The sequence below is a fragment of the Streptomyces flavochromogenes genome (assembly GCF_000717595.1).
GTDB lineage: Bacteria > Actinomycetota > Actinomycetes > Streptomycetales > Streptomycetaceae > Streptomyces > Streptomyces flavochromogenes.
In genome coordinates this window covers 111987-168299 of sequence record NZ_JNZO01000027.1, presented here as the reverse complement: position 1 = coordinate 168299, position 56313 = coordinate 111987, and the positions used below count along the sequence as shown (strand labels likewise).

The 56313-nt window shown below is 71.2% G+C and carries 53 protein-coding genes, 1 tRNA gene and 3 pseudogenes (1 of these 57 cut by a window edge); 34 read left to right on the top strand and 23 right to left on the bottom strand.

The genetic code is table 11. The features are described from left to right. Positions 1 to 551 precede the first annotated feature (551 nt). The 4 genes from IF00_RS0130640 to IF00_RS0130625 all read right to left on the bottom strand — a co-directional run bounded on the left by IF00_RS0130640 (position 552) and on the right by IF00_RS0130625 (position 3325). Positions 552 to 863 (bottom strand): SCO5918 family protein, encoded by a 312-nt coding sequence (locus tag IF00_RS0130640; protein ID WP_030323647.1) that lies wholly within the window; start codon positions 861 to 863, stop codon positions 552 to 554. Positions 864 to 913: 50 nt separating this feature from the next. Then, a complete protein-coding gene (locus IF00_RS0130635; protein ID WP_078944903.1) occupies positions 914 to 1318 on the bottom strand; it encodes a CBS domain-containing protein in 405 nt (134 codons plus the stop codon). 46 nt (positions 1319 to 1364) lie between these two features. Continuing rightward, on the bottom strand, positions 1365 to 2873 hold the full coding sequence (locus tag IF00_RS0130630) for a DEAD/DEAH box helicase (protein ID WP_030323643.1): 1509 nt from the start codon (positions 2871 to 2873) through the stop codon (positions 1365 to 1367). A gap of 248 nt (positions 2874 to 3121) precedes the next feature. Then, positions 3122 to 3325, bottom strand: coding sequence for a cold-shock protein (locus IF00_RS0130625; protein WP_030323642.1), 204 nt, complete (start codon positions 3323 to 3325; stop codon positions 3122 to 3124). Positions 3326 to 3972: 647 nt separating this feature from the next. Here IF00_RS0130625 and IF00_RS0130620 point away from each other — a divergent pair. Further along, positions 3973 to 4803, top strand: coding sequence for a cysteine--tRNA ligase (locus tag IF00_RS0130620; RefSeq protein ID WP_030323640.1), 831 nt, complete (start codon positions 3973 to 3975; stop codon positions 4801 to 4803). Positions 4804 to 5288: 485 nt separating this feature from the next. On the opposite strand, the gene IF00_RS0130610 is transcribed toward IF00_RS0130620, so the two are convergent. The 5 genes from IF00_RS0130610 to IF00_RS0130590 all read right to left on the bottom strand — a co-directional run bounded on the left by IF00_RS0130610 (position 5289) and on the right by IF00_RS0130590 (position 9304). Next, a complete protein-coding gene (locus tag IF00_RS0130610; protein ID WP_030323634.1) occupies positions 5289 to 5555 on the bottom strand; it encodes a hypothetical protein in 267 nt (88 codons plus the stop codon). A 105-nt stretch (positions 5556 to 5660) separates the two neighbouring features. Further along, positions 5661 to 5870: a hypothetical protein gene (locus IF00_RS41660; RefSeq protein WP_037639349.1), complete on the bottom strand. Its 210-nt coding sequence runs from the start codon at positions 5868 to 5870 to the stop codon at positions 5661 to 5663. A 4-nt stretch (positions 5871 to 5874) separates the two neighbouring features. After that, complete coding sequence (locus IF00_RS0130600; protein ID WP_030323633.1) at positions 5875 to 6429, bottom strand: DUF5994 family protein; 555 nt, start codon at positions 6427 to 6429, stop codon at positions 5875 to 5877. Between the two features lie 410 nt (positions 6430 to 6839). Then, entirely contained in the window at positions 6840 to 8036 is a 1197-nt protein-coding gene (locus tag IF00_RS0130595; protein WP_030323631.1) for a PP2C family protein-serine/threonine phosphatase, read from the bottom strand. A gap of 257 nt (positions 8037 to 8293) precedes the next feature. Beyond that, entirely contained in the window at positions 8294 to 9304 is a 1011-nt protein-coding gene (locus tag IF00_RS0130590; protein ID WP_030323629.1) for a quinone oxidoreductase family protein, read from the bottom strand. 127 nt (positions 9305 to 9431) lie between these two features. On the opposite strand from IF00_RS0130590, the pseudogene IF00_RS47170 reads away from it, so the two are divergent. The 3 genes and pseudogenes from IF00_RS47170 to IF00_RS48105 all read left to right on the top strand — a co-directional run. Continuing rightward, positions 9432 to 9667, top strand: a pseudogene (locus tag IF00_RS47170) (replication initiation protein); the annotation flags it as partial. After that, a complete protein-coding gene (locus IF00_RS0130580) occupies positions 9660 to 9875 on the top strand; it encodes an excisionase family DNA-binding protein (RefSeq protein WP_030323622.1) in 216 nt (71 codons plus the stop codon). The pseudogene IF00_RS47170 and the gene IF00_RS0130580, both read left to right, overlap by 8 nt. Then, positions 9875 to 10610, top strand: a pseudogene (locus tag IF00_RS48105) (hypothetical protein). The gene IF00_RS0130580 and the pseudogene IF00_RS48105 overlap by 1 nt, the downstream one beginning before the upstream one ends. On the opposite strand, the gene IF00_RS0130570 reads toward IF00_RS48105, so the two are convergent. Next, positions 10599 to 10672, bottom strand: a tRNA-Gly gene (locus IF00_RS0130570). The pseudogene IF00_RS48105 and the gene IF00_RS0130570 overlap by 12 nt on opposite strands. A gap of 402 nt (positions 10673 to 11074) precedes the next feature. Between IF00_RS0130570 and dcd the strand changes: the two genes are divergently transcribed. Continuing rightward, the gene (dcd, locus tag IF00_RS0130565; RefSeq protein ID WP_017240230.1) at positions 11075 to 11650 is read left to right on the top strand and encodes a dCTP deaminase; all 576 of its coding nucleotides are present in this window, start codon (positions 11075 to 11077) and stop codon (positions 11648 to 11650) included. A gap of 13 nt (positions 11651 to 11663) precedes the next feature. Beyond that, complete coding sequence (locus tag IF00_RS0130560; protein ID WP_030323619.1) at positions 11664 to 12161, top strand: phosphoribosyltransferase; 498 nt, start codon at positions 11664 to 11666, stop codon at positions 12159 to 12161. Between the two features lie 72 nt (positions 12162 to 12233). Here the strand turns inward: IF00_RS0130560 and IF00_RS0130555 are convergent, their stop codons facing one another. Beyond that, positions 12234 to 13121, bottom strand: coding sequence for a Yip1 family protein (locus tag IF00_RS0130555; protein WP_030323617.1), 888 nt, complete (start codon positions 13119 to 13121; stop codon positions 12234 to 12236). A 214-nt stretch (positions 13122 to 13335) separates the two neighbouring features. Here IF00_RS0130555 and IF00_RS0130550 point away from each other — a divergent pair, with 214 nt between their 5' ends. Then, positions 13336 to 14055, top strand: coding sequence for a hypothetical protein (locus IF00_RS0130550; protein ID WP_030323615.1), 720 nt, complete (start codon positions 13336 to 13338; stop codon positions 14053 to 14055). A 78-nt stretch (positions 14056 to 14133) separates the two neighbouring features. On the opposite strand, the gene IF00_RS0130545 is transcribed toward IF00_RS0130550, so the two are convergent. Beyond that, complete coding sequence (locus IF00_RS0130545; protein WP_030323614.1) at positions 14134 to 16395, bottom strand: (Fe-S)-binding protein; 2262 nt, start codon at positions 16393 to 16395, stop codon at positions 14134 to 14136. A 107-nt stretch (positions 16396 to 16502) separates the two neighbouring features. Then, on the bottom strand, positions 16503 to 16991 hold the full coding sequence (locus tag IF00_RS0130540) for a sugar transferase (RefSeq protein WP_030323613.1): 489 nt from the start codon (positions 16989 to 16991) through the stop codon (positions 16503 to 16505). Positions 16992 to 17265: 274 nt separating this feature from the next. Between IF00_RS0130540 and dnaK the strand changes: the two genes are divergently transcribed. From dnaK to IF00_RS0130520, 4 genes are read left to right on the top strand one after another with little or no spacing between them, the layout of a single operon-like run. After that, a complete protein-coding gene (gene dnaK, locus IF00_RS0130535) occupies positions 17266 to 19107 on the top strand; it encodes a molecular chaperone DnaK (RefSeq protein ID WP_030323612.1) in 1842 nt (613 codons plus the stop codon). Next, positions 19107 to 19751, top strand: a complete 645-nt coding sequence (gene grpE, locus IF00_RS0130530; protein ID WP_030323611.1) for a nucleotide exchange factor GrpE — start codon at positions 19107 to 19109, stop codon at positions 19749 to 19751. The genes dnaK and grpE overlap by 1 nt, the downstream gene beginning before the upstream one ends. 57 nt (positions 19752 to 19808) lie before the next feature. After that, on the top strand, positions 19809 to 20990 hold the full coding sequence (gene dnaJ, locus IF00_RS0130525) for a molecular chaperone DnaJ (protein ID WP_030323610.1): 1182 nt from the start codon (positions 19809 to 19811) through the stop codon (positions 20988 to 20990). 4 nt (positions 20991 to 20994) lie between these two features. Further along, positions 20995 to 21438 carry a heat shock protein transcriptional repressor HspR gene (locus IF00_RS0130520; protein ID WP_015034631.1) on the top strand — a complete coding sequence of 148 codons (444 nt, stop codon included), beginning with the start codon at positions 20995 to 20997 and terminating at the stop codon, positions 21436 to 21438. Positions 21439 to 21531: 93 nt separating this feature from the next. Here IF00_RS0130520 and IF00_RS0130515 read toward each other — a convergent pair whose 3' ends face one another. Together IF00_RS0130515 and IF00_RS0130510 are read right to left on the bottom strand one after the other, a co-directional pair. Then, on the bottom strand, positions 21532 to 22005 hold the full coding sequence (locus IF00_RS0130515) for a hypothetical protein (RefSeq protein ID WP_030323608.1): 474 nt from the start codon (positions 22003 to 22005) through the stop codon (positions 21532 to 21534). Positions 22006 to 22049: 44 nt separating this feature from the next. Beyond that, the gene (locus IF00_RS0130510; protein ID WP_030323607.1) at positions 22050 to 23054 is read right to left on the bottom strand and encodes a hypothetical protein; all 1005 of its coding nucleotides are present in this window, start codon (positions 23052 to 23054) and stop codon (positions 22050 to 22052) included. Positions 23055 to 23421: 367 nt separating this feature from the next. Between IF00_RS0130510 and IF00_RS0130500 the strand changes: the two genes are divergently transcribed. After that, a complete protein-coding gene (locus IF00_RS0130500; RefSeq protein ID WP_030323603.1) occupies positions 23422 to 23742 on the top strand; it encodes a Rieske (2Fe-2S) protein in 321 nt (106 codons plus the stop codon). Between the two features lie 124 nt (positions 23743 to 23866). Here the strand turns inward: IF00_RS0130500 and IF00_RS0130495 are convergent, their stop codons facing one another. Next, the gene (locus tag IF00_RS0130495; protein WP_030323601.1) at positions 23867 to 24271 is read right to left on the bottom strand and encodes a pyridoxamine 5'-phosphate oxidase family protein; all 405 of its coding nucleotides are present in this window, start codon (positions 24269 to 24271) and stop codon (positions 23867 to 23869) included. Positions 24272 to 24393: 122 nt separating this feature from the next. On the opposite strand from IF00_RS0130495, the gene clpB reads away from it, so the two are divergent. Beyond that, on the top strand, positions 24394 to 26985 hold the full coding sequence (gene clpB / locus IF00_RS0130490) for an ATP-dependent chaperone ClpB (protein WP_030323599.1): 2592 nt from the start codon (positions 24394 to 24396) through the stop codon (positions 26983 to 26985). A gap of 1 nt (position 26986) precedes the next feature. Here clpB and IF00_RS42875 read toward each other — a convergent pair whose 3' ends face one another. Further along, positions 26987 to 27424, bottom strand: a complete 438-nt coding sequence (locus IF00_RS42875; protein ID WP_158710534.1) for a hypothetical protein — start codon at positions 27422 to 27424, stop codon at positions 26987 to 26989. Between the two features lie 122 nt (positions 27425 to 27546). Here IF00_RS42875 and IF00_RS0130480 point away from each other — a divergent pair, with 122 nt between their 5' ends. Beyond that, on the top strand, positions 27547 to 28083 hold the full coding sequence (locus IF00_RS0130480; RefSeq protein WP_030323595.1) for a type III secretion system chaperone family protein: 537 nt from the start codon (positions 27547 to 27549) through the stop codon (positions 28081 to 28083). An 81-nt stretch (positions 28084 to 28164) separates the two neighbouring features. Here the strand turns inward: IF00_RS0130480 and IF00_RS0130475 are convergent, their stop codons facing one another. Beyond that, entirely contained in the window at positions 28165 to 29343 is a 1179-nt protein-coding gene (locus tag IF00_RS0130475; protein WP_030323594.1) for a pyridoxal phosphate-dependent aminotransferase, read from the bottom strand. A gap of 91 nt (positions 29344 to 29434) precedes the next feature. Between IF00_RS0130475 and IF00_RS45230 the strand changes: the two genes are divergently transcribed. The 18 genes and pseudogenes from IF00_RS45230 (at position 29435) to IF00_RS0130385 (ending at position 49201) form a co-directional block, all read left to right on the top strand. Next, the gene (locus tag IF00_RS45230; RefSeq protein WP_030323589.1) at positions 29435 to 29689 is read left to right on the top strand and encodes a hypothetical protein; all 255 of its coding nucleotides are present in this window, start codon (positions 29435 to 29437) and stop codon (positions 29687 to 29689) included. A 293-nt stretch (positions 29690 to 29982) separates the two neighbouring features. Further along, positions 29983 to 30501: a DUF2617 family protein gene (locus IF00_RS0130465; protein ID WP_030323586.1), complete on the top strand. Its 519-nt coding sequence runs from the start codon at positions 29983 to 29985 to the stop codon at positions 30499 to 30501. Positions 30502 to 30576: 75 nt separating this feature from the next. Further along, complete coding sequence (locus IF00_RS0130460) at positions 30577 to 32250, top strand: polyamine aminopropyltransferase (protein ID WP_030323585.1); 1674 nt, start codon at positions 30577 to 30579, stop codon at positions 32248 to 32250. Between the two features lie 62 nt (positions 32251 to 32312). Beyond that, entirely contained in the window at positions 32313 to 33206 is an 894-nt protein-coding gene (locus IF00_RS0130455) for an SRPBCC family protein (protein WP_030323583.1), read from the top strand. 24 nt (positions 33207 to 33230) lie between these two features. Then, positions 33231 to 34016, top strand: coding sequence for an aldose epimerase family protein (locus tag IF00_RS0130450; RefSeq protein WP_030323581.1), 786 nt, complete (start codon positions 33231 to 33233; stop codon positions 34014 to 34016). Between the two features lie 35 nt (positions 34017 to 34051). Then, positions 34052 to 34534 (top strand): annotated as a pseudogene (pyrE, locus tag IF00_RS44135) (orotate phosphoribosyltransferase); the annotation flags it as partial. Between the two features lie 190 nt (positions 34535 to 34724). After that, positions 34725 to 35747 carry a class II fructose-bisphosphate aldolase gene (fbaA, locus tag IF00_RS0130440; RefSeq protein WP_030323577.1) on the top strand — a complete coding sequence of 341 codons (1023 nt, stop codon included), beginning with the start codon at positions 34725 to 34727 and terminating at the stop codon, positions 35745 to 35747. Between the two features lie 86 nt (positions 35748 to 35833). Then, entirely contained in the window at positions 35834 to 37024 is a 1191-nt protein-coding gene (locus IF00_RS0130435; protein ID WP_030323575.1) for a MalY/PatB family protein, read from the top strand. A gap of 165 nt (positions 37025 to 37189) precedes the next feature. Beyond that, positions 37190 to 38644, top strand: coding sequence for an MFS transporter (locus tag IF00_RS0130430; protein WP_030323574.1), 1455 nt, complete (start codon positions 37190 to 37192; stop codon positions 38642 to 38644). Between the two features lie 108 nt (positions 38645 to 38752). Beyond that, positions 38753 to 39166 carry a DUF3151 domain-containing protein gene (locus IF00_RS0130425; RefSeq protein ID WP_030323572.1) on the top strand — a complete coding sequence of 138 codons (414 nt, stop codon included), beginning with the start codon at positions 38753 to 38755 and terminating at the stop codon, positions 39164 to 39166. A 196-nt stretch (positions 39167 to 39362) separates the two neighbouring features. Continuing rightward, on the top strand, positions 39363 to 40301 hold the full coding sequence (locus IF00_RS0130420) for a DUF3152 domain-containing protein (protein ID WP_030323570.1): 939 nt from the start codon (positions 39363 to 39365) through the stop codon (positions 40299 to 40301). Positions 40302 to 40425: 124 nt separating this feature from the next. After that, complete coding sequence (locus IF00_RS0130415; RefSeq protein WP_030323569.1) at positions 40426 to 41283, top strand: tryptophan 2,3-dioxygenase family protein; 858 nt, start codon at positions 40426 to 40428, stop codon at positions 41281 to 41283. Positions 41284 to 41293: 10 nt separating this feature from the next. Then, positions 41294 to 42493 (top strand): kynureninase, encoded by a 1200-nt coding sequence (gene kynU / locus IF00_RS0130410; RefSeq protein WP_030323568.1) that lies wholly within the window; start codon positions 41294 to 41296, stop codon positions 42491 to 42493. Positions 42494 to 42629: 136 nt separating this feature from the next. Continuing rightward, positions 42630 to 43499, top strand: coding sequence for an alpha/beta hydrolase (locus IF00_RS0130405; protein ID WP_030323566.1), 870 nt, complete (start codon positions 42630 to 42632; stop codon positions 43497 to 43499). A gap of 120 nt (positions 43500 to 43619) precedes the next feature. Next, the gene (locus tag IF00_RS0130400; protein ID WP_030323564.1) at positions 43620 to 45836 is read left to right on the top strand and encodes an FG-GAP repeat domain-containing protein; all 2217 of its coding nucleotides are present in this window, start codon (positions 43620 to 43622) and stop codon (positions 45834 to 45836) included. A gap of 154 nt (positions 45837 to 45990) precedes the next feature. Further along, a complete protein-coding gene (locus IF00_RS0130395; RefSeq protein WP_030323562.1) occupies positions 45991 to 47313 on the top strand; it encodes a sensor histidine kinase in 1323 nt (440 codons plus the stop codon). After that, the gene (locus IF00_RS0130390; protein ID WP_030323560.1) at positions 47310 to 47972 is read left to right on the top strand and encodes a response regulator; all 663 of its coding nucleotides are present in this window, start codon (positions 47310 to 47312) and stop codon (positions 47970 to 47972) included. The genes IF00_RS0130395 and IF00_RS0130390 overlap by 4 nt, the downstream gene beginning before the upstream one ends. 32 nt (positions 47973 to 48004) lie before the next feature. Further along, entirely contained in the window at positions 48005 to 49201 is a 1197-nt protein-coding gene (locus tag IF00_RS0130385) for a cytochrome P450 (protein ID WP_030323556.1), read from the top strand. 56 nt (positions 49202 to 49257) lie between these two features. Here the strand turns inward: IF00_RS0130385 and IF00_RS0130380 are convergent, their stop codons facing one another. Both IF00_RS0130380 and IF00_RS0130375 read right to left on the bottom strand, forming a co-directional pair. Next, entirely contained in the window at positions 49258 to 50862 is a 1605-nt protein-coding gene (locus IF00_RS0130380) for an ABC transporter permease (RefSeq protein WP_030323554.1), read from the bottom strand. Continuing rightward, positions 50859 to 51821: an ABC transporter ATP-binding protein gene (locus tag IF00_RS0130375; RefSeq protein WP_030323549.1), complete on the bottom strand. Its 963-nt coding sequence runs from the start codon at positions 51819 to 51821 to the stop codon at positions 50859 to 50861. The genes IF00_RS0130380 and IF00_RS0130375 overlap by 4 nt, the downstream gene beginning before the upstream one ends. Positions 51822 to 51905: 84 nt before the next feature. Between IF00_RS0130375 and IF00_RS0130370 the strand changes: the two genes are divergently transcribed. Next, on the top strand, positions 51906 to 52421 hold the full coding sequence (locus IF00_RS0130370) for a GbsR/MarR family transcriptional regulator (protein WP_030323547.1): 516 nt from the start codon (positions 51906 to 51908) through the stop codon (positions 52419 to 52421). Here the strand turns inward: IF00_RS0130370 and IF00_RS0130365 are convergent. Next, positions 52385 to 53716, bottom strand: coding sequence for a hypothetical protein (locus IF00_RS0130365; RefSeq protein WP_030323545.1), 1332 nt, complete (start codon positions 53714 to 53716; stop codon positions 52385 to 52387). The genes IF00_RS0130370 and IF00_RS0130365 overlap by 37 nt on opposite strands. A gap of 258 nt (positions 53717 to 53974) precedes the next feature. Continuing rightward, complete coding sequence (locus IF00_RS0130360) at positions 53975 to 54772, bottom strand: diacylglycerol kinase family protein (protein WP_030323543.1); 798 nt, start codon at positions 54770 to 54772, stop codon at positions 53975 to 53977. Positions 54773 to 54914: 142 nt separating this feature from the next. On the opposite strand from IF00_RS0130360, the gene IF00_RS0130355 reads away from it, so the two are divergent. Further along, a complete protein-coding gene (locus tag IF00_RS0130355; protein WP_030323541.1) occupies positions 54915 to 56198 on the top strand; it encodes an adenylosuccinate synthase in 1284 nt (427 codons plus the stop codon). Positions 56199 to 56277: 79 nt separating this feature from the next. Here IF00_RS0130355 and IF00_RS0130350 read toward each other — a convergent pair whose 3' ends face one another. Beyond that, positions 56278 to 56313 carry the end of an oxidoreductase gene (locus IF00_RS0130350; protein ID WP_030323540.1) on the bottom strand. It continues 795 nt past the right edge of the window, so 36 of the gene's 831 nt are visible here — the last part of the coding sequence; the start codon falls outside the window, past its right edge; the stop codon is at positions 56278 to 56280.

The following is a 56313-nucleotide window of genomic DNA, read 5'->3' as shown; positions in this document are numbered from 1 at the left end:
CGCCCGGGCGATCCTGATGGCGCGGGTTCCTCCGTTCTTCCTCGGTGATCGACTGCTTACTGCGGGGAACTGCGTACTGCGGTTACTGCGTACTGCACTCACGGGCACCGCACCTGCCATGACCGCGGTCCCGCTCGCGGCGGCGGCCCCTGATCACTGCGGGCCCCCCGGTCCGGCCGCCAGTCCCGTCGCCGTCCTGCGCATGCCCTGGCTTCGAAACTCCGCTGCCGAACCGTCCTGCTCACTGCGACTAGCTGTACTTCCGGCCGGCAGTTCGTCTCTGCCAGGCCCTTTTGTCTCTCTGGGCTACGAGAGAAACCATAACTAGGCCAGTGCTCAATGTCTACTCTGGCCGACATAGATTTTTGTGTGTCGGCTGAGCAGGTAATCCGCCTCGAACGGCGACGTGGAGGGCCGCGGGGCGGCCGCCGTCAGGTTGACCTCCGTCCGGGAAGACTGCCCACAGATACGCGAAAGGGCCCGACCGGCGGGTGCCGGTCGGGCCCTCTTGGCTGTTCGGGTGTCAGCTCACGTTCGCCCGTGGGTCACGGTCAGGCCGCCGTCGGGGTGCCGAGCATCGCGGAGGCGTGCTGGATCGCGTCGGGGGCGCGGGTGGGCGCGGGGTTCCGGGGGAGGTCGCGGCAGGTGAAGCCGAGCTTGGTCATGGCGCGGATGACTTCACCCGCGCTGAAGTCGCGACGGTCCTGGCGGGTGATGACCTGGCCGACCTGCTTGACGGGGTAGGTGCGGCGGCCGATGATCACGGACTCGCCGACGACCTCCTCGGGCTTGACGCCCTTCATGGAGTCCAGGACGCCGCTCTTGGTGAGGTCGAAGGGGAAGCGGGCGATGACACAGCGCACGATGCCTCACAGGGAGAGGAAGGGGAATGGTTCCGCCGTGGTGAGGCGGTTCACGCGAGGACGAGGGCGGCCGCGAGGGCGCCCGGAGTGCCGTCCTGTTCGCCACCGCCGGACGAGGCGACGACCCGGGGACCGCCGGCCCGCCCGATCGTCCGGGCGGTGGCCGAGGTGAGCGGCCCGCCGTCGCCGGAGAGGTCGCGCAGCTGGAGCCGGTCCGTGTAGGCGGGGCTGTCGCGGACGGTGGTGAGCTGGGCCCGGGTGACCAGCCCGGTGCACAGGCCGTCGTTGTCGCAGATGAGCAAGTGCCCGGTGCGGGCTCCGGCCATGAGCGAGAGGGCCACCTCGACGGTCATGTCGTCGCAGACCTGTGGTCCGGCCGTGTCCACGGCGTCGGCCGCCGTCAGGTGCGCGGGGGCGGGGTGCGTCGGGCGGGGCTGCATCTGGACCAGCGTCACAACGTGCCTCCTGCGGAGATGGGTCGGCTTCCGGATCACGTACGGCTCAGGCCGCCACGTCGCCGGCGGAACGCCGTCCGCCGGCGCGCCTCGCGGCCGAGGCGGGCCCGCGCCGACCGCGGGAGGCCGAGCCGCGTTTGCGCTGCTCGGCCGGCGGCGCGGTGATCGTCACGGGGATGCCGGAAGGGGTCCGCGCGCCCGTGATCCGGTGCAGCGCCTCCTCGCCGGAGCGGACCTGGGTGGTCTCGGGCACGATGCCGGCGGCCGCCATGAGGCGAGTCATGTCGCGGCGCTGGTTGGCGGTGACGAGGGTGACGACGCTGCCGGACTCGCCGGCCCGGGCGGTCCGGCCGCCGCGGTGGAGGTAGTCCTTGTGGTCGGTCGGCGGGTCCACGTTGACGACGAGGTCGAGGTTGTCGACGTGGATGCCGCGCGCCGCGACGTTCGTCGCGACCAGGACGGTGACATGCCCGGACTTGAACCGGGCGAGGGTGCGGGTGCGCTGCGGCTGCGACTTCCCGCCGTGCAGGGCGGCGGCCCGGACACCACAGTGGAGGAGGTCCTCGGTGAGGCGGTCCACGGCGTGCTTGGTGTCCAGGAACATGATCACCCGGCCGTCGCGCGCCGCGATCTCGGTCGTCAGCCGCTGCTTGTCAGCGCCGTGCACGTGCAGGACGTGGTGCTCCATCGTGGTGACCGCGCCCTGTGAGGGGTCCACGGAGTGGACGACGGGGTCGGTGAGGTAGCGGCGGACCAGGAGGTCGACGTTGCGGTCCAGGGTCGCGGAGAACAGCATGCGCTGGCCCTCGGGGCGGACCTGGTTGAGGAGCGCGGTGACCTGGGGCATGAAGCCCATGTCGGCCATCTGGTCGGCCTCGTCGAGGACGGTGATCGAGACCTGGTTCAGCCGGCAGTCGCCGCGGTCGATGAGGTCCTTGAGGCGGCCGGGGGTGGCCACGACGACTTCGGCGCCGCTTCGCAGAGCGTTCGCCTGCCGACCGATCGGCATTCCGCCGACGACGGTGGCCAGGCGCAGCTGCACGGCGCGGGCGTAGGGCGTGAGCGCGTCGGTGACCTGCTGGGCGAGTTCCCGGGTGGGGACGAGGATCAGTGCCAGCGGCTGACGGGGCTCGGCGAGCTGTCCTGCGGTGCGGGCCAGCAGGGCCAGGCCGAAGGCGAGGGTCTTGCCGGAGCCGGTCCGGCCGCGGCCCAGGACATCGCGGCCCGCCAGGGAGTTCGGCAGGGTCGCGCCCTGGATGGGGAACGGGACGGACACGCCCTGTGCGGTGAGCGCGGCCAGGAGGCGTCGGTCCAGGGCCAGGTCGGCGAAGGTCTCGACGGCGGGCAGCGCCGGAGTGATCGTCTTCGGCAGGGCGAACTCCCCCTGCACGGCGGCGGGGCGCCTGCCGTATCCGCCCGACCGGCTCGGGCCTCCCGATCGGCTCGCGGTGGACGAACCGGGTCGACCGCGGCCGGCTCCGGCGGAGGGGTCGTACGCGTGGCCGCCGTTGCGGCGGGTGCGGGCGGAACGGCCGTTCGTGCGTGTGGGGTTCATGCAGAACCTTCCTTGATACGGCGCGTATCGAGGAATTCCGGCGGCGGATGAACAGCGTTGGGAATCACAGGCACGGGCCGAATGAGATGCGAAAGCAAGCGGCCCGGCTCAGGACAAGGGAATTGTCGGCGCAGGCGGGCGAAAGAAATGCGAGAGATGCAGGTGCATATGGAAGCCCTGCGAAATGCATGCAGCTGGGGCCCGCACCCCGAGGGATGCGGGCCCCAGCTACGTATTACGCGTCAGCGTCAGGCGGAAACGATGTTCTCGGCCGTGGGGCCCTTCTGGCCCTGCGCGATGTCGAAGGAGACCTTCTGGCCCTCCTGGAGCTCGCGGAAGCCCTGGGCGGCGATGTTCGAGAAGTGGGCGAACACGTCAGGGCCGCCACCGTCCTGCTCGATGAAGCCGAAACCCTTTTCCGCGTTGAACCACTTCACGGTGCCAGTAGCCATGTCATATCTCCTTGGGGCAGTACGACGGAGTCCGTACCGTACGGACTCCGTGTCGCCGCGATGATGCCCTGCCCGGAAAATGACCGGAAATACAAAGCGCTTCCGATGCGGCACGCGGGCCGACGGGAGGCGCCTGAAGTTTTTGGGTACCAAAACTGCAACTGATTCGACAGTAGCACGTCACCGCAGCCCGTGTGCCGTCGAATATTTCCCCCTGTGTGTCGCCGGCAAAAACTCTCTCTGCGGTGACCGTTAAAATCTCAGCTCGCGAACACAGGTATTCATTCCTCCGAATGCGGCGTTCGGGAGGCGGGGCGGTCGACCGGCTGCGGCGTCCGGCCCGGACGAGGGTTCCGTGCGGCGAACTCGTGCCGAGGTCCGTCGGCTCGCCGGGCACGATGCCCGGCCTGCCTCGCCCCGGTCGCCATGGCCGCGGGCGAGCGACAACAGGTCGCCGTCAAGCCCCCCGCTCCCGAAGGCATCTGAGCGGCGACTTGTGGCGAGGGCTCCGGCACGCCCCTGTCGACCGCTGTCGTCCGCCGCTGAGGGCACGAATGGGGCACGTTTCCGCCCGATGGCCTGCCGATGTCCGGCGCCCGGTCAGGTCCTCCCCGGTGCCGGCGGCTTCCATGGCTAGCCTCCGCATCATGCTGCGTATCGTCGACACCCGTACCGGCCACCTCGTGGAGATTCCCTCCGTACGCCGTCATCTGCTGAGCATCTGCGTCCACCTGCCGGCGGACGACGTCGGGTTCGTCCTGGGGGACCTGCGGGCGCTCCTGGTCGGTGACGTACTGGCGCGCACGGCGGAGTTGCACGGCCTGCAGTCCCGTACGTTCCGTACCGTGCCGGACCTGCCGCCCGAGCAGGCCGAGGCGCTTGATCGCGCCCTGTCCGCTCTTGGCGTCCATCCGCCCCACACCGTCGGTGTTCACCATCCGAACGGGACGCTCTGCGCCGCTGCGGACGTTCACGTCCACGCGTGCGGAACCGCGGCACAGGAAGGGGTCGGCGGGGTCCTCGTCGATGTGGGCCAGGTCGGCCCGGCATCCCCGGAGAGCGGCGTCCCGGACCGGGTTCACCTCCTGGCCCCGGGGTTCCTGGACGCCGTCGTCCCCGAGGGGACCGATCCTCTGGCTGTGCGGATGCTGATGCTCGGCCATGCCCACCGCGTGCCGGTCACGGTCACCGGTACCGCGTTCGACGAAGCCCGGCGGACGTTGAGGGACTGGCGGCAGCTGGTAGCCGACTGGGCACAGGAGCCGTCCGGGCCGATCCCCGCCGATGTGCTGCGGCACGCCCATGCGGTGCTCGCCGATGATCTCGGCGTCCCCGCTGTCCTGGACCTGCTGGCCACCGTGGCGACGCGCGGCGACGTACCGGCCGGTGCCAAGTTCGAGACGTTCGCCTTCCTCGACCGCGTCCTCGGGCTGGATCTCGCGCGCGAGGTGGGCCACCAGCACCGGGCAGCGACATGACGTCGCGTGCGCGGGCCTCGTGGCTGCGGTCGTCACAACGGCCCCAGCGCATTCACTCCGCCGAGGCCGCCCTTCCGGATCGTCGCACGTGAGAGTGCTCGATCCACTTCAATCATACGACTACGGGCTGGACAGGCCAGGCCGCGAGGGAGAGCAGGCCCGTGGGCAGTCCGGCTCAGCCGCGTTCTTCCTCCTCGGCCTCCGTACGCCGGATTCCCTGGTGTGTCAGGGAGACCGTCGCGGGGGTGTTGCCCGGTTCCCGGTCGACGACGATCAGGTCCTCGCCGGCGAGACAGGTGCAGGCTGCGGCCAGGTCGTCCTCCGGGATGCGGAGGTCGTAGCGCGGCTTCCGCCCCGGGACTCCGAGGAGACGGTTGCCTTCGGTGGCTTCGTAGAGGGCGGTCAGGACCCGGTCGCGGTAGTCGCTCGCGGAGTGTCGCCATGACCGGTGTCTTTCCCGGCGGGTGAGGAACGGCCGACGCTCCTCACACCTCGTCGACGTGGGTGCCGGTCCGAGAGGACGGTCTGCTGGTGGCGAGCCAGGAGAGGGCGGCTTCCGCGGCGGATCCGGTGTCGACGGTGAGGTGGAGCCGTGTGCCGCCTCCGGGCAGGGGATAGCTGCGCTGTTCCGCGCCGGCGAAGGAGCATCGGATCACTTGGGCGACCGCGCGGGCGGCTTCGGGGGTGGCGGCGACGATACGGATCTCGGCGTGTCCGGTCGACGGGAGGGTCGCGGCGTCGGTGGAGTACAAGGCGCGTGGTCCCTTCGGAGGGCGGGCGAGAGGCCGGCGGGTGGGTTGTCCCGGGTGTCGGGTGCCCCACCCGCGGCCTTCGGTCGGAGGAATGGTCCGGGGTGGTCAGGGCCAGGTGCCCGTCACCTTGCGGCGGGCGGCCTGTTCCGTCGGCGTGGGGTGGCTGTGGCCGGGCGGCCGGCGAATGGCCGGGAAGGGTTCGCCGAAGTGATGGGCTGCGATGCGTTCGTCGTGCTGGGCGTTGAGCCGGTGGATGAGGCGTGTGCCGAGCGCGATCAGCAGGGCGATGACGGCGATCGTGATCAGGGTTTCCATGGGGTCACCTCCGCAGGTGCCTCGGCATGGGGATCATCCGCGCGCCGATGAGCGGGTGTCGCAGCGGCGCCGGGGCGGCCCCGCCGTCGGTGTCCCAGGCGTCCTCACTGCTTCGGGCGTCCCGCAGGCGGCGGCCGGTCGCGGCCTCGTCCGACATCAGGGCGCCGGCGGCCAGGACGCTGCCGGGGAGGGCGGCGGCGGTCATGAGCCGGGCGGCTGCGGCGGGTTCGGTCTCGGGCGGGATCACCAGGAGATCGCAGCGGCCGACGGTGTAGGAGAGCAGGATCATCTTGTCGGGATCCTGTTCGGTGAACCAGCCGACGTGCACGGTGTGCCCGGTGACGGCGACCTTGTGCGGGACGACGGGCCAGCGGGTGGGGTTCACCGCGACGCGCGTGATGCGTCCGAAGTGCTCCTCCAGCGCGTCGACCAGAGGCGGAAGTTCGACGGCCAGGTCATGCGAACGAGGCCACCAGGCACCGTCCAGGAGGCCGGCGAGGGTGGTCTTCGGCGTCAGCGAAAGGCGCGCCGAAAGCAGGGGTGCGACGGTGGTGGTCATGATCGCGGACCCGTCTCCGGGCCGCCCCTGCAGGGCGGCCCAGTGTCTTGATCGCCGGAAACGACGTCCGCGTGGGAGCGGGTGTTCGAGTTACTCCCGGTACTTTCAGCGTACTCCGCCCAGCGGTCGGACGAGCCACTCTGACCAGGTCATTTCCCACCGGGCGCGCCGCCCGGCCGAAGGCCGCGGGCATGACCGCGGGCCCGCGGAGGTGCGCGGTGTGACCACGCCGGTGTCCCGCCGGCCATCAGGCATCGGCGGCTCATCACCCGTGGCGACAACGACCACTTCGCCCTCCTGGTGGTGCCCCCTGCCATGACACCCGACGCGGCACGGGGCGCCTGGGCCCGTGCGGTCGGCGCCGGTAACGTCACCCAGGCCGCCGAGCCGCTTCACGGCACGCCCCTCCGTCACCCGCGCCACTCGACCAGGACCAGCGTGGCGTCGTCCGAAGTGGCGTTGCCCCGTGCCCGCTTGAGGGTCTGGGAGAGGTCCCGTACCACCGCGCGGACCTCTCGGTCCGCCCGCTCCAGTCGGTTCACCCAGTCGATCAGCTGGTCCTCGCCGAACTCCTCCTGTCCGCTCTCGTGTTCCTCGATCAACCCGTCGGTGAAGCAGAGGACGCGATCCCCCGCGTCGAGCATCACTTCGCTGATCTGCGGCTGTGCTCCTCCGAAGCCGACGGGCAGGGTCGTGGGACTGTCCAGGCGGCCTACGACGTGGTGGCTGCGGATCAGAAGGGGGGCGGGGTGCCCGGCGTTGACCCACTGGAGGCGGCCGGTGTTCGTGTCCAGCCGCATCATCTGCGCGGTCACGAAGTGGTCGGGTGCGAACTGCTCGGCCACGGCCCGGTCCATGAAGAGGTAGATCTCGGACAGCTCGATGCTGATCCGGCGGGCGTGCCGGTACGCGCCGATGGCCACGGTGGCCATCGTGGCCGCGTCCAGACCGTGACCCATGGCGTCGATCATGGCGAGGTGGAAGGTGTCCCCGTTCAGTGCGTAGTCGAAGCTGTCGCCCGCCACGTCGTAAGCCGGCTCCAGGACGCCGGCGACGGTGACGCGCGGCGTCACCATCGACAGGGGCGGCAGCAGCGACCACTGGATCTCGGCGGCGACGCTCATCGGTTCGCTGCGACGGGTGCGGAAGAAGAGGTCGGTGTAGCCGTTCTTGGTCTGCATCATGTCGGCGATCAGCCCGGCGATCCTGCGCAGCAGGCGGCGGTCGTCGTCATCGACGGCGTTCAGCGTGACGGCCAGAACGCCCGACTGGTCGCCCCCGTCCAGCAACGGCAGCAGGACCCGTACGCCGCCGGCCAGCACGATTTCGACCGGGCGCGAGGTGAGGAAACACCGGCCGGCCTCGGAGCCGTCGATGACCTGCGCGTCCCCGCCCGCCAGCCCTTCGCCCGGCAGGGGGACCAGCCGCTGCTGCCCGTAGTCCTGGAGCAGGATCTGAGGATCCCGTCCGCCCAGCCGCGCCACCGTGTCGGCGAGCACCGGCCCGACCAGATGTGGTGGCAGCTCATGGGCCCGGTCCAGGAGCCCGCCCAGCAACCCCTCTCCGAAGCTCTCCGAGCGATCAGGATCGGGCGATCCGACTGTCATCCCGCCCCCTTCCGCAGGGCGACGGACGGGCTGCGCAACGCCTTTACGCCGCTGCCCGGCGGGCACGGGAGCCAGGCCCGTTACCGGCGGTCTCGCCACCAGAATGCGCCTCGACGGCAGGGCGCGCCACACGAGTGCCGTCGAAGTCGGCCCGAGCACGCGCTGCCTGCTCGCGGCGCTCCTGGGCCTTCGGGGCTCAGCGGTACCGGCGTCAGGACAACGACGAAGCCCCAGGTCGCCGACCTCGTCACCCGCGATCAGCTCTGCGTCTCCTCACGGTGTGCAAGGGCGGCCGCATCGGGTATGACGAGCAGCTTGCCGGTGGTACGCCGAGCCTCCAGATCGCTGTGGGCCTGGGCGGCCTCGGACAATGCGTAGCGGCCCGTTACGGTGACCTCAAGCGCCTTGGAGCGCACCCACTCGAACACGTCGGCGGCCCGTCGGAGCAGTTCGGACCGATCGGCGATGAAGTGCCCGAGGCTGGGCCGGATCAGGGTCAGCGAACCGCCGTGGGCGAGCCGAATCGGATCAAACGGAGGCACGGCACCACTTGCCGCGCCGAAGAGCACGAGATGGCCGCGGGTTCGCAGGCTTGCGAGGCTCGCATCGAAGGTGTGCGCGCCGACGCCGTCGAAGACGACCGGCAGTCCCTGACCGCCGTTGAGCCGCCTCACCTCGGCTGCGAGATCGTCGACTGCGGAGGAGAGGATCACCTCGGCGGCCCCGGCACGCTTCGCCAGCTCGGCCTTCGCCGTGGTCGACGTCGTGCCGATCACCCTGCCGCCGAGATGGGTGATGAGCTGGGTCAAAAGCAGCCCCATGCCCCCCGCAGCCGCATGCACGAGCACCGTGTCGCCCCCCTGAACCGGGTAGGTGTCCTTGACGAGATAGTGCGCGGTCATGCCTTGGAGGAGCACGGCGGCGGCTGTCTCGAAGCCGATATCGTCGGGCAGCGGCACCAGCCGGGAGGAGTCCACGACGGCCCGCTCGGCATACGTGCCGGGAATCTCCACCCAACCGACCCGGTCCCCGACTGCGACGTCAGCGACGCCGGGTCCGACTTCGACGACCGTGCCGGCGCCCTCAGCGCCCGGGGTGAAGGGCAGCGGGAGGCTGTACCGGCCTTCGCGGTGGTAGACGTCGAGGAAGTTGACCCCGGATGCGGCGACCTCCACGATCGCCTCGCCCGGACCCGGCCGCGGCTGGTCCACCTCGGCCTCCCGCAGCACCTCGGGACCGCCCACTTCGTACACCTGAATCGCTCGCATGGCCCTCCAATATCGGCTCCTCCCCACCAACTTCGTTGATGGGAATCCCATTCCCGGCAGGCAGACCAGCCCGCCGCCCCCGCCGAGAGCTGAGACGCCTGCTTTGCACCCGGGTCTGGGACAGGACCTCGGCGCCTTACGCCAGGTCCGCGCCGACTACCGCGCCCACCAGTGACGCACCGCCCTCGGCCTGCCCGGCCCCGACGAACACCCGGAAGCCACCCTCCTCGTCGTCGCGCACTGGGCCTACGCCGGCCACGGCGCGACCCCCGGTGAGGCCGGCTCGCCGCCAACATCCACCGCGACATCCGGCAGAACCGCGAGATCGCCCGCGAAGAACCCATGGGGGAACGAGATGAGTGATCGGTACCTGTCCGTCGTCCAGGTCGCCGAACTGCTCGGCACCACCGAGCGGTTCCCCCGGCGCCTCGTCGCCGAGCGGCGCACCCGGTACGTGAAGGTCGGCACTCACGTGCGCATCCCGGAGAGCGCTGTTCAGGAGTACATCGCGGCCGACACCGTCGAGCCCGCCCGGGCCCGTACCGGCTCGCGCTGCGGGAGGGCTGCCTGATGGCCAACAGTCGTGGCCGACGAGGTCGGTTCGGAGCCACCGCAAGCTGCCCTCGGGCCGCTTCCAGGCGGGGTATCCAGGGACTGACGGTGTCTTGCGTCCGGCGCCCGGCACGTTCGCGACCACGAGGGACGCTGACGACCGGCTCGCCGAGAAGCAGACCGAGATCGATAAGGATGACTGGCGCGACCCGGACGCCCGGGCCGTGAACTTCGCCGAGTACGCGGTCCAGTGGGTCGAGGAACACGACCTGGAGGAGACCACCGATGAGCTGTACCGGCGACTGCTCCGGCTGCACCTTCTCCCCGCCTTCGAGGCCGCCGACCCGGACGAGAACACCCCTCCCCGCGTCCCGACCCGGCGGGCGGAACGACTCAAGGCGACGGGTTCGACGACCGTCGCGAAGCCCTACCGGCTGCGGGCCCGTAAGGCCGCCGGTCTTCCTGAGGGGTTCACCTTCTACGGCCTCCGGCACACCGGGCACAGGCTTTCGACCCAGTCCGGGGCCACGCTCTGGGGCACGATGGTGCCCGCCGGCCAGTCCAGAAGGCGGCCATGATCTATCAGCACTCGAACCTGGAGCGGCAGCGCGAGGTGGCTGCGGGGGGCGACGCCCGCGTCCAGACGCTCCGCTCCAAGGCATCTGGCACGGATCCGGCGCGCGAGCCGTGGACCGGTCTGGACAACACGAAAGCCCCGGGTCTCCGACCCGAGGCTTTGCTATGGAGCGGATGACGGGAATCGAACCCGCGCTATAAGCTTGGGAAGCTCATGTTCTACCATTAAACTACATCCGCACAGCGGCCCGGTGAACGGTGCCGCATCGTTGCACACTGTACCCCATGCGCCACTTGAGGCGAAGCTTGCGCCTTTTCGGGTGCGGAGTGCCGCCTGGAGGGTGTCCCGTTGATCCCCTAATGTGGCTTCCCGTCCACCACGTATGTAGGGGAAGGGACTTGATGGGTTCGATGGAGCGCACCGTCGTCCGTTGTGCCGAAGGGCATGTGTTCAGTACCGCTTCGTTCCCGCTGCAGCAGCTCGGGGCCGGGCGGATCGGGCCAGGGCGGCTCATCCGGTGTCCGCGCTGCGCGCGGCTGCGGCATGCGGTGCCGGTGGAGTCCGGACGGCGCTGACCGGTGCCCGGGGCGCGGGTGCCTGCCGATTGGGGCAGGTCCGCGCCCTCTGCGTATCGTGGGGGCGTGCTTCTCTCAGACAAGGACATCCGGGCCGAGATCGATGCCGGACGGGTGCGCATCGACCCGTACGACGAATCCATGGTGCAGCCCTCGAGCATCGACGTGAGGCTTGACCGCTTCTTCCGGGTGTTCGAGAACCACCGCTACCCCCACATCGACCCCGCCGTCGAGCAGCTCGACCTGACCCGTGAGGTCGAGCCCGAGGGTGACGAGGCGTTCATCCTCCACCCCGGCGAGTTCGTGCTCGCCTCGACCTACGAGGTCATCACCCTCCCGGACGACATCGCGTCGCGGCTCGAGGGGAAGAGCTCTCTCGGGCGGCTCGGGCTGGTGACGCACTCGACCGCCGGGTTCATCGACCCCGGTTTCTCCGGGCACGTGACCCTGGAGCTGTCGAACCTCGCCACCCTGCCGATCAAGCTCTGGCCCGGTATGAAGATCGGGCAGCTGTGCATGTTCCGGCTGAGCTCGCCCGCCGAGTTCCCGTACGGGAGCGAGCGGTACGGCTCCCGGTACCAGGGCCAGCGGGGGCCGACGGCCTCCCGCTCGTTCATGAACTTCCATCGGACCCAGGTGTGAGGCGGTCGCAGGCATGAGTGAGGTACGCGAGAACCTGACGTACGAGGGTTTCGGACGCGCCGTCCGTGAGCTGGCGCAGACGATCGCCGACGACGGCTACGAGCCCGACATCGTGCTCTCGATCGCCCGCGGCGGTGTCTTCGTCGCCGGCGGTCTGGCCTATGCCCTGGACTGCAAGAACATCCACCTCGTGAACGTGGAGTTCTACACCGGTGTGGGCACCACGCTGGAGATGCCGGTCATGCTGGCGCCCGTGCCGGACGCGATCGACTTCAGCGACAAGAAGGTGCTCATCACCGACGACGTCGCCGACACCGGCAAGACGCTCAAGCTCGTCCACGACTTCTGCGTCGACCATGTCGCCGAGGTCCGATCCGCCGTCATCTACGAGAAGTCCCACTCCCTCGTGAAGTGCGAGTACGTGTGGAAGAAGACCGACGAGTGGATCAACTTCCCCTGGTCGGTCGAGCCGCCCGTCGTCAAGCGCGAGGGCCAGGTCCTCGACGCCTGAGCCCACGGGACGTGACGCGAAGAGGCCCCCACCGCACCCGGTGGGGGCCTCTTCGCGTCACGAACCGTGTCGTCAGAGCGTGCCGAGCTTGATCAGGCTCAGCAGCGCCACCAGCTGGATCGCCGACGCGCCCAGCGCCTTCGGCCACGGCAGGTCGTGCGAGCGGCTCACCATCATCGTGAAGAGCGCCCCGGCCGCCAGCCAGGTCAGCCAGCCGATCACCTGGACCAGGCCGTTCTCACCGCCCAGGAAGAGCGCGAAGACGAGCCGCGGCGCGTCCGTGATCGACATGATCAGCATCGACAGGCCCACCGTCGGCTGCCACGCCCCGTCGCCGCCCAGCTGGCGTGCGAGCGTGTGCGTCACCGAGCCCAGGATCAGTCCGCCGACGACGAAGCCGAGGGCGGTCATCAGGACGTACGGGATCGCCGTCGACAGGGTCGCGTTGATCGCCTCGTCGCGCGCCTTGTCGAAGCCGAAGATCGCGAGCAGCCCGTAGAGGAAGGTGACGATCAGCGCCGGGCCCCACACGGCGTGGTCCCGCATCCGCAGGAACGTGTCCGCCGGGCGCAGCACGATGCCGCTCAGGAGCGCCTTCCACGGGAGCCGGGGGCCCGTCGGGACGGGTGCGGCGCCGGCGTGGTGGGTCGCGGCGTTGCCGTAGGGGTCGTCGACGCTGAACATCTGGGTGTGGCCCGGGTTGTTCGCCGTCGCCGCGTGCGGGTGCTGCGGCTGGCCGTACGGCTCGCCGAAGTACTCCGGCTCCCCGTAGGGCTGCCCCTGGTGCCCCTGCTGGGGCCCCTGGTGTCCCGGGTGCCCTTGGCGCCCCTGCGGTGGCTGCTGTTGCCACTGCTGCTGCGGGTACGGCGGCGGGGCCGCGTTGTACCCGTACGGCGCCTGCTGCGGTTGATTGTGCGGGGGGCGGTTGTCCCGGCCGCGTCCGTTCCTGAATCCAGCCACGTCGTCGAACGTACCCGCTTCCGCTGTGCGGGCGCTCCCCGGACCTGTCCTTGCCACTGAGCTGTGACATCCCCTAGGGGGTTGAGCGGACCCGCTGTGGGCCGTGACACGGTCGGTGGGCGGGCGTGCGGTCGCTGTTACAAATCCGACGTATCACCTCAATGTCGTACTCGTAGCTTCGGAGACGTCAGCGATCCGAGCAAGGAGCTCTCCGATGCGTGTCACCCGTCGTTCCGCCCGTACCGCCGCCGTCGCCACCGGGGCCGTCGCCGCCCTCCTCCTGCCGGCCGCCGGGGCCTTCGCCGCCGACGAGCCGGACCAGGGCCCGGACCCGGCGCCGACGTCGAGCGACCAGTCGGTCCTCTGGCGGAACGTCGACCTCGCCGACGGTTCGCTCGCCAAGGTCTACCAGGACGGCCCGGGCCGGTTCTCCGCCGAGATCTATGCCGGCGGGTCCCTGATCGACACCCTCACCAGCACCGACGGTCGGCCCGCGTACGGGCAGAACAACGGCCTCCACGTCGTCCTCCGGCCCGACGGCACCGTGCGCTCCTGGGTGGAGACCGCTCCCCGGCCGGACCCGGCCCCCGCCCCGAAGCCCGAGCCGGCCCCCAGGCCCGCCCCGCAGCAGAAGAAGGACACCGTGCGGCAGGCCGACGCCAAGGTCACCCTCCCCGACGGGAACGTCGCCCGGTTCTTCAAGAGCAAGACCTGGCCCCGCGTCGAGCTCACCCGGAAGAACGGCCGTTCCCTCGGCTCCCTCGACCTGAAGCACCCGACCGCGGCCCACCACGGCTGGACGTACAAGCTCGTCGACGCAGGCAGGCACACGTACAAGCTCGCCGCCATCGACACCCCCCGGCAGGGTGCCGACAGCCGGGTCTACGACTTCCAGGGCAAGCTCGTCGAGAAGTACGTCGCCCGGAAGGCCTGACGGAGCGAGGGAAGCCCGACGGAGCGAAAAAAGTGCCGCCCCGCGCTTCACGCGCGGGGCGGCACTCTCACATCGGGCTCAGGCGGCCGGTTCCGGCTCCGGCTCCTCGGCCGGCTCCGGCTCCGGGTCCACCGGGGTCTTCACCGATTCGAGGAGCAGCTGGGCCACGTCCACGACCGTGACGGACTCCTTGGCCTTGCCCTCGTTCTTCTTGCCGTTGACCGAGTCGGTCAGCATGACCAGGCAGAACGGGCAGGCGGTGGAGACGATGTCCGGGTTGAGGGACAGGGCCTCCTCGACGCGCTCGTTGTTGATGCGCTTGCCGATCCGCTCCTCCATCCACATCCGGGCACCGCCGGCGCCGCAGCAGAAGCCGCGCTCCTTGTGGCGGTGCATCTCCTGCTGGCGCAGGCCGGGGACGGCGGACATGATCTCGCGCGGCGGCGTGTAGACCTTGTTGTGACGGCCCAGGTAGCACGGGTCGTGGTAGGTGATCAGACCGTCGACCGGGGTCACCGGGACCAGCTTGCCCTCGTCGATGAGGTGCTGGAGCAGCTGGGTGTGGTGGATGACCTCGTACTCGCCGCCGAGCTGCGGGTACTCGTTGGCGATGGTGTTGAAGCAGTGCGGGCAGGTCGAGACGATCCGCTTCGCCGACTTCGGCTTCTTCGTCGACTCGTCCTCGTCGTCCTCGCCGAACGCCATGTTCAGCATGGCGACGTTCTCCTGGGCGAGCTGCTGGAACAGCGGCTCGTTGCCCAGGCGGCGGGGGGAGTCACCGGTGCACTTCTCGTCGCCGCCCATGATCGCGAACTTGACGCCCGCCATGTGCAGCAGCTCCGCGAAGGCCTTGGTGGTCTTCTTGGCCCGGTCCTCCAGGGCGCCGGCGCAGCCGACCCAGTAGAGGTAGTCGAACTCCGAGAGGTCCTCGACGTCCTTGCCGACGATCGGGACCTCGAAGTCGACCTCCTTGGTCCACTCGACGCGCTGCTTCTTCGCCAGGCCCCAGGGGTTGCCCTTCTTCTCCAGGTTCTTGAGCATCGTGCCGGCCTCCGAGGGGAAGGCGGACTCGATCATCACCTGGTAGCGGCGCATGTCGACGATGTGGTCGATGTGCTCGATGTCGACCGGGCACTGCTCGACGCAGGCGCCGCAGGTGGTGCAGGACCACAGGACGTCGGGGTCGATGACGCCGTTCTCCTCGGCGGTGCCGATGAGGGGGCGCTCGGCCTCGGCGATCGCCGAGGCGGGGACGTCCTTGAGCTGCTCCTCGGTGGCCTTCTCGTTGCCCTCCATGTCCTTGCCGCCGCCGGCGAGCAGGTACGGCGCCTTGGCGTGCGCGTGGTCGCGCAGCGACATGATGAGGAGCTTGGGGGAGAGGGGCTTGCCGGTGTTCCAGGCGGGGCACTGCGACTGGCAGCGGCCGCACTCGGTGCAGGTGGAGAAGTCGAGGATGCCCTTCCAGGAGAACTGCTCGACCTGGGAGACACCGAAGACGGCGTCCTCGGCCGGGTCCTCCCAGTCGATCTCCTTGCCCGCCGTCGTCATCGGCTGGAGCGCGCCCAGCGCGGTGGAGCCGTCGGCGTTCCGCTTGAACCAGATGTTCGGGAAGCCGAGGAAGCGGTGCCAGGCGACACCCATGTTCGTGTTGAGCGAGACCGTGATCATCCAGGTGAAGGACGTGACGATCTTGAGGCACGCGAAGAAGTAGGTGAGGTACTGGATCGTGCTCAGGTCCAGGCCGTCGAGCAGTGCGATCAGCGGGTACGAGGCGAAGAAGCCCGGCTCCCAGCCGGTGACGTGGTGCTGGACGCCCTCGAGGGCCCGCAGCGTCATGATGCAGACGCCGACGATCAGGATGACGGCCTCGACGAAGTACGCCTGGCCGGTCTTGGAGCCCGCGAAGCGGGACTTGCGGCCCGCCCTGGTCGGCTTGCTGAGCTGCCGGATCACGATGAGGGTCACGATGCCCAGGACCGTCATCAGGCCGAGGAACTCGGTGAAGATCTCGTACGGCAGCCAGTCGCCGATGATCGGGATCAGCCAGTCGGCCTGGAAGAGCTGGCCGAAGGCGTTGACGATCGTCAGGAGCAGCGAGAAGAAGCCCACCGCGACGAACCAGTGCGCGAAGCCGACGATGCCCCAGCGGTTCATCCGGGTGTGGCCGAGGAATTCCTTGACCAGGGTCACGGTGCGCTGGGTGGGGTCGCCGGTGCGGGTGCCGGCGGGCACGGGCTGCCCGAGGCGCACGAACCGGTAGATCTGCACGGTGGCACGACCGAACAGCGCGACGGCCACCACCGTGATGGCGATCGACACGATGATCGCGGCGAGTTGCATGAGGGGCTCCTCGGGCGGGCCTACTAAGCGGTAACTTATGGAGTCCGTGCTGAGATTACCCGTTCGGGGCCCCGTGCTGTAGCGGCGCTCGCGGTGATCTGTGTCGCTCAGGCAAACCTTGCCGCGCGACGCCTGCGGACTGCTGGAAGCGTACGCGCCAGGATCGCCAGATCCATCCCCAGCCAGTGGTGGTCCACATAGTGCAGGTCGAGCAGCTCGCGCTCCTCCCACGGCAGGTCCGAGCGTCCGCTGATCTGCCACGGGCCGGTGAGCCCGGGGCGCACGGAGAGCCGACGGCTTCCCTCGCCCGCGCACTCGCGGTGGCCCGGGGTCAGTGGACACGGTCCGACCAGCGACATCCGGCCGCCGACGACGTGCGCGAGGAGCGGCAGCGCGGCCAGCGGGCTCTTCGTGCGGAAGGTCAGCATGGTGAAGGGTTCTCCCCTCAAGCCTGCCACCGTGCGGCGGCGCAGCACGCCCCGGCCGGGGGTGGTCGAGCCGAGGGCGACCGAGAGGGCGACGGCGGCGAGCAGCGGGGACAGCATGGCCAGGAGGGCGAGCCCGCCCACGACGTCGAACGTGCGCTTGGCCGTCATTTCCGCACCCTTCCGAGCATTCCCCACACCCTTCCGAGCGGCGAATGAGAATCATGGGATATTCGTGGGATATGGCTGGTTTGCCCGACATGGGGCCATCGGACTCTCTCATGTGACACCTCGCCGGACCGGGGATCGACGCGCGCTCCCCTCCGTATGAGCGAGATAAAGGGCGAAGAGTTGAGTGCCCTCCACTCAGGTCTGTTGACGCAGTCGGCGTCGTCATGCATCCTTGAGTCAGATCCACTCAAGTACGTCAGCTGGAGGAATCGAAATGGCACGTGCGGTCGGCATCGACCTGGGCACGACTAACTCCGTCGTCAGCGTTCTGGAAGGCGGCGAGCCCACCGTCATCACCAACGCCGAGGGCGCCAGGACCACGCCGTCCGTCGTCGCCTTCGCGAAGAACGGCGAGGTGCTCGTCGGCGAGGTGGCCAAGCGTCAGGCCGTCACCAACGTCGACAGGACCATCCGGTCGGTCAAGCGCCACATGGGCACCGACTGGAAGATCGAGATCGACGGCAAGAACTTCAACCCGCAGCAGATGAGCGCCTTCATCCTGCAGAAGCTGAAGCGCGACGCCGAGGCCTACCTGGGCGAGAAGGTCGTCGACGCGGTCATCACCGTGCCGGCGTACTTCAACGACTCCGAGCGCCAGGCCACCAAGGAGGCCGGTGAGATCGCGGGCCTCAACGTCCTGCGCATCGTCAACGAGCCGACCGCGGCCGCTCTCGCGTACGGCCTCGACAAGGACGACCAGACGATCCTCGTCTTCGACCTCGGTGGCGGCACCTTCGACGTGTCCCTCCTGGAGATCGGCGACGGCGTCGTCGAGGTGAAGGCCACCAACGGTGACAACCACCTCGGTGGTGACGACTGGGACCAGCGCGTCGTCGACTACCTGGTGACGCAGTTCCAGAACGGCCACGGTGTGGACCTGGCCAAGGACAAGATGGCTCTCCAGCGTCTCCGCGAGGCCGCGGAGAAGGCGAAGATCGAGCTCTCGTCCTCGACCGAGACCTCCATCAACCTGCCGTACATCACGGCCTCCGCCGAGGGCCCGCTGCACCTGGACGAGAAGCTCACCCGAGCCCAGTTCCAGCAGCTGACCTCGGACCTGCTCGACCGCTGCAAGGTGCCGTTCCACAACGTCATCAAGGACGCGGGCATCAACCTCTCCGAGATCGACCACGTCGTTCTCGTCGGTGGTTCGACCCGTATGCCGGCCGTCGCCGAGCTCGTCAAGGAGCTGACCGGCGGTCAGGACGCCAACAAGGGCGTCAACCCGGACGAGGTCGTCGCCATCGGCGCCGCGCTCCAGGCCGGTGTCCTCAAGGGTGAGGTCAAGGACGTCCTGCTCCTCGACGTGACCCCGCTGTCCCTCGGTATCGAGACCAAGGGCGGCATCATGACCAAGCTCATCGAGCGCAACACCACGATCCCGACCAAGCGGTCCGAGATCTTCACGACGGCCGAGGACAACCAGCCGTCCGTGCAGATCCAGGTCTACCAGGGCGAGCGCGAGATCGCGGCGTACAACAAGAAGCTCGGCATGTTCGAGCTGACCGGTCTGCCGCCGGCCCCGCGTGGTGTCCCGCAGATCGAGGTCGCCTTCGACATCGACGCCAACGGCATCATGCACGTGACCGCGAAGGACCTCGGCACGGGCAAGGAGCAGAAGATGACCGTCACCGGTGGCTCCTCGCTGCCGAAGGACGAGGTCGACCGGATGCGCCAGGAGGCCGAGCAGTACGCGGACGAGGACCACCGTCGCCGCGAGGCCGCCGAGTCCCGCAACCAGGGCGAGCAGCTCGTCTACCAGACGGAGAAGTTCCTCAAGGACAACGAGGACAAGGTCCCCGGTGACGTCAAGGCCGAGGTCGAGGCCGCGCTCGTCGAGCTGAAGGACAAGCTCAAGGGCGAGGACACCGCCGAGATCCGCACCGCCACCGAGAAGGTCGCGGCCGTCTCCCAGAAGCTCGGCCAGGCGCTGTACGCCGACGCCCAGGGCGCGCAGGCCGCGGGCGGCGACGCCGGCCAGCAGGCCCAGGCTGACGACGACGTCGTCGACGCCGAGATCGTGGACGAGGACAAGCCGAAGGGCGGCGCTGCCTGATGTCGGAGGAGACCCCGGGCTTCGAGGAGAAGCCCGAAGTCCCCGCCGACGGCACGCCCGAGGAGACCGAGGCCGCTGCCTCCGCCGACAAGGCGGAGGGGGCGGCCCCGGCCGGGGACGCTACTGACGTAGCTCTGCTGGCGCAGCTGGACCAGGCCCGCAAGGCGCTCGAGGAGCGCACCGCGGACCTCCAGCGGCTCCAGGCCGAGTACCAGAACTACCGCCGCCGCGTGGAGCGGGACCGGGTCACGGTCAAGGAGATCGCCGTCGCGAGCCTCCTGAGCGACCTGCTCCCGGTGCTCGACGACGTCGGCCGGGCCCGGGACCACGGCGAGCTCGTGGGCGGGTTCAAGTCGGTGGCCGAATCGCTGGAGACCGTCGTCGCCAAGATGGGTCTGCAGCAGTTCGGCAAGGAGGGCGAGCCCTTCGACCCGACGATCCACGAGGCCCTGATGCACTCGTACGCGCCGGACGTCACCGAGACGACGTGCGTGGCGATCCTGCAGCCGGGGTACCGGATCGGCGAGCGGACCATCCGGCCCGCCCGCGTGGCCGTCGCCGAGCCCCAGCCGGGCGCGGCACCGGCCAAGGACGACGCGAAGTCGTCCACGGACGAGGAGAGCGGTGCCCCCGAGGAGGGGTAGCGCAACCGACCGCACAGCGGTGACAAACCCCGGAGCAGTCCGGAAGGAGGGACGTCGATGAGCACGAAGGACTTCGTCGAGAAGGACTACTACAAGGTTCTCGGCGTCCCCAAGGACGCCACCGAGGCGGAGATCAAGAAGGCGTACCGGAAGCTCGCCCGCGAGAACCACCCGGACGCCAACAAGAACGACGCCAAGGCCGAGGAGCGCTTCAAGGAGATCTCCGAGGCGAACGACATCCTCGGCGACCCCAAGAAGCGCAAGGAGTACGACGAGGCCCGCGCCCTCTTCGGGAACGGCGGCTTCCGGTCACCCGGCGGCCCCGGCGGCGGCTCGTTCAACTTCGACCTGGGTGACCTCTTCGGAGGCACCCAGGGCGCCGGCGCCGGCGGCGGCTTCGGCGGCGGTGGCGGCATCGGGGACGTCTTCGGCGGCCTGTTCAACCGCGGCGCGGGTGCGGGCACCCGTACCCAGCCGCGGCGCGGTCAGGACATCGAGTCCGAGGTGACGCTCAGCTTCACCGAGGCCATCGAGGGCGCGACCGTACCGCTGCGGATGTCCAGCCAGCAGCCGTGCACGGCGTGTTCGGGCACCGGCGACAAGAACGGCACCCCCCGGGTGTGCCCGACCTGCGTCGGCACCGGACAGGTCTCGCGCGGCAGCGGCGGCGGCTTCTCGCTCACCGACCCGTGCGTGGACTGCAAGGGCCGCGGCCTCATCGCCGAGAACCCCTGCGAGGTCTGCAAGGGCAGTGGCCGGGCCAAGTCCTCCCGCACCATGCAGGTCCGCATCCCGGCGGGTGTCTCCGACAACCAGAAGATCCGGCTGCGCGGCAAGGGAGCACCGGGGGAGCGTGGCGGGCAGAACGGCGATCTGTACGTCGTGGTCCACGTCGACACCCACCCGGTCTTCGGCCGCAAGGACGACAACCTCACCGTCACCGTGCCGGTCTCCTTCACGGAGGCGGCGCTCGGCGGCGAGATCAAGGTGCCGACCCTCGGCGGCCCCGCGGTCACCCTCAAGCTGCCCGCGGGCACTCCGAACGGCCGGACCATGCGCGCCCGGGGCAAGGGCGCGGTCCGCAAGGACGGCACGCGCGGCGACCTGCTCGTGACGGTCGAGGTCGCGGTGCCGAAGGAGCTGGACGACAAGGCACGTGACGCCCTGGAGACCTATCGCGAGGCGACCGCCTCCGAGGATCCGCGGGCGGAGCTGTTCCAGGCCGCGAAGGGAGCGTGACCCGGTGGACGGGCGCCGACGCAATCCGTACGAACTGACCGACGAGTCGCCGGTGTACGTCATCTCGGTGGCGGCCCAGCTCTCCGGTCTGCACCCGCAGACACTCCGTCAGTACGACCGTCTCGGTCTGGTCTCCCCGGACCGTACGGCGGGCCGTGGCCGGCGCTACTCGGCCCGTGACATCGAGCTGCTCCGTCAGGTGCAGCAGCTGTCGCAGGACGAGGGCATCAACCTGGCCGGGATCAAGCGCATCATCGAGCTGGAGAACCAGGTCGCGGCGCTGCAGAGCCGGATCGCCGAGCTGTCGGCGGCCGTCGACGGCGCGGCGGCGGCGATGCGGCAGCGCGAGGCGCAGGTGCACGCCTCGTACCGGCGCGATCTGGTGCCGTACCAGGACGTGCAGCAGGCGAGCGCGCTGGTGGTCTGGCGCCCGAAGCGCGGCGAGTAGTTCCCGAACCCGTGAGGCCCCTTCCACTCCGGTGGGAGGGGCTTCACGCGTGTACGGGGCTCTACGGGGGAGCCGGAGGGGTTTCCCGGGGGACTACGGGATGAGCTCCGCCGCGATGTCGCCGAGCGTCTCCCACCAGGGCGCGGCGCCCGTGCCGAACGCGGCGGCCAGGGCGGTGCCGACGGCGTGGTCCAGTGGGGTGGGGGCGGCGGCCGGGGCCCAGTCGGCGTCGACCCTGCCGTCCCCCGAGGACTCCAGGGTGCCGAGCGCCCTCCCGTTCCGGGTGAGCCGGCTGTCCTGGTGCGAGCAGGGGACGAGCCGGTAGCGGACGCCGTCGACGCGGACGTCCACGCGGTAGGAGCGGCGCAGCAGCCGTGCGCGGGCCGGTGTGACGACGGCGGGTTCCCCGTCCACCGTCAGCGCGAGCAGGGCGGGCTTGCGGGTGCCTATCGGCGTGTGGATGTCGGGGCGGGTCCCGGGGGCCCGTACGAGTTCCACGGTGGGCAGGCCGTGCCCGGAGACGCGGAGGGTTCCGGCGGGCCCGTCGAGGTCGATCTGTACGTACACGGTGGTGAGTTGTCCCGTTCGACGCTGGTCAGGTGTCTGGGTGGTCAGTTGTCTCCCTCGAGGATGCCCGACTGCGCGATCAGGTAGCCGAGCTGGGCCCGGCTGCCGCTGCCGAGGGCGGCGGCGAGTTTGGCGATGTGGGCGCGGCAGGTGCGCACGTTCATGCCGAGGCGGCGGGCGATGGCCTCGTCGACATGGCCCTCGACGAGGAGTTTGGCGATGGAGCGCTGGACACCGCCTATGCCGTCCACGGAGGGGCTGTAGGGGATCTCGTCCTCCCACGGCACGCCGTGCAGCCAGAACTGGTCGAAGACGCCGACGAGGTACTGGACGAGTCCCTCGTGGCGGAGTTCGAGGGCGACCTGGCGGTCGCTGCGCGCGGGCACGAAGGCGACCTTGCGGTCGACGATGATCAGCCGGTCGACGATCTCCTCGAGGGTGCGCAGTTCGAGCCCGTACGGCGCGACGCGTTCGACGTAGGCCAACGTGGCGGGGTGGTGCCGCGCGGTGTGCTGGTAGAGCGTCCGCATCCGGACACCGCGGTCGAGCAGCGGCTCCATGCGGCGCAGGGCGGCTTCGAGGGTCTCGGGGCGGCGGCCGCTGCCGGGCTGGATGGTGAGGAGTTCCTCGGTGCACTCGTTGATGGCGCGGTCGAGGGCGGCGTTGATGACGCTGAGGCCTTCGAGGACCGTGATCGCCTGTGCGCCGGAGGGGTCCTGCGTGTGGATCGCCATGAACGGCTCGAAAGCGTCCGCGAGGGCTATCGCGTGCTGCCGTCGGACCTGTATCTCCTGCTCGATGGGGTGCACGAGCTGGTTGAGGGCGATCGACGGCGGCACGGGACGCAGGCACTGGCTGTCGTCCGGGTCCGGGTGCAGGAGGGAGAGTTCCCTCAGACAGGGGGCGGCTTCGGCGTCTGCGCGGGCTATGCGGCCGGTGCGGAGCGCACTCGCATAGAGCTCCTTGCCCACGTCGCATAGTTCACCGTGACTGTGCTTATGACCGGACTCGTCGCATTCTCGCCTCATTTGCACCCCCCTCAGGGTCATGAATTACAGGAACATGATGCCCGGCTTGGCTGGTGGAAAGGGTCGGGAGTGAGCCATCGTCTTACTCGCGGGGGGGAGGTAGTGATCAAAAGAGGTGGAGATCGGCCATGACCAGGATGGTTCGTGCACTTAGCGCCATAGCCGTTGCGGCGGCTGCTCTCGGCGCACTCGCCGTCGGCGAGCCCTCGTGGGAGAGCACCCCGGCGCATTCCGTGCCAGGGCCGGACGAGCCCTCGTGGGAGAGCACCCCGGCGCACGACGTGTGGGCGGGACCCGGCGAACCCTCGTGGGAGAGCTCTCCCCGGGACGTCGTGCTCGCTGCTCCCTACGAGCCGTCCTGGGAGATCGCTTCCAGGGGCGCGGGGGCGTGACCGTGCCGCCGGACGACCCCAGGTTCCGCCGGGAGATGGCTTCGGCCTACCGGTCCGGGTGGCACTTCGTCGACCTCGCCACGGCAATCCCCCACCGTGGCGACGCGTTGAAGATCACCCTCTTCGGAGAGCCGATCGTGGTGGCACGGGAGCAGGACGAGGACGTCCGCGCCTACCGCTGCCTCCGCCGTCCCCGCGGCGCCCCACAGCCCATCCGCTGTGCCATCCGGTACGGCATGATCTTCGTCAATCTCGACCAGCGGGACCACCAGCTGATCGAGCCCGAGACCATCACCGCCACCCCCCGCAGTGCCTGAGCGATTCCCCCGTCGTTGTAGATCGCTCCGGCACTTCCCCCACACAGCGGCGCCATCGCGGACCTGAAACGCGATGGCGCCGCTGTGCTGCCCGGATGTCCCCGCACGGGGACGTCCGGGTTTCTCAGGCGCGTCCCATCGCCCGCGTCAGGGCGATCTCGATGACGACCCGGTCCGGGTTCTCCGCCGGCGTGCGCCCGTAGCGCTCCGCGTAGCGCCCCACCGCGTCCGCGACGACCTCCGCCTCCGTACGGATGTGCGCGACGCCCTCCAGGGTCGCCCAGCGGCCCTTGTCGACCTGGCAGACCGCGACCCGCGCGCCGTCCGCGCCCGCCGCCAGGACGTTGGCGACCTTCCGGCTGTGCTTGTTGGTGATGACCCGGGCGTATCCGCCCTCGGGGTCGTAGGTGACGCCCACCGCCACGACGTGCGGAGTGCCGTCCGGGCGCGGGGTGGTCAGGGTGCACATGTGGTACTCGCGCCAGAAGCTGAGGTACGAGTCGGAGGGGTTCCTCGGGTCGGTCGCCATGCACGGAAACTACCCGGGGCGGAGCTCCCTCCGACACCTTGAGCGCAATCGACTCAACTTTGTGTACCCTGGATGAGTCATAAAGGGAGAGGACCCGGAACAACCCAGGAGGAGCACCGCACGTGGACGCCGAACTGACCAACCGGAGCCGGGACGCGATCAACGCGGCCAGCAGCCGCGCCGTGTCCGAAGGACACGCCGACCTGACCCCCGCACACCTTCTGCTCGCGCTGCTGACCGGTCAGGACAACGAGAACATCACCGACCTGCTCGCCGCCGTCGAAGCCGACCAGGCGGTCGTGCGCGCCGGCGCGGAGCGGCTGCTCGCCGCCCTGCCGAGCGTCACCGGCTCCACGGTCGCGCCCCCGCAGCCCAGCCGCGACTTCCTCGCGGTCGTCGCCGACGCCGACCGGCAGGCCAAGGAGCTCGGCGACGACTACCTGTCCACCGAGCACCTCCTCATCGCGATCGCGGCCAAGGGCGGCCAGGCCGGTGAGATCCTCGACGCGCAGGGCGCGAGCGCTTCGAAGCTGCTCGACGCGTTCGAGAAGAGCAGGGGAGGACGCCGGGTGACCACACCGGACCCGGAGGGGCAGTACAAGGCGCTGGAGAAGTTCGGAACGGACTTCACCGCCGCCGCGCGCGAGGGCAAGCTGGACCCGGTCATCGGCCGCGACCACGAGATCCGTCGCGTCGTGCAGGTGCTGTCCCGCCGCACCAAGAACAACCCGGTCCTCATCGGTGAGCCCGGCGTCGGCAAGACCGCCGTCGTCGAGGGCCTCGCCCAGCGGATCGTGAAGGGCGACGTACCCGAGTCGCTGAAGAACAAGCGGCTGGTCTCGCTCGACCTCGGCGCGATGGTCGCCGGCGCCAAGTACCGCGGCGAGTTCGAGGAGCGGCTGAAGACCGTGCTCTCCGAGATCAAGGCGAGCGACGGCCAGATCATCACCTTCATCGACGAGCTGCACACGGTCGTCGGCGCGGGCGCCGGCGGCGACTCCTCCATGGACGCGGGCAACATGCTCAAGCCCATGCTGGCCCGCGGCGAGCTCCGCATGGTCGGCGCGACCACCCTCGACGAGTACCGCGAGCGGATCGAGAAGGACCCCGCTCTGGAGCGCCGCTTCCAGCAGGTCCTGGTCGCCGAGCCCACGGTCGAGGACACCATCGCGATCCTCCGCGGGCTCAAGGGCCGGTACGAGGCCCACCACAAGGTGCAGATCAACGACTCCGCCCTGGTGGCCGCCGCGACCCTCTCCGACCGGTACATCACCTCCCGCTTCCTCCCCGACAAGGCCATCGACCTCGTCGACGAGGCCGCCTCCCGGCTCCGGATGGAGATCGACTCCTCGCCCGTCGAGATCGACGAGCTCCAGCGTTCCGTGGACCGGCTCCGCATGGAGGAGCTGGCCCTCAGGAACGAGACGGACCCGGCGAGCAGGCAGCGCCTGGAGAAGCTGCGGCGCGACCTCGCCGACCGCGAGGAGGAGCTGCGCGGCCTCACCGCCCGCTGGGAGAAGGAGAAGCAGTCCCTCAACCGGGTCGGCGAGCTGAAGGAGCGCCTCGACGAGACGCGCGGCCGCGCCGAGCGCGCCCAGCGCGACGGCGACTTCGACACCGCCTCCAAGCTGCTCTACGGGGAGATCCCGGCCCTGGAGCGTGAGCTGGAGGAGGCGAGCGAGGCCGAGGCCCAGCAAGAGACGTCCAAGAACACCATGGTCAAGGACGAGGTCGGCCCCGACGACATCGCGGACGTCGTCGGCGCCTGGACCGGTATCCCCGCCGGCCGCCTCCTGGAGGGCGAGACGCAGAAGCTGCTGCGCATGGAGGACGAGCTCGGCCGGCGGCTGATCGGCCAGTCCGAGGCCGTCCAGGCCGTCTCCGACGCCGTGCGCCGCACCCGCGCGGGCATCGCCGACCCCGACCGCCCCACCGGTTCCTTCCTCTTCCTCGGCCCCACGGGCGTCGGCAAGACGGAGCTGGCGAAGGCGCTCGCGGACTTCCTCTTCGACGACGAGCGGGCCATGATCCGCATCGACATGTCGGAGTACGGCGAGAAGCACAGCGTCGCCCGGCTGGTCGGTGCGCCTCCCGGCTACGTCGGGTACGAGGAGGGCGGCCAGCTCACGGAGGCGGTCCGCCGCCGCCCGTACAGCGTGGTCCTGCTCGACGAGGTGGAGAAGGCGCACCCGGAGGTCTTCGACGTCCTGCTCCAGGTCCTGGACGACGGACGGCTGACCGACGGGCAGGGGCGGACGGTGGACTTCCGCAACACCCTCCTGATCCTCACGTCGAACCTGGGCAGCCAGTACCTGGTCGACCCGCTGACCTCGGCGGACGTGAAGAAGCAGCAGGTCCTGGACGTGGTCAGGGCCAGCTTCAAGCCGGAGTTCCTCAACCGCCTCGACGACCTGGTGGTCTTCTCCGCCCTCGACCGGGCCGAGCTGGGCCGGATCGCGCGGCTCCAGATCGACCGGCTCGCCCAGCGGCTCGCCGAGCGGCGGCTGACCCTGGACGTCACCCCGGAGGCCCTGGAGTGGCTCGCCGAGGAGGGCAACGACCCGGCGTACGGCGCCCGGCCGCTGCGCCGCCTCATCCAGACGGCGATCGGCGACCGGCTCGCCAGGGAGATCCTCGCGGGCGAGGTCCAGGACGGCGACACGGTCCGCGTGGACCGCTTCGAGGACGGTCTGATCGTGGGGCCGGCGCGGTAGCTCAGGTGTCGAAGGCCTCCACGCGTACGAGGGCGGTGCCCCCGTCCTCGTACGTGACCCGCAGGTGCACGTAGAGCATCTCGTCGAAGGACACGTCCACGCAGCGGTCCTGTTCGCAGGCGAACGGAGGCTTTCCCGTCGGATAGGTGGCTTTCAGCCACCCCTCGACCTCGGAGCGTGGCATCCGGAACTCGGCGGTCGCCTGGGTGTCCTGCCAGTGGGCGGCCGTGCAGCGGGCGTCCTCGGCGCTCACCGGGAGGCTTCCCCGCGCGAAGGTCATCACCTTGGCGCAGTCGACCTGCTGGGACTCACCGACCTCGCTCCAGGCCATCGCGCCCCAGACCAGCAGGGCCAGTGGCCCGCCGCAGAGCATGGTCACCACCACGGACACCCACACCCAGGTCCACGGGCGCGGCTTCACCGGTCCGGCTTTCTTCACCGTTTTCTCCCCCATGAGGACCAGATCTTGTCAGCCCGCAGCGGATCGCGGGAGGCGGGACTTGCCACGTACCGCCCGGCATGGGGGAGGATGGCGAGCATCCGTACGAAGGGAAATTCACGGTGAGCATCGACCCGTCCTCGATTCCGAATTTCGGGGGCCAGCCCCAGCCTCAGGCCGCAGGACCGGCGGGCCCCGTCGTCCCCGACCAGGACCTCGTCAAGCAGCTCCTCGAGCAGATGGAGCTGAAGTACGTCATCGACGACGAGGGTGACCTCGCGGCGCCGTGGGAGGAATTCCGCACGTACTTCATGTTCCGCGGCGAGGACGAGCAGCAGGTCTTCTCGGTGCGGACGTTCTACGACCGCCCGCACTCCGCCGACGACCGCGCCAAGATCCTCGACGCGATCGACGACTGGAACCGCCGCACCCTGTGGCCGAAGGTCTACACGCACCTGCACGAGGAGGAGGACGGCTCCGCCACCCTCCGCCTCATCGGTGAGGCCCAGATGCTGATCGGCACCGGCGTCGCCCTGGAGCACTTCGTCTCCTCCACGGTCAGCTGGGTCCGCGCCTCCATCGAGTTCGACAAGTGGATCGTCGAGCAGTTCGGCCTGGAGTCCCCCGAGGACAAGGCCGCCGGCGACGAAGAGGCCTGAGCCTCCCCGCACCCGCACGAGAGCCCGGCCCCTTCCGAGGGGCCGGGCTCTCGTCGTCGTCGGCGGTGGTGCGGCCGGGCGTCAGGACAGTCGCTTGAGCCGGGAGACGGCCTCCTCCAGGACCTCGGTCTTCTTGCAGAAGGCGAAGCGGACGAAGGGGGCGCCGGCCTCGCGGTGGTCGTAGAAGACGGCGTTCGGGATGGCCACGACCCCGGCGCGCTCGGGCAGCGAGCGGCAGAAGGCGAAGCCGTCCTCGGCGCCGAGGGGTCGGATGTCGGTGGTGACGAAGTAGGTGCCGGCGGGCTTGTAGACCGCGAAGCCCGCCTGTGCGAGGCCCTCGCTCAGCAGGTCCCGTTTGGCGGAGAGCTCCGTGCGGAGGGTGTCGAAGTACGTGGCCGGGAGGCGCAGGGCCTCGGCGATCGCGTACTGGAACGGGCCGGAGGACACATACGTGAGGAACTGCTTGGCCGAGCGGACGGCGGAGGTCAGCTCGGGGCTCGCGGTGATCCAGCCGACCTTCCAGCCGGTGAACGAGAACGTCTTGCCGGCCGAGCCGATGGTGACCGTGCGCTCCCGCATCCCCGGCAGGCTCGCGATCGGCAGGTGCTCGGCGTCGTCGAAGACCAGGTGCTCGTACACCTCGTCGGTGACGACGAGCAGGTCCCGCTCGACGGCGAGCTCGGCGACGGCGGTCAGTTCGGCCCGGGTGAGGACGGTGCCGGTGGGGTTGTGCGGGGTGTTGAGCAGGATCAGACGGGTCCGGTCGGTGACGGCGGCCCGCAGTTCGTCGAGGTCGAGGACGTAGGACCCGTCGTGGGGGCGGAGGGTGACGGGGACCCGGGTCCCGCCGGCCATGGCGACACAGGCGGCGTACGAGTCGTAGTACGGCTCCAGGGCGATGACCTCGTCGCCCGGTTCGACGAGGGCGAGCAGGGCCGCCGCGATCGCCTCGGTGGCGCCCGCGGTGACGAGCACCTCCGTGTCCGGGTCGAAGTCGAGACCGTACCGGTCCCGCTGGTGGTCGGCGATCGCCGACCGCAGCTCGGGGACGCCGGGGCCGGGCGGGTACTGGTTGCCGCGGCCGTCCCGCAGCGCGCGGACCGCCGCCTCCCGGATCTCCTCGGGGCCGTCGGTGTCGGGGAAGCCCTGACCGAGGTTGATCGCCCCGGTCCTGGCGGCGAGCGCGGACATCTCGGCGAAGATCGTCGTGCCGAACTCGGCGAGGCGGCGGTTGAGCGGCGGTCGTGTCATGACGGTCATCCTGCGGCGAAGCTCTGGAGTTCCTCAAGTGCGCTTTGACGGGGCTCCGTAGCGGGAATCTCCCTCGCACAATCGAACGGGGGTAGTACTGATGGAAATCTTCCTCTTCATCGTCTTCGGGTTCCTGGCCGTCGCGGGAGTGCTCATCGTCCTCTGGGGAAGCCGCAGCACCGGTGCCGCCGGCAGCAGGCCGCGGCGGCGGGGCTCGCGGTCGGGCGACGGCAGCGTCACCTGGGCGGACGGTGGCGGCGGTGGCGGCTGCGGTGGCGGCGGCTCCAGCTCCTGCGGGGGGTCCTCCAGCTGCGGTGGCGGCGGGGGTGGTGGCGGCTGCGGCGGCGGCAGCTGAGCGCGGCTGCGGCGCTGCCACAGCCGTGTGGCACGTGACGTGGGCAATCCGCAGGGAACTTGTCGATCAATTCCGATTGAACAAGTGAACTGTGGGGTCCCCGAAGGGGTTGGAAAACACAGCAAGTTGGGTAAAAACGCTGCGAGTCGTCCGGTGTCCGTGGTTCTCTCGCTCCTGACAGAGACAGCCCTCGGACCGTGTGTGGACCCGAGCCGGCGATTCCCCACTCCCGTTGAACCCTTCTCCGGGGCGCCCCCGGCCCACCCGTCAAACCGTGTTTGCGGAGCCGACCCATGCTCACCACCCTGAAAACCTCCTACACCGATACCCGCGCGGCCGATCTGGCCTGGGCCCTCGGGCGCGAGCCGCTGCCCGCCCTGGCCGTGCTCGACCTCGAACTCTCGGGCGCCAAGCTGCAGTTGAGGCTGCTCGGCGCTTCCCACCAGGTGCTCCTGGAAGAGGAGGGCCGAGACTGCTCGGAGACCGTCGCCTGCATGCCGGGCAGCAGCACCCCGCTGCCGCTCGGCGTCTCCAAGCGCGTCGGCGAATGGGAGTACGAATTCGCCGCCCGCGTCGAGACGCTCTCGCACGGCTCCTTCGCGGGCCGGGCGCAGGAGTTGCTGGCCCTGGTCGCCGACCACCCCAATGGCCTCGCGGGGACCTTTCCCGGCTCCCCGCACGCCTTCACGGCGATGCTGGCGCAGCGCCACGAGGGTCAGGTGCGCTGGCGCACCTGGCACGCCTACCCGCAGGAAGGGCAGTTGGTGGTGACCAGGACCCGTATCGGCGTACGTATGCCTGCAACGCTCTGATACGCCCTCTCGGAGCTCCAGATCCACTCGTGTGGGTGACAGGGGGCGCCCGAGCCGTGACGTAGCGTTACGGTCATGATCGAGCCGACCGTGACCATGCCACCCAAGAGGGTGCGGCGGGCGCCCGTGCGGCGGCCCGAGCCGCCGCGTGGGACGGTGCGGTTCCCGGTCCTCGCGGTGGTCTTCGTCTGCGCCGCCTGCGGCCTGGTCTACGAACTCGAACTGGTCGCGCTCGCCTCCTACTTGATCGGCGACTCGGTCACCCAGGCGTCGGTCGTGCTCTCCGTCATGGTCTTCGCCATGGGAGTGGGCTCGCTCCTCGCCAAGGCGCTGCGCTGCCGCGCCGCCGTCGGCTTCGGCCTGGTCGAGGCCGGGCTCGCGCTCATCGGCGGCACCTCTGCGCTGGTGCTGTACGCGGCCTTCGCCTGGTTCGGCGAATCGAGGTACGTCCTCGTGGCGTTCTCGCTCGCCATCGGGGTGCTCATCGGCGCGGAGATCCCGCTCCTGATGTCGCTCATACAGCGGGGCGACCGGCCGGGCCGGTCCGGGCGGAAGGCCTCGCTCGGAAAGCAGGACGACGCCGCCGGGACGGTCGCCGACCTCTTCGCCGCCGACTATGTCGGCGCCCTGGTCGGCGGCCTCGCCTTCCCTTTTCTGCTGCTGCCCTGGCTCGGCCAGCTCACCGGCGCCCTCGTCACCGGCGCGGTCAACGCCGTGGCGGGCGGCGGCCTCGTCCTCTGGGTGTTCCGCCGCGACCTGACCGCCCGCTCCCGAGCCCTGCTCGTCGCGGTGAACGTGGCGGTCCTCGCCGTCCTCGCCACGGCGACCGTGCTCGTCGACGACTTCGAACAGGCTGCCCGGCGGGCGGTGTACGGGGAGCGGGTGCGGGTCGCCGTCCACACCGAGCTCCAGGAGATCGTCGTGACCGGGGGGCGCGAAGACCCGCCCGACCTGTTCCTCGACGGCCGTCTCCGGGTGGCCGGCCAGGACGAGTACCGCTACCACGAGGCCCTCGTCCACCCCGCGATGAACGGCGCGCATGCCCGCGTGCTGATCGTCGGCGGCGGAGACGGCATGGCCGCCCGCGAGGCCCTGCGCTACCCCACGGTCCGCTCCGTCACCGTCGTCGAGCTCGACCCGGGCGTCGTCCGCCTCGCCCGGACGGATCCGGCCCTCGCCAGGCTCAACGGGCAGGCGTTCCGGGACCCGCGCGTCCGGGTGGTCCACGCGGACGCCTTCCACTGGCTCCGGGGCGCCACCGATCGTCTGCAGGAACGGTACGACGTGGTGATCTCCGATCTGCCCGACCCGGGAATCACCCCCAGCGCCAAGCTGTACGCGCAGGAGTTCTACGGACTCGTGGCCCAGGTCCTCACCCCCTCCGGACGGTTCGCCGTGCACGCCGGGTCCGTCACCGACCGGCCCCACACCTACTGGACCGTGGACACCACCCTGCACGCGGCCGGCTTCGCCACCCGCCCCTACAGCGCGAGCGGCCGCACCCCCGGCTTCGCCGCCGGACCCGACCGCGCCGACAGCGCCGGCGGTACGGGGCGGGGGCCCGGTGACTGGGGCTTCCTCCTGGCCGTACCGGGCAGCCGCCCGCCCGCTCTCGGCCTCGCCCCCGACGCGCCCCGGCTGCGTTCGCTCGGCCCGGACACCCTGGAGGCCGCGGCGCGCCGCGCCGAGCTCGGCCGGGGCGCCGAACCGCCCCCGTCGACGCTTGTGCACCCGCGCTACGGAAGCTGAAGGGACCGGGTTCCGTGCCGAACGGGCGACGCCGCGCCCCCGTCTGAGTAGGCTCGGCTTCCATGGAGCATGAGGTGTTCGTCCCGGTCCCGGCCGAGGTTCTGCGTGCGACGCTCACGGACCCGGCCCGGGTGGTGCGCTGCGTCCCCGGTCTCCAGCGCGACGCCGACGCGGTGGGGGCACCTCCCGTGCCGGAGGCTACGGGGGAGGGCCCTCTGACGGGCCGGCTCAAGGTGCGGGTCGGCGGCAACACCATCACCTACCGGGGCGCCCTGAAGGTCGTCGAGCGGGACGGTGCCATCACCTACGAGGGGCGGGGAACCGAGGCCCGGGGCAAGGGCACGGCGGAGCTGTCGCTCACCGTCGTCCTCACTCCGGTGGCCGAGGGCACCAGCCTGAGCTTCACCGGCGGTCTGACGGCGGCCGGCCGGCTCGCCGAGGCGACGGACGAGGCCCGGTCCACGGCGGGCGCGCGGATGCTCGACAAATTCGTGGAGGGGCTGGCGGCGCTGGCGGAGGAGCCGGACGCGCCGGAGGACGTGGACGCGGAGGCGGCCCCCGACGCAGAGGCCGCCGCAGCTGCCGAGGACGTCGTCGAGCCCGACTCCGATGACGACGGCGTCGACGACGGTGTCGAGGAGCCGCACCGGAGTGCCCTCTTCGATGCGCCGGTGCCGCCGCCCTCCCTCGACCCCCTCCTGGACGAGGAGTTCGGCGACACGCCCATCGAGTTCCCCGCGCCGCAGCCAGCCGCCGAGGCCGCCCACGCCCGCCGGACCATGATCGGCCGGAGCGCCGAGGAGGTCGACCACGCGCCGCCGCGCGGCCGGTACGCTCCGGTTCCCGCGCCCGAGGCGTCGAGCGCCGGTGCCACCCTGCGCTGGATCGCCCCTGCCGCGGCCCTCGCGCTCGCCTCCGCCGTGGTCGTGGGCCGCGCACTGCGCCGACGCCGCTGACACGATTAGGGTCAGGGCGTGAGCATGCAGACGCGACTGACGGCGGGCGACGCCGAGTTGACCATCAGCCCCGAGAACGGCTGCCGGATCGAGAGCCTGCGCATCGGCGGCACCGAGGTGCTGCGCCAGGGCGAGCGGTTCGGAGCCTTCCCGATGGTGCCCTGGTGCGGACGGACCGAGAACGGCCGCTTCCGCAACGGGGCCACCAGCCATCAGCTGCCGGTCAACGCACCCCCGCACGCCATCCACGGCACCGTCCGCGACCTCGCATGGAAGTCCGCGAGGGTCTCCGCGACCGAGGCCGTCTTCACCTGCGAGCTCGGTGACCCGTGGCCGTACAAGGGCAAGGTCACCCAGGTCTTCGAGCTGGCCGAGGACGCCCTCACCCTCCGTTTCGGCGTCGAGACCTACGACGACTCCTTTCCGGCCCAGGCCGGCTGGCACCCCTGGTTCCTGCGCGACCTCGGCCGGGGCGGCCAGGACGTGCGGCTCGACTTCACCCCGGCCTGGCAGGAGGAACGTGGTGACGACCACCTCCCGACCGGACGCCGGATCGACCCCACCCCCGGCCCCTGGGACGACTGCTTCGGCATGCCCGAGGGCGTCGACGTCACCCTCACCTGGCCGGAGGAGCTGGAGCTGAAGGTCACCAGCCGCGCCGAGTGGGTCGTGATCTACGACGAGCCCGAGGAGGCCGCCTGCGTCGAGCCGCAGTCCGGCCCGCCGAACGGCCTCAACACCCACCCCCGTCTGGTCACTCCGATCGACCCCCTGGAGGTCGAGAGCACCTGGCGCTGGCGGCGGCTCTGAGCCAGGGCGCCACGGCGCCCCTTAAGCTGCTGACCATGACTGACGTACGCGCTGAGCTGCTCCAGCAGATCAAGGACAAGGCCGTGGTGCACGGCAAGGTGACCCTCTCCTCGGGTCTGGAAGCCGACTACTACATCGACCTGCGCCGGATCACGCTGGACGGCGAGGCCGCGCCGCTGGTGGGTCAGGTCATGCTCGACCTGACGGCCGACCTGGACTTCGACTGCGTCGGCGGTCTGACCCTGGGCGCCGACCCGGTCGCGACCTCGATGCTGCACGCCTCCGCCGCGCGCGGCCGGCGTCTCGACGCCTTCGTCGTCCGGAAGGCGCAGAAGGCCCACGGCATGCAGCGCCGTATCGAGGGCGCGGACGTCAAGGGCCGTCGCTGCCTCGTCGTCGAGGACACCTCGACGACCGGCGGCTCGCCGCTGACCGCCGTGGAGGCCGTCCGCGAGGCCGGCGGCGAGGTCGTCGCCGTGGCCACGATCGTCGACCGGGGCGCCGCCGAGGCCATCGCCTTGTTATTGTCTGTCCTGCCTTGCTTTTTTCCCGGGGGGGGGGTTTTTCCACGAAAACCCCCCCGCCCCTCGGCATGCCGGGCCCGTGGGAGCCCGGAGAAGAGTCTGGAAGGATGGGCGTCGACGATGACGTCGCCCCCAGGTCAGGGACAGCAACGCACACACCCCGCACATCACAAGGAGCGGACGAATGCCCATCGCAACCCCCGAGGTCTACAACGAGATGCTCGACCGGGCGAAGGCAGGCAAGTTCGCCTACCCGGCCATCAACGTGACTTCGTCCCAGACCCTGCACGCCGCCCTGCGCGGCTTCGCGGAGGCCGAGAGCGACGGCATCATCCAGATCTCGACCGGCGGAGCCGAGTTCCTGGGCGGCCAGTACAACAAGGACATGGTCACGGGCGCCGTTGCCCTGGCCGAGTTCGCGCACATCGTCGCCGCGAAGTACGACATCACGGTCGCGCTGCACACCGACCACTGCCCGAAGGACAAGCTGGACGGCTACGTCCGTCCGCTGCTCGACGTCTCCGCCGAGCGCGTCGCCCGTGGCGAGAACCCGCTGTTCCAGTCGCACATGTGGGACGGCTCCGCCGAGACCCTCGCCGACAACCTGGCCATCGGCCAGGAGCTGCTCGCGAAGGCCGCCGCCGCCAAGATCATCCTTGAGGTCGAGATCACCCCGACCGGTGGCGAGGAGGACGGCGTCAGCCACGAGATCAACGACGAGCTGTACACCACCGTCGACGACGCGCTCCGCACCGCCGAGGCCCTGGGCCTGGGCGAGAAGGGCCGCTACCTGCTCGCCGCCTCCTTCGGCAACGTGCACGGCGTCTACAAGCCGGGCAACGTCGTCCTCCGCCCGGAGCTCCTCAAGGACCTCCAGGCCGGTGTCGCCGAGAAGTACGGCAAGGCCTCCCCGTTCGACTTCGTCTTCCACGGCGGCTCGGGCTCCACGGCCGAGGAGATCGCCACCGCCCTGGAGAACGGCGTCGTGAAGATGAACCTCGACACCGACACCCAGTACGCCTTCACGCGTCCGGTGGCGAACCACATGTTCAAGAACTACGACGGTGTCCTGAAGGTCGACGGCGAGGTCGGCATCAAGTCGACCTACGACCCGCGCACCTGGGGCAAGCTGGCCGAGGCCGGCATGGCCGTCCGGGTGACCGAGGCGTGCGCGGCGCTGCGCTCGACCGGCACCAGGCTGAAGTAAGCGCTGAAGCGAGCGTTGTACGAGCGGCCCGGTACCCCCGCCCTGGCGTGGGGGTGCCGGGCCCTCGGCGTGTCGGGAGGAGAGAGATGTCCGGAGGAGAGAGCACGGTGACGACGACGTACGACTTCGACCGGGAGATCGACCGCCGCGGGACCTGGTCGGTCCAGTGGGACGGGATCGCGGACCGCTTCGGCGTCCCCGACCTGCTGCCCTTCACCATCTCCGACATGGACTTCGCCTCTCCGCCGGAGGTCCTCGCGGCCCTGCGCGACCGTGTCGACCACGGGGTCTTCGGCTACACCGACTGGAGGCTCGGGGAGTTCCGCGAGGCGATACGCCATTGGTACGCCACCAGGTACGAGGCCGAGATCGACCCGGACTCCCTGGTGTACGCGCCCTCCGTGCTCAACCAGCTCTCCCAGCTCCTGCGGATGTGGACCGAGCCCGGCGACGGCGTCGTCGTCCACACCCCCACCTACGACGGCTTCCGCAAGGCCGTCACGGGGCTCGGGCGCGAGCTGCGCGGCGTCCCGCTCGGCGACACCGAGGCCCTCGAACGGGAGCTGGCCCGGCCGGACAGCAAGGTCCTGCTGCTCTGCTCCCCGCACAATCCGACCGGCCGGGTGTGGACGGAGAGCGAGCTCCGGGAGTTCGCCGTGCTCGCCGAGCGCCACGGCGCGGCTGTCGTCAGCGACGAGATCCATGCCGACATGACCACCGACGGCCACCGCCACATCCCGTGGACCCGGATCGCCGAGCGGGGCCGGGGCCACCGCTGGGCGCTGATCACCTCGGCCACCAAGGCCTTCAATTTCCCCGCGCTCTCCGGCTCGTACGGGATCATCGGCGACCCCGACGAGCGTGCGGCCTTCGTCCGGCGGATGGAGACCGGCGAGGGGCTCGCCTCGCCCGCCGTGCTCTCGCTGACCGCCCACATCGCCGCGTACCGGCACGGCGCGGCCTGGCTGGACGAGCTGCGCGCCTACGTGGCGGGCACGATGGGCATGGTTCGGGAGCACCTCGCGACGGGCTTTCCCGAGCTCGGCTGGGCGCCCCCGCAGGCGGGCTATCTCGCCTGGATCGACCTGCGGCCCCTGGGCATCGAGGAGACCCGGCTGCAGGAGGAGCTGATCACCGTCGAGAAGGTGGCGATCATGCCGGGCGGGGTGTACGGCACGCCCGGTTTCGTCCGGCTGAACGTGGGCTGTCGGCGGGAGAAGGCCGAGCGGGGTGTGGCCGCGCTGGTCCGGGCGGCGGGACGGCTGCGCACCTCCTGACAAGGGCGCCCGTGTCAGGGCGCGTACCTCCGGACGGGGATGCCCGTGGCAGGGTGCTCACGTCCTGGTTCCGGGGGCGGCGCACCTCCTGAGACGGGTGTCCCGCGGGTGGCGGATGCCCGCACCGGGGTGCACGGGGCCGCCTCCGCGAGGAGCATGGCTCGCATGGGCGATCGGGACGTGCGGATGGCCTCCAGGGCCGGGCGATGGATCGTGTTCACGACCGTCCTCGGCTCCGGCATGGCGCTGCTCGACTCCACCGTGGTCAATGTGGCGCTGCCGCACATCGGCGAGGACCTGGGCGCCGACCTGGCCGTTCTCCAGTGGACGGTCAACGCCTACATGCTCACCCTGGCCGGGCTGATCCTGCTCGGCGGATCGCTCGGCGACCGGTTCGGGCGGCGCCGGGTCTTCGTGATCGGCGTGGTGTGGTTCGCGCTCGCCTCGCTCCTGTGCGGCCTCGCCCCGAACGCCGGCGTGCTCATCGCCGCCCGCGCCCTCCAGGGCGTGGGCGGGGCGCTGCTCACCCCCGGGTCCCTGGCGCTGATCCAGGCGAGTTTCCACGAGGACGACCGGGCCAGGGCGGTCGGGCTGTGGTCCGGCTTCGGCGGGGTGGGAGCGGCGATCGGGCCGTTCGTGGGCGGCTGGCTGGTGGACGGGCCGGGCTGGCGGTGGGTGTTCCTGCTGAACGTGCCGCTCGCCGCCCTCTGCGTTCCCGTCGCGCTGAGGCACGTCCCAGAATCGCGGGACGAGACCGCGCACGGCCGCTTCGACGTGCTCGGCGCGGTCCTGGGCGCGGCGGCGCTCGCGCTCGTGACGTACGCGCTGATCGGCGAGGCCTGGTGGGCCGGGGCGGCCGGGGGCGTCGTCGGCGCCTGGTTCGTGGTGGTGGAGCGGCGCCGCGGCGAACGTGCGATGGTGCCGCCGTCGATCTTCGCGTCCCGGATGTTCACCGCGGTCAATCTGGTCACGCTGTGCGTGTACGCCGCGTTCGGCGGATTCTTCTTCCTGGCCGTCCTCCAGCTCCAGGTGGTGTCCGGCTACTCGGCGCTCGGTGCCGGTACGGCCCTGCTGCCCACGACCGTCCTGATGCTGCTGCTCTCGGCGAAGTCCGGGGAGCTGGGGGAGCGGATCGGGCCCCGGATCCCGCTGACGGTGGGGCCGCTGCTGTGCGCCGCGGGCATGCTCCTGATGCTGCGGGTCGGTGAGGACGCCTCGTACGTACGGGACGTGCTGCCGGCGCTGCTGGTGCTCGGGCTCGGGATGACGGCGCTGGTCGCGCCGCTGACCGCGACCGTGCTCGCCTCGGTGGACGTGTCCAGGGCGGGCCTGGCCAGTGGCATCAACAACGCGGCGGCGCGGGCGGCCGGGCTGCTCGCGGTGGCCGCGCTGCCGATGCTCGCCGGGATGAGCCCGGAGGCGTACCTCTCGGCGGAGGAGTTCGGGGCGACGTTCCGGCGGGCGATGCCGATGTGTGCGGGGATCCTGGTGGTGGGCGCGGTGCTCGCGTGGACGACGATGCGGCGTCCGACGGGGGCGGACTGCCACCCGGAGTGCAAGGTGCACTGCGGGGTGTCGTCCCCGCCGCTCGACCCGGGACAGCGGGACGCCTCGGCCTGAGGGAGCCCGGTGCTTCCGTCGCGGGGCGTTCGGGCGCCCGGGGCCCCGAGGCCCGGTGCCTCCCCGCCACAGGGCCTCCGGAGAGCGGGACTGAGGCAGACTGGCCCCATGGCCATGCATGAGAACCTCCTGGGGGGACCGGCCCCCACCCACCTGCCCGACGACCCGGGTCCGCGCGAGCTGCTCGCGAACGGTACGGCGCCGGCGGAAGTCGCTGCGAAGTACCCGACCTCCTCGCTCGCCTGGGCCCAGCTCGCGGACGACGCGTACGAGCGCGGCTCGGTCGTCGAGTCCTACGCCTACGCCCGTACCGGCTACCACCGCGGCCTCGACGCGCTGCGCCGCAACGGCTGGAAGGGCCACGGCCCGGTGCCGTGGGAGCACGAGCCGAACCGCGGCTTCCTGCGCGCCCTGCACTCGCTGGCCCGCGCGGCCGGCGAGATCGGTGAGAAGGACGAGTTCGAGCGCTGCACGACCTTCCTTCGGGACTCCTCGGAGACCGCTGCGGAGACGCTCGGCTGACATCGCCCGACGGCTGAAACTGGCCGGATTTCCCCTGCTCCGACGGACCGGGGGAAATCCGGACAGACTCCCCGACCCGTTCGAGGTTGTTCGACTGGGGCCGGTACGATCCCCGGGACCGCAGGACCGAACACGCCGGTACCGAGGCGCATTTCCTCTTCCCCCACTGCCGGCCGACGCAGGGGAGAAGTCTGTCGTGGGCAAGCGTGCCGCATCCGCAGGACGGCGACGAACGCGGAGCCGGCGGCGGGACGGAGGCAGACGCGCCCCCGCCGGCCGGCTCGTACTGCCGACGCTGGTCCTGATGACGGTCGCGCTCGGCGCCGGCGTCGCCCTCGCCCACTTCAACGGCCCGCCCGCCGAGGACACGGCGGCCTCGGCGCCCCTTCCCGTGCCGACGGCGACCGGCGAGAGCCCGGCCCCGGGGACGACCGCTCCCACTCCCCGGCGCAGTATGACGAAGCCGAAGCCGCCGCCGAAGGCGGGGTCGACCCCGTCCCCGAAACCGAAGGCGACCGCGAAGCCGACGCCGAAGCCGAAGACGAGCCCGATGAAGCCGCCCACCGTGCCGAAGTCCGGCGCCGGGACCTTCACCACCGCGCAGGCCTCCGGCGCACCGGTCGGCCACGGCGGCGAACTGCGCCGCTACCGGGTCCAGGTCGAGGAGGGCATCGAGCTGTCGGCGCCCGAGACGGCTGCCGAGATCCAGCGGATCCTGGCGCATCCGCGCGGCTGGGCCGCGCACGGCCGGGGCCGCTTCCAGCTGGTCTCGGAGAACGCCGACTTCGTCATCCGGATCGCCACCCCGGACACGGCCGACGCCCTCTGTCTGCAGCAGGGCCTGGACACCCACGGCGAGCTGAACTGCGAGACCACCGACGGGGTCGTGGTGAACCTCAGGCGGTGGATGCTGGGCTCGCCGACCTTCGCGGGGGAGGCAGCCGAGTACCGGCATCTGATCATCAACCACGAGGTCGGGCACGAGATAGGCATCCGGCAGCACATGGGCTGCCCGGGTCCGGGCAGGCTCGCGCCCGCGATGATGCAGCAGATCAAGGGCCTGGACGGATGTAGATCGAACGCATTTCCGTATGACGAAGACGGGAGCTACATCACCGGGCCGATCGTGTCATGATGCGCTTGGGACGGCGCGCGACGAAGCCCGCCTCCCGAGGGGACCGGGGCTCCCGTGACGCACGGACGACCGCGCGCACGGTGGAGCAGACCGCTACCCGGTAGCTCGTATCGAGGAGACAGAAATGTCACTCTCCCCGGGTTCTCCCGATTCCGGAGCCGGTTCGGTCGCCAACGACCCGAACCTCGACTTCGCCGGCACGACGCCGTACGAGGACTACGTCCAGGCGGACGTTCTCACCCACCTCCAGCACCTCCGCTCGGACGACCCCGGCGAGATGGTCTTCCTGGTCACCACCCAGGTCATGGAGCTGTGGTTCACCGTGATCGTCCACGAGTGGGAGACCGCGAGCCGCGCCCTGCGCGAGGACCGCGTCCCCGTGGCGATGGACGCGCTCAAGCGCTCCGTGCGCGAGCTGGAGGCCCTCAACCACTCCTGGCGGCCGCTCGCCCAGCTCACCCCCGCCCAGTTCAACGCCTACCGCGCCGCGCTCGGCGAGGGCTCCGGCTTCCAGTCCGCGATGTACCGGCGGATGGAGTTCCTGCTCGGCGAGAAGTCCGCGTCCATGCTCGTCCCGCACCGGGGCGCGCCCCGCGTCCACGCCGAGCTGGAGAAGGCGCTCCACGAGCCGAGCCTGTACGACGAGGTCCTCGGGCTGCTCGCCCGCCGCGGCCTGCCCGTCCCGGCCGCCGTCCTCGGCCGCGACCTCGCGCAGCGGTACGAGCCCTCGGCCGAGGTCGAGGCGGTCTGGGCCGGGATCTACGCGGAGGCGGACCAGAACGGCGAGCTCGTGCGGCTCGGCGAGGCGCTCAGCGACGTCGCCGAACTGGTCTGGCGATGGCGCAACGACCATCTGGTGGCGACCCGCCGCGCGATGGGCTCGAAGACCGGCACCGGCGGCTCGGCGGGCGTGGCCTGGCTGGAGAAGCGGGCGCAGAAGAACGTCTTCCCGGAGCTCTGGACGGCGCGCAGCCATGTCTGAGACTGATGCCATGGCAGACCTCCAGAAGAAGGCACACGCACTCGACACGGCCGACGAACTCGGCAAGCACCGAGAGAAGTTCGCCCTCGACGCCGGGACCGTCTACCTCGACGGAAACTCCCTCGGCGCGCTGCCCGCCCACGTCCCCGCCCGGATGGCCGACGTCATCACCCGCGAGTGGGGCGAGCTCCGCATCCGCTCCTGGGACGAGTCCGGCTGGTGGACCGCGCCCGAGCGGATCGGCGACCGGATCGCCCCGATCGTCGGCGCCGCCCAGGGACAGATCGTGGTCGGCGACTCGACCAGCGTGAACGTCTTCAAGGCGGTCGTCGCGGCGGCCCGGCTGAGCGCCGACGACCGCGACGAGATCCTCGTCGACGCGACGACCTTTCCCACGGACGGGTACATCGCGGAGTCCGCGGCGCGGATGACGGGTCACCGGATCGTGCCCGTCGACCCGGCCGGCATGGCCGCGGCCGCCGGCCCGCGGACGGCCGCCGCGCTCGTCAACCACGTCGACTACCGCAGTGGCCGCCGCCACGACCTGCCCGGCATCACGGCCGCGCTGCACGCGGCGGGCGCGCTCGCCGTCTGGGACCTGTGCCACAGCGCGGGCGCCCTGCCGGTCGGCCTGGACGCGCACGGGGTCGACCTGGCCGTCGGCTGCACGTACAAGTACCTGAACGGCGGGCCCGGTTCGCCGGCCTACCTGTACGTCGCCGAACGCCACCAGGCCGCCTTCGACTCGCCGCTTCCCGGCTGGAACTCGCACAACGACCCGTTCGCCATGACTCCCGGGTACGAGGCGGCCGCGGGCGTCGTACGGGGCCGGGTCGGGACGCCCGACATCCTGTCGATGCTGGCCCTCGAAGCGGCGCTGGACGTCTGGGACGGCGTCGCGATCGAGGACGTGCGGGCCAAGTCCCTGGCGCTCACGGACTTCTTCCTGGAGTGCGTGCGCGCGTACGTGCCGGAGGGCCGTGTCACCTCCGTGACGCCGGAGGCGCACGACGAACGCGGCAGCCAGACCGCGCTCGCCTGCGAGAACGCGCCCGCCGTCATGGCCGAGCTGATCAAGCGCGGTGTCGTCGGCGATCTGCGCCGCCCCGACATCCTGCGATTCGGGTTCACTCCGCTGTACGTCGGCTTCGCGGACGCGGAGCGGGCGGCGCGGGTGCTCGCGGAGGTCCTGGCGGACCTGCCTGCCTGAGGCCTCGACCGGGTTCCGCGCGGCCTCGCGCGGTCTCGTACGGTCCGATGATCGCCTGATCTGCGGGGGCTCCACTCCTGGTACCGTCCCCGCAGGTCAGGCCAATTCGGCCCCGTATCCGAGAGGTTGGAACAGCATGCCGGACCCCGCCGCGCGCGATGCCGCCGAAGAGGCGTCGGCCTTCTCGCACCCGGCCGTCCCCCCGGACGTCTCCGCCGCGTACGGCGACCACCCGGACCAGGTGATCGACTTCTACGCCCCGCGCGACGGACGGACCCGGGCGCCGCTCGTCGTCGCCCTGCACGGCGGGGCGTGGCGGGCGCCGTACGACCGGCAGCACCTGACCCCGTTCGTGGACTTCCTGGCCCGGCGCGGCTTCGCCGTGGCGAACGTCGAGTACCGGCGCGGCAGCGACATCCCCCGGCAGGGTGGTGCCACCCCGGTCGCCGGGCGCTGGCCCGAGACCTTCGACGACGTGGCGGCCGCGCTCGACGCCCTGCCCGAACTCGCCTCCGTCCACCTGCCGCAGGCCGACATCGGCCGGATCGTGCTCACCGGCCACTCGGCGGGCGGCCAGCTCGCCCTCTGGGCCGCCGCCCGGCACGTCCTGCCCGCCGGCTCTCCGTGGCGGCTGCCCGCCCCGCCCCCGCTGCGCGGGGTCGTCGCCCTCGCCCCGATCGCCCACTTCGGGCGGTCGGTCGAACTGAACGTGTGCGGCGGCGCGGTCACCGAGCTGCTCGGTGGCCCCTCCTCGTACGAGGAGCGGGCGGCCCACGCCGATCCCTCGGTGCTGCTGCCGACCGGGATCGCGACCACCGTCGTCCAGGGCCGCACGGACAGCGACGTGCCGTACGCCGTCGCCGACGCCTATGCGGAGGCGGCCGCGAAGGCGGGCGAGACGGTCGGCGTGACGCTTCTGGAGGAGGTCGGCCACTTCCCGCTGATCGACCCGGCGGCGGACGCGTGCGCGGTGGTGGCGGAGGAGATCGCCCAACTGGCCTGGTGATGGGGAAGTCCGGGGATCCATGTGCGACTTACCGGAATCCCCGTACAACCATTCGACCGGGTCGGAGGTCTGATCGTGCACGGCACTGCCGTGTCCGATCTTCTTCGTGGGGGTTTCACCTTGCAGCTCCGCTCTACCGGCACCCGTCTCGCCACGGCGGTCACCGTCGTCCTCGCCGTCACGGCCCTCGGCGCCGGCACGCTGGCCACCGCTCCCGCCGCCTTCGCGGCCACACCGGCCGCCGTCGCGGCCCCGGCCGATCAGGCCGACACCGTTCTTCCCGTCTACCCGGAGGGCACCGACCTCGGGGGCGTGGGCACCTCCGGCTTCCTCACGTACTACTTCGCGGAGGACCGCAGCCGGAAGCTGCTGTGGACGCCGTACGACGGCGGTGCCCGGACCTCGCTCGGCACGCCCAAGGGCTGGTCCATGGGTGCCGGCGACGTGCTCGTCCTCGGCGACGCCGGCTGGTCCGCCGAGATGCGTGCGATCACCCTGCGGAACATGGCCACCCCCTCCGCCCCGGGCGTCGACATCGACCTCGGTGCGCTCAACGGCAACTACGTGGCCGTGCTGAGCCCGACGAGCGTGCTCGCGCAGCTGCCGAACGAGGTCGGCCAGGCGGAACTGCACGTCGTGACCAAGGACGGCGCCACGACGACCACCCGCAAGATCACGGGCCTGCCCGCGGACGCCACCGACTACTTCGGCTCGGTGGCCAAGGACGGCTCCGTCCTCGTCGGCTACGAGACGGGGCCGGCGGACAAGCGGACCGGCGGCCGGGCCCTGATCGACGTGGCGTCCGGGACGGTCACCAAGACGTACGCCGCCCCCGAGTCCGGGTACGGCTTCGGCGGCCTGAACTTCTCCGCCTCGCACGTGACCTGGTTCGGCTACGAGGCCGGAACCGGCGACTACATCACGTCCGTCGACCGCAGTACGGGCGCGGAGAAGAAGACCGTCCTCGGTCCTCACCTCGACGAGTGGTACCACGCGCTCGTGGGCGACTGGCTGGTCTACGGCAACCCCACGACGCCCGTCCGGGCCGTCTCCCTGACCACCGGCGAGACCCGCCAGCTCCTGGACTCCGGCTCCGCCGCGCTGACCGCGGCCGACGGCACCGCCGTGCTGCGCGGTGCGCGCGCGGCCGACGGCAAGGGCCTGTTCCGGGTCGAGCTCGCGGAGGACGGCACCCCGAAGGTCACCAAGACGGCCGACGAGGCCCCGCTGGTCGACCTGAAGATCGAGCAGGTCCACGTCCCCGACACGGTGAACCTCGACCAGACCGGCGGCAAGGTCACCCTGGGGTGGACCCTGTCGCAGCGCGAGGCCTACGTGGACGTCAGGCTGACGCACATGGTCACGGAGAAGGTGTACACCACGCGGGTGTACGCCCCCGCCGAGGGCAACCTCTTCTCCTTCACCTGGGACGCCGTCCTCGACGGGGCGGACGCGCCGAACGGCTCGTACGCCGTGGAGGCCGAGGCGAAGCTGCTCGACGGCACCGGCGAGCCGGTCTCCCAGGGCTGGCGGATGGACGTCTTCCGGACGCTCAACCCGCACGACTACACCAACAACGGCTCCACCGACGTCCTCGCCCGGGACGCCGCCGGCGCGCTGTGGCGCGACGACCTGTGGGACCGGCCGGTCGACGGCAAGGTCGAGACCGCCGGCCGCACCAAGATCGGCACGGGCTGGGGCGCGTACAAGCAGATCGAGGCCGTCGGCGACCTCGCGGGCAACGTGGCCGGCGACCTGGTCGCCCTCGACGGTGCCGGAGTGCTCTGGCACTACCTCGGCAAGGGCGACGGCACCTTCGAGACCCGCGTCAAGGTCGGCACCGGCTGGGGCGCCTACGACAAGCTGACGGGCGGCTCGGACCTCGACGGCGACGGCCGCGCCGACCTCCTCGCCACGGACACCACCGGCGTGCTGTGGTTCTACAAGGGCACGGGCGACTCCGCCAAGCCCTTCGCGACCCGTGCCCGCGTCGGCGGCGGCTGGGGCGCCTACAACCACATCACCGCCGTCGGCAACATCGCCGGCACGGCCGCGGGCGACCTCGTCGCACGCGACGCCTCCGGTGTCCTCTGGCTCTACCAGGGCAACGGCAGCGGCAACTTCGCCACCCGGGTGCAGATCGGCGGCGGCTGGGGCGCCTTCAGCCAGCTCGTCGGTGCCGGTGACGTCGACAGCGACGGCCGCCCCGACCTGATCGCGTACGGAACGGGCGGCACGTACGTCTACCGCTCCACGGGGTCCGTCAACGCCCTCTTCAGCCGTGTGACGACGGACCTGTACTCGGGCGAGGGCACCAAGTTCAACCACGTCGCCTGACGAGCGGCGGCACGGTGAACCGCCCCCTCGGCGGGCCTCACCCGACGCTCCCCTGAGCCGGGGGACGGACGGCAGGCAGAGGCCATAGTCCTCAAGGGGGACCCGGAAGGATCCGCATCGAGCGGGACGACCGGGTTCCCCGCCCCCCCGTACCGTGGTCGACGTGACCCAGACACAGACCCCCGAGACGAGCCGCGCCCCCGAGTTCCACCTGGTCCAGGTCGTCCTCGGCGGGCTGCGGCAGGAACTCTTCCACGACGCGTCGGCCTACCGGCCGCTCCAGCCGGCCGAGGTGAACCCCAAGGTGGCGCGCTTCGTGCCGAAGGGGATACGGCCGCACCTCGGCCTGTTCCCGCACGGCGTCGTCGCGTTCCTCGCCCTGATCGTCTTCGCCATGGGGTACGAGGAGTTCGAAACCACCTTCGCCCCGCTGACGCTGATGATGGCCTGCGTCCCGCCCGCGATCGTGCTCCTCACCCTGGTGCGGCCCGTCCTCGCCTTCTGGGCCTCGCTCGCGTCCACGCCCGTCATCGGCTACCTCACCGGCTACGACGCCGGCTGGCCCTGGTCGCACATCACCTTCTTCTCGCATCTCGTGATCCTCGGCGTGGTCGCCGCCCGCACCCGGCCCCGCACCGCGGCGTGGATGTGGCTCGTGACGGCTGCCTTCTGCCTCTTCGCGGAGATGTTCCTCGGGGTGGGACGCAGCTCGGACTCCGTTCCGATGCTCTTCGTCTCCGCCCTCCTCCTGCTCGCCGTCACCGTCCTCCAGGTCCGCCGCCAGGCCGACCGCGAGGTCATCGCCCAGCAGACCGTCACCGCCCAGGAGCGCTCCAGGCGGACTCTCCTGGAGGAGCGCACCACCATCGCCCGTGAGCTCCACGACGTCGTCGCCCACCACATGTCGGTCGTCGCCATCCAGGCCGAGGCCGCCCCGTACCGGGTCGAGAACCCGCCGCCGGAGCTGGAGCAGGCCTTCCTCACCATCCGGGAGAACGCGGTCGCCGCGCTCACCGAACTGCGCCGCATCCTCGGTGTCGTCCGCGCCGAGGACTACGAGGCCCCCGACGCCCCGCAGCCGACCCTCGCCGACCTCGACTCGCTCGTCCGCAACGTCCAGGAGGCCGGGCTCGTCGTCGAGAAGACGGTGACCGGCGCCGTGCGCGAGCTGCCGCAGGGCGTGGAGCTCTCCGCGTATCGCATCGTCCAGGAGGCCCTGTCGAACGTGCTGCGGCACGCGCCCGGCGCCGCTGCGAAGGTCGAGGTCAGCTATGTCCTCGGCGGTCTGGGCCTGCGCATCGCCAACGGCCCGGCACGCGGCCTCGTGAAGCCCTCCCCGGGTGCCGGCCACGGCATCACCGGCATGCGCGAGCGTGTGACGATGCTCAGCGGGGAGATGACGGCCGAGGCGACCGAGGACGGTGGCTACGAGGTGACGGCCTTCGTCCCCGTGAGCCGTGAGGAGAGTGACCAGTGATCCGCGTGCTGATCGTCGACGACCAGATGATGGTCCGCGAGGGCTTCTCGGTGCTGCTCGGCGCGATGCCGGACATCGAGGTCGTCGGCGAGGCCGTGAACGGCCGGGAGGCCGTCGCCCAGGTCGCCGCCCTCCACCCCGACGTGGTCCTCATGGACATCCGGATGCCCGAGCTGAACGGCATCGACGCCACCCGGGAGATCGTCGCCGCCGACGCGGACGCGAAGGTGCTCGTCCTGACCACCTTCGACCTCGACGAGTACGTCTACCAGGCGCTGCGCGCCGGGGCCTCCGGCTTCCTGCTCAAGGACGCCTCCGCCCGGCAGCTCGCCGACGGGGTGCGGGTCGTCGCGGCCGGCGAGGCGCTGCTCGCGCCGACGGTCACGAAGCGGCTGATCACCGAGTTCGCGAAGGCGCCGGGGAGCTCTCCGCGCCCCCCGGCGATGGCGCAGATAGGGGAGCTGACGGAGCGCGAGACGGAGGTCCTGGTGCTCATCGCGCAGGGTCTGTCGAACTCCGAGATCGCCGAGCACCTCGTCGTCGCCGAGTCGACCATCAAGACGCATGTGAGCCGCATCCTGGTGAAGCTGGGGCTGCGGGACCGGACGCAGGCGGCGGTCTTCGCGTACGAGGCGGGTCTGGTGCGCGTCGGCGGCTAGAACGCGCGGGGGCGCGCGGGTAGCGTCCGGCCATGGACGCTGTCGAGGCTGTTTACGACCCCTTCTCCGCGGAGTTCGTCGCCGATCCGTACCCCGCCTACGCCGAGCTGCGGGCGGCGGGCCGCGCCCACTGGCACGGCCCGACCCGCCAGTGGCTGATCCCGCACTACGAGGACGTGTCCGCGCTCCTCAGGGACCGTCGGCTCGGCCGTACGTACACGCACCGCTTCACCCACGAGGAGTTCGGGCGGGAGGCGCCGGACGCGGCGTACGAGCCCTTCCACACGCTCAACGACCACGGGCTGCTCGATCTGGAGGCGGCCGACCACAGCCGCATCCGGCGCCTGGTGTCGAAGGCCTTCACGCCGAGGACGGTCGAGAACCTGGCACCGACGGTACGGCGGCTCGCCGCGGATCTGGTGGGGGATCTGGTGGCGGCGGGCGGCGGCGACCTCCAGGCGGCGGTCGCGGAGCCGCTGCCGGTCGCGGTGATCGCCCAGATGCTGGGTGTTCCCGAGGACGACGAGGAGCGGGGGCGGCTGCGGCCCTGGTCCGCGGCGATCTGCGGGATGTTCGAGCTGAATCCTTCGGAGGAGACGGCCCGGGGGGCGGTCGAGGCCTCGGTCGAGTTCTCGGACTATCTGCGGGAGCTGATCGCGCGGCGGCGGAAGAGCCCGGGGGACGACTTGATCTCGGCGCTCATCGGGGTGGAGGAGCTGACGGAGCAGGAGATGATCTCCACCTGCGTCCTGCTCCTGAACGCGGGCCACGAGGCCACCGTGAACACGACGGTCAACGGCTGGTGGACGCTCCTGAAGAACGACGTCCGTCCGGATCCCGAAAAGTTGTCCACAGCTGTGGAGGAACTTCTGCGCTACGACACCCCGCTCCAGATGTTCGAGCGCTGGGTCCTCGACGACATCGAGATCGGCGGCCGGCTCATCCCGCGCGGCTCCGAGGTCGCCCTCCTCTTCGGCTCCGCCAACCGCGACCCGGCCCGCTTCGGCCCGACGGCCGACGCACTCGACCTCACCCGGGCCGACAACCCGCACATCACCTTCGGGGCGGGCATCCACTACTGCCTCGGCGCGCCCCTCGCCCGCCTCGAACTGAGCTCCGTTTTCGGCGAGTTGCTGCGCCAGGCGCCGGCCCTGCGGCTCGCGGCCGAGCCCGTGTGGAAGCCGGGGTACGTGATCCGGGGCTTCGAGGAGCTGCTCGTGGAGGTGTGAGCACCGCACCCGCGGTGCTCACACCTCTGACGGAGCGGCAGTGCTCGGCTCGCCTCTCAGCTGATCATGTCCCGCCGCCGCAGCCCCGCGAGGCCCGCCGTCACCAGCGCCGCCGCCAGGGCCGTCAGGGCCAGGACCGGGGTCCAGGTCATCTCCGGGCCCGGGAGCTTCGGCAGATGACCGAAGGGCGAGAGGTTCAGGGCAGCCTGCGGCAGGTCGAGCGCCGGGCCGATCCAGCCGAGGGCCAGGCACAGGCCGGCCGCGCCCCACGCGGCGGTCGCGGCCTTCGGGGCCGCGCCCCAGAGGAGGACGGCCAGCCCGGCCAGCGTCCACACCGCCGGGAGCTGAGCGAGCGAGGCGCCCAGGATCGGGCCGGCGTCACGGCCGTACGACAGGGCGAGGCCGATCCCGCTGAGGGCCAGGATCAGGGCCGAGCCGCCGAAGGCGATCAGCAGGTGGCCGGCCGCCCAGCGGATCCTGCCGAGGGCGTTCGCGAGGAGCGGTTCGGCGCGGCCCGAGGTCTCCTCGCCGTGCGGCCGCAGTGCCGAGCCGACCGCGAACAGGGCCGCGACCATCCCGAAGAGGGACACCATGGTGGCGAGGAAGGCGTCGGTGAGGGCGCTCTGGCCGCCCATCCGCTCGAAGATCTGCCGGGCCTTCTCGTTGTCGCCGACGATGTCGGCCGCGCCCTCGACCATCCCGCCGAAGGCGAGCCCGCCGAGCAGGAACCCCAGGGACCAGCCGAGGAGGGTGCCGCGCTGGAGCCGCCACGCGAGCGCGCCCGCCGTCGCGAGCCCGCCCTCCGGGGGTCCCGGCCGGGTCGCGAGGAAGCCCGCGCCGACGTCGCGACGGCCGGTCAGCGCGTACGCCGCCGCCGTCTGGAGCAGGACCGTCGCGGCGATCAGGAGGAGCACCCACCAGCGTTCGCCTGCGAAGGCGCGGACGTTCTCCGCCCAGCCGATCGGCGACAGCCAGGTCAGGACGGACGAACCTCCTCCCAGGACTCCGTCCTGGGAGGTGCCCCCGGCGGTGCCGGAGTCGCCGGCCGCCCGCAGGACGAACGCGAGACCGACGGCGGCCCCCGTCAGGCCCTTCGCGAGCCGGGCGCTCTCCGTCAGCTGGGCGGCGAGCGCGGCCGTGGTCGCGAAGACCATGCCCGTGCCGCCGATCGCCAGGCCGAGGGCGAGCGCCCCGGCCGCGCCCTGTCCGGCGAGGCCCGCGGTGACGATGAGGGCGACGGCGGCGTTGACGACGAGCGCGGCGAGGAGGGCGGCGGTGAGCGGGGCCCGGCGGCCGACCGCGCCGGCGGAGAGCATCTCCTGACGGCCCGTCTCCTCCTCCTCGCGGGTGTGCCGGACGACCACGATCAGGCTCGCGACGGCGGCGAGGACGGCGGCGAAGGTGCCGAACCGCCAGGCGACGAGCCCGCCGAGGGAGTCGTCGAAGACCGGCCCGTAGAGCGCGCGCATCGAGCTGTTGGCGGTCATGGAGGCGGCGGCCCGGGCGCGCTCGGCGGCCGTGCCGTAGAGGCTTTCGAGCGAGCCGGCGCCGCTGGCGACCAGACCGCCGGTGACGAGCGCCCAGAGCGGGATCATCAGCCGGTCGCGGCGCAGGGCGAGCCGGGTGAGGGTGGTGGTGCCGGCGAGGGTGACCGTGCTCATGACGCCGCCACCCCGTTCGCGAGGTGCTCGTCCTCGTAGTGCCGGAGGAACAGCTCCTCCAGGGTGGGCGGGGTGCTGGTCAGGCTCCGTACGCCCGAGGCGGTCAGGGAGCGCAGGACGGCGTCGAGCTTGTCGGTGTCGACCTGGAGTCTCACCCGCAGGCCCTGGACGTCCAGGCCGTGGACGCCGGGGAGGTGGGCGAGGCCGTTGGGCGCGGCGGCGAGTTCGGCGGTGACGCTGGTGCGGGTCAGGTGCCGCAGATCCGCGAGCGAACCGGACTCCACGGTCCGGCCCTTGCGGACGATGCTGACCCGGTCGCAGAGGCTCTCGACCTCGCTGAGGATGTGGCTGGAGAGGAGTACGGTCCGGCCGCGGTCGCGGGCCTCCTGGACGCAGCTCTGGAAGACCTCCTCCATCAGCGGGTCGAGGCCGCTGGTCGGCTCGTCGAGGACGTACAGGTCGACGTCGGAGGCGAAGGCCGCGACGAGGGCGACCTTCTGCCGGTTGCCCTTGGAGTAGGTGTGGCCCTTCTTGGTGGGGTCGAGCTCGAAGCGCTCGATCAGCTCGGCGCGCTTCGTCCTGTCGAGGCCGCCCGTCCGGCGGCCGCCGCCACCCTGCCCGACGCGCTTCGCGCGCCCCTCGTTTCGGAGCTTCCCGTACAGGTCGATGATCTCTCCGCCGGAGAGGTTGCGCCACAGGGTCACGTCGCCGGGGACGTACGCGATCCGGCGGTGCAGCTCGACGGCGTCCTGCCAGGGGTTTCTCCCGAGCAGTGAGACGCCGCCGGAGTCGGCGCGGAGGAGGCCGAGGAGGACCCGGATGGCGGTGGACTTGCCGGCGCCGTTGGGGCCGAGAAAGCCGTGGACCTCGCCGGTCTCGACGGCGAGGTCGAGGCCGTCGAGCGCGTGGGTCCGCCCGAAGGACTTGTGCAGTCCGGCGATGCTGATTGCCTTCGTCATGCTTCAGAACGTACGCTCATTTCACAAAGTTGTGAAGTTAAGGAACGGTATAAAGTCGGGGGCGCGGAGCGAACGAGGGAGACGATGACCGGCATGACGACCACCGGGGCGAGCAAGGACGGCAACGAGGAGGGCGTGTCCCGCTTCGTGGAGCGCTTCGCCGCCGAACTGACGGAAGCCGGCATGCAGCGCATGGCCTCCCGCGTCTTCGCGGCGCTCCTCGCCTCCGAGGGCGCCTCGATGACCTCGGCCGAGCTGGCCGAGCAGCTGCGGATCAGCCCGGCGGCGGTCTCCGGCGCGATCCGCTACCTCAGCCAGGTCGGCATGGTCAGCCGAGAGCGCGACCCCGGCACCCGGCGCGAGCGGTACGTCCTCCACAACGAGCTCTGGTACGAGACCTTCACCCGCCGCGACCAGGTCCTCGTCCGCTGGGAGAAGGTCCTCCGCGAGGGCTCCGAACTGCTCGGCCCGAAGACGGCGGCGGGCGCGCGGACGGCCGAGACGGCCGAGTTCTTCGCGTTCCTCCAGCGCGAGATGCTGGGGATCATGGACCGATGGGCGGCCTACAAGGAGGCCCGAGGAGCCGAGTTCTCCTCCTGAGGGGCCCGCGCGTCCATGGGCGGGGCGAGCCGGGCGAGGAGCGCGGCACCCTCCGCCCCGCCGGCCGGCCGGTACGGCCCGGCGGGCCACAGCGCGCGCCCCTCGAACCGCGGGACGACGTACGGCAGGCCGGCGGCGGAGAAGTCGCGCCAGCCGCGCAGCTCGACCGTCCCGGTGGGCTCCGACGGCAAGCCGAGCCACGGGTGCTTGGCGGTGCCGGGCGGCAGCAGCGGGAGAAGCCCCTCGGGCCGGTCGTGCGGTCCGCCGTGGGAAGGGAAGGCGACCAGAACGGGAACCCCGTTCTGCGGGTCGTGGAGCAGGACGTACCGCCGCGGGACCGGCACGGGCGACTGCGCGGCCCGGGCCATCAGCCGCACCGCGGGAATCCCGCCGGTCAGCAGGCGGTGGCCTGAGTAGGCGATCGCCGCGAGCCCCACGATCGCCACGAGGAACAGCTTCATCAGACCGCCCCCCTCCGGCCGGATGGCCGCCGCCACGGCCGCCGCCGCGCAGACGGCCAGCGCCACCAGCACCCGGCTGACCCCGGCGGCCCGCCGCAGGCTCCGCACGCGCCACCACGCCACCTCGCGGACGTCCGCCTCCGGTCGCCGGGTCCGGGTCCGGGTCAGTGCCACGGCCTGCCGCCCGGCGTGGGCCGCGAGCCGCGCGTACGTCGGGGCGCCGGACGGGTCGGACTCGGGCTGCTTGACCAGGCTCACGCGTGGGGCCGGAACGGCGGTCCGGACCGGATCCGGGACCTGCGGCACCCGGTCCCGCACCTGCGGCACCTCGTCCTGTACCTGCGGCTGGACGGGGGTCGCCCGCTCCAGGAGCCCCGTCCGCGCGGCCTGCTCCACGATCCGCTGCCGCGCCCGCCGGTGCTTCACCGGCCTGGCCCAGATCAGCGCCCCGCCGCCGGGCGGCGCGAGCACCCCGCCCCTGGCCGGGTCCCCGCACCACCACATCACCCCGTCGGGGCCCGGCCGCAGCGGCTCGTACCGCTGGCGCATCGCGACCACCTCCAGCGGCCACAGCCCGTCCCCGGCCGGGGAGCGCAGCACGACGGCCTCGGTGCTCCGCATGTCCCGCACGGCCGCCGCGGCATGCGCCGACCAGGTTCCGGAGCCGAGCGCCCGCCTCATCCGGCGCGCCAGGGCCCAGGAACCGGCACCGGCACCGGCCACGAGCACGCCCAGGGCGACGAGCGCGCCGATCAGGTCGTCCGCCCAGGGCTCGCCGGGTGCCACGAGCGCGACCCCCGCGGCGGGGACGAACAGGACGCACCCGCTCGTCATCACCCCGCTCGCTCTTCGTCCGTACCGGCCCAGAGCCTTCGCCGTCTCCGGCAGATCCGACGCCCGTGCCATCCCGCATCCCCCGTCACGCATACCGGCCACCCCAGGCGTGACGTTAGACGGCCGCCGTACCCCGGCACCAGTTGGCACCGGCACCGGCACCGGCACCGGCACCGGCACCGGCACCGGCACCGGCACCGGCACCGGCACCGGCACCGGCACCGGCTCGGGCTCGGCTGCGCGGGACGATCAGCGTGGTCAGCCCCTGGGCAGGGTCAGCCCCCACGCCTCCCCCAGGACCGTCCACGTCCGGCGGCGGACCGGTCCCGTGACGCGGCCGTCCGCGCGGTAGCGGAAGTCGGGGCCCGAGACGGTGAGGACGCGGGCGGTCATGTGCCGGGGCGGGGCGGCCGAAGGGTGGACGACCACCTCGGCCGCCCCGCCGACCGAGCGGACCGTGAGGCTCTCCAGCGGGGTGTCGACATCGGTGAGCAGCACCCCGTCCGCCTCCACCCGCAGCCGGTGGGTGCGGACGGCGAGGGCCGTCGGGGCCGGGCGGACCAGGGTGCGGACGAGGGAGCGGCAGGTGCCCCAGACGGTCGCGGACGCCGCGGCGAGGACCGGCGAGGCCGGCACCTGGAGATCGCCGAGGACGACGCCGTCGCTGTCGTCGACCAGCAGGTCGAGGCGTCGTACGGCCCCGTCGAGGACGGCCCGGGCGGCGGCCGGTGTGGAGCGCGGCACGCCGAGGGCGTGGGCGAGTTCCAGGGCGTCCGGGGCGCCTATCGGGACGAGGGAGAGGGCACCCGCGGCGAGGTCCCGCTCCCGGTGGAGGAGGGCCACCGTACGCAGCAGCGCGCGGTCGTCGCCGAGCACCACGGGTCGCCGGGAGCCCCGCCGGGCCAGGGCGCGGGTGAATTCCTCCGGGCTGTCCGGCAGGCAGATCTTCGCCTCCGCGCCCGCGGACAGCACATCTTTCGCGATCCGCACGGACTCGCCGTCACTTCGGCGGGCGACCGGGTCGACGATGACCAGCAGCTGGTCGTGATCCGACACCTCGGTCCTTCCTCGGGTAGCATCTTTGTGCAAGAGCCCCTTGCGCTATTGCGCCAGGGGCTTCGTCTATTCCGGGGCACACCGGTGAGGCGGCCTCGGCCCCTGACCTTGGACATGCCCCACCCGGAAGGGGTGTACGCCTGTGCCCGCACTTGTGCTGCTCGGTGCTCAGTGGGGTGACGAGGGCAAGGGAAAGGCCACCGACCTCCTCGGTGGATCCGTTGACTATGTAGTGCGCTACCAGGGCGGCAACAACGCCGGCCACACGGTCGTCGTCGGCGACCAGAAGTACGCGCTGCATCTTCTCCCTTCCGGAATCCTCTCGCCGGGGTGTACCCCGGTGATCGGAAACGGAGTCGTCGTCGACCCGGCGGTCCTGCTCTCCGAGCTGAGTGGACTGAACGAGCGCGGCGTCGACACGTCGAAGCTCCTGATCAGCGGCAACGCCCACCTGATCACCCCGTACAACGTCACCCTCGACAAGGTGACGGAACGGTTCCTCGGCAAGCGCAAGATCGGCACCACGGGCCGTGGCATCGGCCCGACCTACGCCGACAAGATCAACCGCGTCGGCATCCGGGTCCAGGACCTGTACGACGAGTCGATCCTCACCCAGAAGGTCGAGGCGGCGCTGGAGGGCAAGAACCAGCTGCTCGCCAAGCTGTACAACCGGCGGGCGATCAACGCGGAGCAGATCGTCGAGGAGATGCTCCAGTACGCGGAGCAGATCAAGCCGTTCGTCGCGGACACCACGCTGATCCTGAACAACGCGCTCGACCAGGACAAGGTCGTCCTCTTCGAGGGCGGTCAGGGCACGCTGCTCGACGTCGACCACGGCACGTACCCCTTCGTCACCTCCTCGAACCCCACCGCGGGCGGCGCCTGCACCGGCGCCGGCGTGGGCCCGACGAAGATCAGCCGGGTCATCGGCATCCTCAAGGCGTACACGACCCGTGTCGGCGCCGGCCCGTTCCCGACGGAGCTCTTCGACGCGGACGGCGAGGCGCTGCGCCGCATCGGCGGCGAGCGCGGCGTCACCACCGGCCGTGACCGTCGCTGCGGCTGGTTCGACGCGGTCATCGCGCGCTACGCGACCCGGGTCAACGGCCTGACGGACTTCTTCCTCACCAAGCTCGACGTGCTGACGGGCTGGGAGCAGATCCCGGTCTGCGTCGCGTACGAGATCGACGGCAAGCGCGTCGAGGAGCTGCCGTACTCGCAGACCGACTTCCACCACGCGAAGCCGATCTACGAGATGCTGCCGGGCTGGTCCGAGGACATCACGAAGGCGAAGACCTTCGCGGACCTGCCGAAGAACGCGCAGGCGTACGTGAAGGCGCTGGAGGAGATGTCGGGCGCACCGATCTCCGCGATCGGCGTGGGCCCCGGCCGCACGGAGACGATCGAGATCAACTCGTTCCTGTAGGCCTGTAGGCCTGTCGGCCCTGCGAGCAGGGCACGACGAGGGCCCGCACCCCTTCCCGGGGTGCGGGCCCTCGTCGCTGTCAGACGTCCAGCCTCGTGTTCCGCCCCACCTTCTC

Excerpts from the sequence above, each read along its gene's own strand:
- IF00_RS0130630 (WP_030323643.1), bottom strand. The coding sequence starts at position 2,873 with ATGAACCCCACACGCACGAACGGCCGTTCCGCCCGCACCCGCCGCAAC.
- IF00_RS0130625 (WP_030323642.1), bottom strand. The coding sequence starts at position 3,325 with ATGGCTACTGGCACCGTGAAGTGGTTCAACGCGGAAAAGGGTTTCGGC.
- IF00_RS0130620 (WP_030323640.1), top strand. The coding sequence starts at position 3,973 with ATGCTGCGTATCGTCGACACCCGTACCGGCCACCTCGTGGAGATTCCC.
- IF00_RS41660 (WP_037639349.1), bottom strand. The coding sequence starts at position 5,870 with ATGGAAACCCTGATCACGATCGCCGTCATCGCCCTGCTGATCGCGCTC.
- IF00_RS0130600 (WP_030323633.1), bottom strand. The coding sequence starts at position 6,429 with ATGACCACCACCGTCGCACCCCTGCTTTCGGCGCGCCTTTCGCTGACG.
- IF00_RS0130595 (WP_030323631.1), bottom strand. The coding sequence starts at position 8,036 with ATGACAGTCGGATCGCCCGATCCTGATCGCTCGGAGAGCTTCGGAGAG.
- IF00_RS0130590 (WP_030323629.1), bottom strand. The coding sequence starts at position 9,304 with ATGCGAGCGATTCAGGTGTACGAAGTGGGCGGTCCCGAGGTGCTGCGG.
- IF00_RS0130580 (WP_030323622.1), top strand. The coding sequence starts at position 9,660 with ATGAGTGATCGGTACCTGTCCGTCGTCCAGGTCGCCGAACTGCTCGGC.
- IF00_RS0130560 (WP_030323619.1), top strand. The coding sequence starts at position 11,664 with ATGAGTGAGGTACGCGAGAACCTGACGTACGAGGGTTTCGGACGCGCC.
- IF00_RS0130550 (WP_030323615.1), top strand. The coding sequence starts at position 13,336 with ATGCGTGTCACCCGTCGTTCCGCCCGTACCGCCGCCGTCGCCACCGGG.
- IF00_RS0130545 (WP_030323614.1), bottom strand. The coding sequence starts at position 16,395 with ATGCAACTCGCCGCGATCATCGTGTCGATCGCCATCACGGTGGTGGCC.
- IF00_RS0130540 (WP_030323613.1), bottom strand. The coding sequence starts at position 16,991 with ATGACGGCCAAGCGCACGTTCGACGTCGTGGGCGGGCTCGCCCTCCTG.
- dnaK (WP_030323612.1), top strand. The coding sequence starts at position 17,266 with ATGGCACGTGCGGTCGGCATCGACCTGGGCACGACTAACTCCGTCGTC.
- grpE (WP_030323611.1), top strand. The coding sequence starts at position 19,107 with ATGTCGGAGGAGACCCCGGGCTTCGAGGAGAAGCCCGAAGTCCCCGCC.
- dnaJ (WP_030323610.1), top strand. The coding sequence starts at position 19,809 with ATGAGCACGAAGGACTTCGTCGAGAAGGACTACTACAAGGTTCTCGGC.
- IF00_RS0130510 (WP_030323607.1), bottom strand. The coding sequence starts at position 23,054 with ATGACCCTGAGGGGGGTGCAAATGAGGCGAGAATGCGACGAGTCCGGT.
- IF00_RS0130495 (WP_030323601.1), bottom strand. The coding sequence starts at position 24,271 with ATGGCGACCGACCCGAGGAACCCCTCCGACTCGTACCTCAGCTTCTGG.
- IF00_RS0130475 (WP_030323594.1), bottom strand. The coding sequence starts at position 29,343 with ATGACCGTCATGACACGACCGCCGCTCAACCGCCGCCTCGCCGAGTTC.
- IF00_RS45230 (WP_030323589.1), top strand. The coding sequence starts at position 29,435 with ATGGAAATCTTCCTCTTCATCGTCTTCGGGTTCCTGGCCGTCGCGGGA.
- IF00_RS0130465 (WP_030323586.1), top strand. The coding sequence starts at position 29,983 with ATGCTCACCACCCTGAAAACCTCCTACACCGATACCCGCGCGGCCGAT.
- IF00_RS0130460 (WP_030323585.1), top strand. The coding sequence starts at position 30,577 with ATGATCGAGCCGACCGTGACCATGCCACCCAAGAGGGTGCGGCGGGCG.
- IF00_RS0130455 (WP_030323583.1), top strand. The coding sequence starts at position 32,313 with ATGGAGCATGAGGTGTTCGTCCCGGTCCCGGCCGAGGTTCTGCGTGCG.
- IF00_RS0130450 (WP_030323581.1), top strand. The coding sequence starts at position 33,231 with ATGCAGACGCGACTGACGGCGGGCGACGCCGAGTTGACCATCAGCCCC.
- fbaA (WP_030323577.1), top strand. The coding sequence starts at position 34,725 with ATGCCCATCGCAACCCCCGAGGTCTACAACGAGATGCTCGACCGGGCG.
- IF00_RS0130435 (WP_030323575.1), top strand. The coding sequence starts at position 35,834 with ATGTCCGGAGGAGAGAGCACGGTGACGACGACGTACGACTTCGACCGG.
- IF00_RS0130430 (WP_030323574.1), top strand. The coding sequence starts at position 37,190 with ATGGGCGATCGGGACGTGCGGATGGCCTCCAGGGCCGGGCGATGGATC.
- IF00_RS0130425 (WP_030323572.1), top strand. The coding sequence starts at position 38,753 with ATGGCCATGCATGAGAACCTCCTGGGGGGACCGGCCCCCACCCACCTG.
- IF00_RS0130415 (WP_030323569.1), top strand. The coding sequence starts at position 40,426 with ATGTCACTCTCCCCGGGTTCTCCCGATTCCGGAGCCGGTTCGGTCGCC.
- kynU (WP_030323568.1), top strand. The coding sequence starts at position 41,294 with ATGGCAGACCTCCAGAAGAAGGCACACGCACTCGACACGGCCGACGAA.
- IF00_RS0130405 (WP_030323566.1), top strand. The coding sequence starts at position 42,630 with ATGCCGGACCCCGCCGCGCGCGATGCCGCCGAAGAGGCGTCGGCCTTC.
- IF00_RS0130385 (WP_030323556.1), top strand. The coding sequence starts at position 48,005 with ATGGACGCTGTCGAGGCTGTTTACGACCCCTTCTCCGCGGAGTTCGTC.
- IF00_RS0130380 (WP_030323554.1), bottom strand. The coding sequence starts at position 50,862 with ATGAGCACGGTCACCCTCGCCGGCACCACCACCCTCACCCGGCTCGCC.
- IF00_RS0130375 (WP_030323549.1), bottom strand. The coding sequence starts at position 51,821 with ATGACGAAGGCAATCAGCATCGCCGGACTGCACAAGTCCTTCGGGCGG.
- IF00_RS0130370 (WP_030323547.1), top strand. The coding sequence starts at position 51,906 with ATGACCGGCATGACGACCACCGGGGCGAGCAAGGACGGCAACGAGGAG.
- IF00_RS0130365 (WP_030323545.1), bottom strand. The coding sequence starts at position 53,716 with ATGACGAGCGGGTGCGTCCTGTTCGTCCCCGCCGCGGGGGTCGCGCTC.